The organism is Rhizorhabdus histidinilytica, from assembly GCF_900167915.1.
Classification (GTDB): Bacteria; Pseudomonadota; Alphaproteobacteria; order Sphingomonadales; family Sphingomonadaceae; genus Rhizorhabdus; species Rhizorhabdus histidinilytica.
On the sequence record NZ_FUYM01000002.1, the window covers coordinates 1 to 56232 of the forward strand.

General features: G+C 68.1%; 54 protein-coding genes and 1 tRNA gene (1 of these 55 only partly in view). 23 read left to right on the forward strand and 32 right to left on the reverse strand.

Annotation, left to right across the window (positions count from 1 at the left end; translation table 11 throughout):
- Positions 1–11 precede the first annotated feature (11 nt).
- Positions 12–88 (forward strand) — tRNA-Met (locus B5X82_RS03745).
- Positions 89–990: 902 nt separating this feature from the next.
- On the opposite strand, the gene B5X82_RS27285 is transcribed toward B5X82_RS03745, so the two are convergent.
- Positions 991–1218, reverse strand: a complete 228-nt coding sequence (locus B5X82_RS27285; protein WP_176152458.1) for a hypothetical protein — start codon at positions 1216–1218, stop codon at positions 991–993.
- 2 nt (positions 1219–1220) lie between these two features.
- Between B5X82_RS27285 and B5X82_RS27010 the strand changes: the two genes are divergently transcribed.
- Positions 1221–2483, forward strand: a complete 1263-nt coding sequence (locus B5X82_RS27010) for a hypothetical protein (protein WP_176152459.1) — start codon at positions 1221–1223, stop codon at positions 2481–2483.
- A gap of 65 nt (positions 2484–2548) precedes the next feature.
- Entirely contained in the window at positions 2549–3055 is a 507-nt protein-coding gene (locus B5X82_RS03760; RefSeq protein ID WP_079646718.1) for a hypothetical protein, read from the forward strand.
- A gap of 185 nt (positions 3056–3240) precedes the next feature.
- Here the strand turns inward: B5X82_RS03760 and B5X82_RS03765 are convergent, their stop codons facing one another.
- From B5X82_RS03765 to B5X82_RS03775, 3 genes are read right to left on the reverse strand one after another with little or no spacing between them, the layout of a single operon-like run.
- The gene (locus B5X82_RS03765) at positions 3241–3696 is read right to left on the reverse strand and encodes an A24 family peptidase (RefSeq protein WP_079646719.1); all 456 of its coding nucleotides are present in this window, start codon (positions 3694–3696) and stop codon (positions 3241–3243) included.
- 29 nt (positions 3697–3725) lie between these two features.
- The gene (locus tag B5X82_RS03770; protein WP_079646720.1) at positions 3726–4286 is read right to left on the reverse strand and encodes a 2OG-Fe(II) oxygenase; all 561 of its coding nucleotides are present in this window, start codon (positions 4284–4286) and stop codon (positions 3726–3728) included.
- Between the two features lie 40 nt (positions 4287–4326).
- Positions 4327–5988 (reverse strand): ShlB/FhaC/HecB family hemolysin secretion/activation protein, encoded by a 1662-nt coding sequence (locus B5X82_RS03775; protein WP_079646721.1) that lies wholly within the window; start codon positions 5986–5988, stop codon positions 4327–4329.
- Positions 5989–6670: 682 nt separating this feature from the next.
- Here B5X82_RS03775 and B5X82_RS03780 point away from each other — a divergent pair.
- Positions 6671–7669 carry a ParB/RepB/Spo0J family partition protein gene (locus tag B5X82_RS03780; RefSeq protein WP_235862588.1) on the forward strand — a complete coding sequence of 333 codons (999 nt, stop codon included), beginning with the start codon at positions 6671–6673 and terminating at the stop codon, positions 7667–7669.
- Between the two features lie 146 nt (positions 7670–7815).
- On the opposite strand, the gene B5X82_RS03785 is transcribed toward B5X82_RS03780, so the two are convergent.
- From B5X82_RS03785 to cpaB, 12 genes are all read right to left on the reverse strand, one after another.
- Positions 7816–8697, reverse strand: coding sequence for a response regulator (locus tag B5X82_RS03785; protein ID WP_079646723.1), 882 nt, complete (start codon positions 8695–8697; stop codon positions 7816–7818).
- A gap of 221 nt (positions 8698–8918) precedes the next feature.
- Positions 8919–9332, reverse strand: a complete 414-nt coding sequence (locus tag B5X82_RS03790; protein ID WP_223811044.1) for a TadE family protein — start codon at positions 9330–9332, stop codon at positions 8919–8921.
- A gap of 18 nt (positions 9333–9350) precedes the next feature.
- Positions 9351–9542 carry a Flp family type IVb pilin gene (locus B5X82_RS03795; protein WP_079646725.1) on the reverse strand — a complete coding sequence of 64 codons (192 nt, stop codon included), beginning with the start codon at positions 9540–9542 and terminating at the stop codon, positions 9351–9353.
- A gap of 77 nt (positions 9543–9619) precedes the next feature.
- Positions 9620–11350, reverse strand: a complete 1731-nt coding sequence (locus B5X82_RS03800; RefSeq protein ID WP_079646726.1) for a TadG family pilus assembly protein — start codon at positions 11348–11350, stop codon at positions 9620–9622.
- Positions 11347–11580 carry a hypothetical protein gene (locus tag B5X82_RS03805; protein ID WP_079646728.1) on the reverse strand — a complete coding sequence of 78 codons (234 nt, stop codon included), beginning with the start codon at positions 11578–11580 and terminating at the stop codon, positions 11347–11349. The genes B5X82_RS03800 and B5X82_RS03805 overlap by 4 nt, the downstream gene beginning before the upstream one ends.
- Positions 11577–12257, reverse strand: coding sequence for a tetratricopeptide repeat protein (locus B5X82_RS03810; RefSeq protein ID WP_079646730.1), 681 nt, complete (start codon positions 12255–12257; stop codon positions 11577–11579). The genes B5X82_RS03805 and B5X82_RS03810 overlap by 4 nt, the downstream gene beginning before the upstream one ends.
- A complete protein-coding gene (locus B5X82_RS03815; protein ID WP_079646732.1) occupies positions 12254–13147 on the reverse strand; it encodes a type II secretion system F family protein in 894 nt (297 codons plus the stop codon). The genes B5X82_RS03810 and B5X82_RS03815 overlap by 4 nt, the downstream gene beginning before the upstream one ends.
- Positions 13147–14052: a type II secretion system F family protein gene (locus tag B5X82_RS03820; RefSeq protein ID WP_223811043.1), complete on the reverse strand. Its 906-nt coding sequence runs from the start codon at positions 14050–14052 to the stop codon at positions 13147–13149. Before B5X82_RS03820 ends, B5X82_RS03815 begins: the two co-directional genes overlap by 1 nt.
- Positions 14049–15398: a CpaF family protein gene (locus B5X82_RS03825; protein WP_079646734.1), complete on the reverse strand. Its 1350-nt coding sequence runs from the start codon at positions 15396–15398 to the stop codon at positions 14049–14051. Before B5X82_RS03825 ends, B5X82_RS03820 begins: the two co-directional genes overlap by 4 nt.
- Positions 15395–16558, reverse strand: coding sequence for an AAA family ATPase (locus B5X82_RS03830; RefSeq protein ID WP_079646735.1), 1164 nt, complete (start codon positions 16556–16558; stop codon positions 15395–15397). The genes B5X82_RS03825 and B5X82_RS03830 overlap by 4 nt, the downstream gene beginning before the upstream one ends.
- On the reverse strand, positions 16558–17853 hold the full coding sequence (locus tag B5X82_RS03835; protein ID WP_079646736.1) for a type II and III secretion system protein family protein: 1296 nt from the start codon (positions 17851–17853) through the stop codon (positions 16558–16560). Before B5X82_RS03835 ends, B5X82_RS03830 begins: the two co-directional genes overlap by 1 nt.
- Positions 17850–18746, reverse strand: coding sequence for a Flp pilus assembly protein CpaB (cpaB, locus tag B5X82_RS03840; RefSeq protein ID WP_079646737.1), 897 nt, complete (start codon positions 18744–18746; stop codon positions 17850–17852). Before cpaB ends, B5X82_RS03835 begins: the two co-directional genes overlap by 4 nt.
- A 489-nt stretch (positions 18747–19235) precedes the next feature.
- Here cpaB and B5X82_RS03845 point away from each other — a divergent pair, with 489 nt between their 5' ends.
- Entirely contained in the window at positions 19236–20390 is a 1155-nt protein-coding gene (locus B5X82_RS03845) for a sensor histidine kinase (protein ID WP_079646738.1), read from the forward strand.
- A 328-nt stretch (positions 20391–20718) separates the two neighbouring features.
- The gene (locus B5X82_RS03850) at positions 20719–21000 is read left to right on the forward strand and encodes an Lrp/AsnC ligand binding domain-containing protein (RefSeq protein ID WP_012049702.1); all 282 of its coding nucleotides are present in this window, start codon (positions 20719–20721) and stop codon (positions 20998–21000) included.
- Here the strand turns inward: B5X82_RS03850 and B5X82_RS03855 are convergent.
- Complete coding sequence (locus tag B5X82_RS03855; RefSeq protein WP_079646740.1) at positions 20973–21938, reverse strand: LysR substrate-binding domain-containing protein; 966 nt, start codon at positions 21936–21938, stop codon at positions 20973–20975. The genes B5X82_RS03850 and B5X82_RS03855 overlap by 28 nt on opposite strands.
- 82 nt (positions 21939–22020) lie before the next feature.
- Here B5X82_RS03855 and B5X82_RS03860 point away from each other — a divergent pair, with 82 nt between their 5' ends.
- Genes B5X82_RS03860 through B5X82_RS03890 form a run of 7 tightly spaced genes read left to right on the forward strand, consistent with a single transcriptional unit; the run spans position 22021 to position 27825 of the window.
- Positions 22021–23511, forward strand: coding sequence for a 2-hydroxymuconic semialdehyde dehydrogenase (locus B5X82_RS03860; protein WP_079647309.1), 1491 nt, complete (start codon positions 22021–22023; stop codon positions 23509–23511).
- Entirely contained in the window at positions 23508–24299 is a 792-nt protein-coding gene (locus tag B5X82_RS03865) for a 2-keto-4-pentenoate hydratase (protein ID WP_079646741.1), read from the forward strand. The genes B5X82_RS03860 and B5X82_RS03865 overlap by 4 nt, the downstream gene beginning before the upstream one ends.
- On the forward strand, positions 24296–25069 hold the full coding sequence (locus B5X82_RS03870) for a 2-keto-4-pentenoate hydratase (protein WP_079646743.1): 774 nt from the start codon (positions 24296–24298) through the stop codon (positions 25067–25069). The genes B5X82_RS03865 and B5X82_RS03870 overlap by 4 nt, the downstream gene beginning before the upstream one ends.
- The gene (locus B5X82_RS03875) at positions 25066–25491 is read left to right on the forward strand and encodes a RidA family protein (RefSeq protein WP_079646744.1); all 426 of its coding nucleotides are present in this window, start codon (positions 25066–25068) and stop codon (positions 25489–25491) included. The genes B5X82_RS03870 and B5X82_RS03875 overlap by 4 nt, the downstream gene beginning before the upstream one ends.
- Positions 25488–26039: a 3-hydroxyanthranilate 3,4-dioxygenase gene (locus B5X82_RS03880; protein ID WP_079646745.1), complete on the forward strand. Its 552-nt coding sequence runs from the start codon at positions 25488–25490 to the stop codon at positions 26037–26039. Before B5X82_RS03875 ends, B5X82_RS03880 begins: the two co-directional genes overlap by 4 nt.
- Positions 26039–27067, forward strand: coding sequence for an amidohydrolase family protein (locus B5X82_RS03885; RefSeq protein ID WP_079646746.1), 1029 nt, complete (start codon positions 26039–26041; stop codon positions 27065–27067). The genes B5X82_RS03880 and B5X82_RS03885 overlap by 1 nt, the downstream gene beginning before the upstream one ends.
- 32 nt (positions 27068–27099) lie before the next feature.
- On the forward strand, positions 27100–27825 hold the full coding sequence (locus tag B5X82_RS03890; protein ID WP_079646747.1) for a 2OG-Fe dioxygenase family protein: 726 nt from the start codon (positions 27100–27102) through the stop codon (positions 27823–27825).
- Positions 27826–27990: 165 nt separating this feature from the next.
- Here B5X82_RS03890 and B5X82_RS03895 read toward each other — a convergent pair whose 3' ends face one another.
- The 4 genes from B5X82_RS03895 to B5X82_RS03910 all read right to left on the reverse strand — a co-directional run bounded on the left by B5X82_RS03895 (position 27991) and on the right by B5X82_RS03910 (position 33129).
- Positions 27991–29742 carry an FAD-dependent monooxygenase gene (locus B5X82_RS03895; protein ID WP_079646748.1) on the reverse strand — a complete coding sequence of 584 codons (1752 nt, stop codon included), beginning with the start codon at positions 29740–29742 and terminating at the stop codon, positions 27991–27993.
- Between the two features lie 52 nt (positions 29743–29794).
- A complete protein-coding gene (locus B5X82_RS03900) occupies positions 29795–31900 on the reverse strand; it encodes a RelA/SpoT family protein (RefSeq protein WP_079646749.1) in 2106 nt (701 codons plus the stop codon).
- Positions 31901–32065: 165 nt separating this feature from the next.
- Positions 32066–32407, reverse strand: coding sequence for a DNA-directed RNA polymerase subunit omega (rpoZ, locus tag B5X82_RS03905; protein WP_012049713.1), 342 nt, complete (start codon positions 32405–32407; stop codon positions 32066–32068).
- A gap of 98 nt (positions 32408–32505) precedes the next feature.
- Entirely contained in the window at positions 32506–33129 is a 624-nt protein-coding gene (locus tag B5X82_RS03910; protein ID WP_079646751.1) for a class I SAM-dependent methyltransferase, read from the reverse strand.
- Positions 33130–33517: 388 nt separating this feature from the next.
- On the opposite strand from B5X82_RS03910, the gene B5X82_RS03915 reads away from it, so the two are divergent.
- The gene (locus tag B5X82_RS03915; RefSeq protein WP_079646752.1) at positions 33518–34393 is read left to right on the forward strand and encodes a LysR substrate-binding domain-containing protein; all 876 of its coding nucleotides are present in this window, start codon (positions 33518–33520) and stop codon (positions 34391–34393) included.
- A gap of 216 nt (positions 34394–34609) precedes the next feature.
- Here B5X82_RS03915 and B5X82_RS03920 read toward each other — a convergent pair whose 3' ends face one another.
- Positions 34610–35077 carry a peptidylprolyl isomerase gene (locus B5X82_RS03920; RefSeq protein WP_079646753.1) on the reverse strand — a complete coding sequence of 156 codons (468 nt, stop codon included), beginning with the start codon at positions 35075–35077 and terminating at the stop codon, positions 34610–34612.
- Positions 35078–35217: 140 nt separating this feature from the next.
- Here B5X82_RS03920 and B5X82_RS03925 point away from each other — a divergent pair, with 140 nt between their 5' ends.
- From B5X82_RS03925 to B5X82_RS03935, 3 genes are all read left to right on the forward strand, one after another.
- Positions 35218–36786, forward strand: a complete 1569-nt coding sequence (locus B5X82_RS03925; RefSeq protein WP_223811042.1) for a DHA2 family efflux MFS transporter permease subunit — start codon at positions 35218–35220, stop codon at positions 36784–36786.
- Between the two features lie 76 nt (positions 36787–36862).
- The gene (gene mgtE / locus B5X82_RS03930; protein ID WP_079646754.1) at positions 36863–38272 is read left to right on the forward strand and encodes a magnesium transporter; all 1410 of its coding nucleotides are present in this window, start codon (positions 36863–36865) and stop codon (positions 38270–38272) included.
- Between the two features lie 22 nt (positions 38273–38294).
- Positions 38295–38711 (forward strand): DUF1489 family protein, encoded by a 417-nt coding sequence (locus tag B5X82_RS03935; protein WP_079646755.1) that lies wholly within the window; start codon positions 38295–38297, stop codon positions 38709–38711.
- Between the two features lie 177 nt (positions 38712–38888).
- Here B5X82_RS03935 and B5X82_RS03940 read toward each other — a convergent pair whose 3' ends face one another.
- The 5 genes from B5X82_RS03940 to B5X82_RS03960 all read right to left on the reverse strand — a co-directional run bounded on the left by B5X82_RS03940 (position 38889) and on the right by B5X82_RS03960 (position 43799).
- Positions 38889–39593, reverse strand: a complete 705-nt coding sequence (locus B5X82_RS03940; RefSeq protein ID WP_235862589.1) for a head GIN domain-containing protein — start codon at positions 39591–39593, stop codon at positions 38889–38891.
- A 155-nt stretch (positions 39594–39748) separates the two neighbouring features.
- Positions 39749–40267, reverse strand: coding sequence for a CarD family transcriptional regulator (locus B5X82_RS03945; protein ID WP_012049722.1), 519 nt, complete (start codon positions 40265–40267; stop codon positions 39749–39751).
- A 226-nt stretch (positions 40268–40493) separates the two neighbouring features.
- Entirely contained in the window at positions 40494–40832 is a 339-nt protein-coding gene (gene fdxA, locus B5X82_RS03950; RefSeq protein ID WP_012049723.1) for a ferredoxin FdxA, read from the reverse strand.
- Between the two features lie 101 nt (positions 40833–40933).
- Entirely contained in the window at positions 40934–41215 is a 282-nt protein-coding gene (locus B5X82_RS03955; RefSeq protein WP_079646757.1) for an RNA-binding S4 domain-containing protein, read from the reverse strand.
- Positions 41202–43799, reverse strand: a complete 2598-nt coding sequence (locus tag B5X82_RS03960) for a helicase-related protein (RefSeq protein WP_079646759.1) — start codon at positions 43797–43799, stop codon at positions 41202–41204. Before B5X82_RS03960 ends, B5X82_RS03955 begins: the two co-directional genes overlap by 14 nt.
- A 216-nt stretch (positions 43800–44015) precedes the next feature.
- Between B5X82_RS03960 and B5X82_RS03965 the strand changes: the two genes are divergently transcribed.
- From B5X82_RS03965 to B5X82_RS03980, 4 genes are all read left to right on the forward strand, one after another.
- Complete coding sequence (locus tag B5X82_RS03965) at positions 44016–45587, forward strand: M23 family metallopeptidase (RefSeq protein ID WP_079646761.1); 1572 nt, start codon at positions 44016–44018, stop codon at positions 45585–45587.
- 116 nt (positions 45588–45703) lie between these two features.
- Entirely contained in the window at positions 45704–47335 is a 1632-nt protein-coding gene (locus B5X82_RS03970; RefSeq protein ID WP_079646763.1) for a helicase HerA-like domain-containing protein, read from the forward strand.
- Positions 47332–48321: an ATP-grasp domain-containing protein gene (locus B5X82_RS03975; protein WP_079646765.1), complete on the forward strand. Its 990-nt coding sequence runs from the start codon at positions 47332–47334 to the stop codon at positions 48319–48321. Before B5X82_RS03970 ends, B5X82_RS03975 begins: the two co-directional genes overlap by 4 nt.
- Before the next feature lie 6 nt (positions 48322–48327).
- Positions 48328–49071 carry a class I SAM-dependent methyltransferase gene (locus B5X82_RS03980; RefSeq protein WP_079646767.1) on the forward strand — a complete coding sequence of 248 codons (744 nt, stop codon included), beginning with the start codon at positions 48328–48330 and terminating at the stop codon, positions 49069–49071.
- Positions 49072–49084: 13 nt separating this feature from the next.
- Here B5X82_RS03980 and B5X82_RS03985 read toward each other — a convergent pair whose 3' ends face one another.
- The 3 genes from B5X82_RS03985 to B5X82_RS03995 form a co-directional block, all read right to left on the reverse strand.
- A complete protein-coding gene (locus B5X82_RS03985; protein ID WP_079647311.1) occupies positions 49085–50719 on the reverse strand; it encodes an ATP-binding protein in 1635 nt (544 codons plus the stop codon).
- Between the two features lie 70 nt (positions 50720–50789).
- Complete coding sequence (locus tag B5X82_RS03990; RefSeq protein ID WP_079646769.1) at positions 50790–51551, reverse strand: TIGR02186 family protein; 762 nt, start codon at positions 51549–51551, stop codon at positions 50790–50792.
- Positions 51548–52462, reverse strand: a complete 915-nt coding sequence (locus B5X82_RS03995; protein WP_079646771.1) for a sulfite exporter TauE/SafE family protein — start codon at positions 52460–52462, stop codon at positions 51548–51550. Before B5X82_RS03995 ends, B5X82_RS03990 begins: the two co-directional genes overlap by 4 nt.
- A gap of 133 nt (positions 52463–52595) precedes the next feature.
- Here B5X82_RS03995 and pdeM point away from each other — a divergent pair, with 133 nt between their 5' ends.
- Together pdeM and B5X82_RS04005 are read left to right on the forward strand one after the other, a co-directional pair.
- Positions 52596–53258: a ligase-associated DNA damage response endonuclease PdeM gene (gene pdeM / locus B5X82_RS04000; protein ID WP_079646773.1), complete on the forward strand. Its 663-nt coding sequence runs from the start codon at positions 52596–52598 to the stop codon at positions 53256–53258.
- A gap of 133 nt (positions 53259–53391) precedes the next feature.
- The gene (locus B5X82_RS04005) at positions 53392–54576 is read left to right on the forward strand and encodes a GGDEF domain-containing protein (RefSeq protein ID WP_223811040.1); all 1185 of its coding nucleotides are present in this window, start codon (positions 53392–53394) and stop codon (positions 54574–54576) included.
- A gap of 13 nt (positions 54577–54589) precedes the next feature.
- On the opposite strand, the gene msrA is transcribed toward B5X82_RS04005, so the two are convergent.
- Together msrA and B5X82_RS04015 are read right to left on the reverse strand one after the other, a co-directional pair.
- Positions 54590–55327: a peptide-methionine (S)-S-oxide reductase MsrA gene (msrA, locus tag B5X82_RS04010; RefSeq protein WP_079646775.1), complete on the reverse strand. Its 738-nt coding sequence runs from the start codon at positions 55325–55327 to the stop codon at positions 54590–54592.
- A 194-nt stretch (positions 55328–55521) separates the two neighbouring features.
- A protein-coding gene (locus B5X82_RS04015; protein ID WP_079646777.1) for a pyridoxal phosphate-dependent aminotransferase crosses the window boundary here: on the reverse strand, positions 55522–56232 show its 3' portion. The gene runs 492 nt beyond the window's last position; only the last 711 of its 1203 coding nucleotides appear in the window; its start codon lies off the right edge, out of view; the stop codon is at positions 55522–55524.

A 56232-nucleotide genomic window follows, 5' to 3' on the forward strand; every position in this document is an offset into this window, starting at 1 on the left:
AACCCAAGTGTCGCGGGGTGGAGCAGCCCGGTAGCTCGTCAGGCTCATAACCTGAAGGTCACAGGTTCAAATCCTGTCCCCGCAACCAACACTCCACCAGCAAAACACAACACGCACATACCACCACCACCCCGCCAGACACTCCGTCTCGCGGGCCGCAACCGCTCGCACCCATATCCCCAGTCGCCGCCGCCCTTTAACGCGAAAGGCGGCATCGTTGCGCCCTTTGCGTACACGCAAATCGACTGCGATGAGCGGACATGGCCGCCAGTGGCCGGCCCGGCGGCGCGACACTGGCCCGATGGCGCTTCGTGGCGTTTGCCGGGATTGGCCGAGCGTAGTCTTACGCGGCTTTTGCATCCGGTTTGAACCTGACCCCGACAGCGGCCCGTATGGGAGCTTTGCGAAAGCACCGACGGACTTTTCGGACGATGATCTCCTCCCATCCGAGCTTTGCGAGGCTGTGAAGCCGCATTGCGGCGATGGGTCTGCGTCGCTCATTTTTCACAGAACGTTGACCCCTGCGGATCGCGTGGGATGCCGCCGTATCGGTTTCTGTTGAACAGCGAAAACACCCCGTCCGCTGCCTAGAAAGCGGCGTCGCCCTTCGTCATGCGACGTCAATTGGGGTAAAGATCATGTCGAATTCCGCCTATCCGCATTCCGTCAGGCGGCGCCTGCTGAGTGCGAGCGCCCTGTCGATCCTGCTTCTCGCTTCCGCCTGCTCCGACGGTATCGGCTTCGATATCGGCAAGGGCGCCGGCCCGACTTCGCCGTCCGGCCCCAGTGGACCGTCTGGCCCCAGTGGACCGTCGGGCCCGAGTGGACCGTCTGATCCGAGCGGCCCAGGTGGCCCGAGCGGCCCCGGGGGCCCCTCCGGCCCCGACGGTCCCTCCGGTCCGGGTGGCCCCACCGGCCCCACCGGCCCCGGCGGTCCGACCGGCCCAGGAGGCCCGACCTCGCCCAGCGGTCCGACGGGACCTGCTGGACCTACCGGACCGACAGGGCCTGCGGGACCCACCGGGCCGACCGGCCCTGGCGGACCAACCGGACCTGGCGGACCGACCGGTCCTGGCGGACCGACTGGTCCGGGCGGCCCGACGGGACCCACGGGGCCGACGGGACCAACCGGCCCGACTGGCCCGACTGGCCCTGGCGGACCGACTGGTCCGACCGACCCGACAGGGCCGAGCGGTCCCTCGGCGGCTCCGGGGACACCGGTGGGCATCTCGATCGGCGGCACTTCGCCGCTGGGCCCGACCGGACCAAGCACGCTGATCGGCGCCAATATCCTGCCGGGCGGTGAACCCTCGACCGGGACCCTGGCCACCGTCGACCTGCTGACCGGGGACGGCACTGTCGCCGACGTCAAGTTGCCGACCAGCGCCGAGGGCCTCAGTGACGGCCTCGCATCGGTCGGCTCGCTTGTTGGCGCCGTCGCCGGCCAGCCCATTGGGGATGCGGTCACCGGGCTGACGGACCGGCTCGCGCCGACATTGAGCCCGGTCACCGGCGCGGTCGACGGCATCCTGTCGCCGGTGCTGGGCGCGGCCAACAATGCGCTCTCGCCGCTCACCGACCCGCTCGTCGGATCGGACGGCGCGCTCGCGCCGCTGACGGGGGCGGTGACCGGCCTGCTCGACGGGGTGGTCGGCAACCTGCCGGGCACGCCGCAGAGTGGCGCCTTCGCAGGACCGCTTGCGGGGATCGACCTGGCGGGCTCGAAGCTCAGCGGCGCATCGACCGGCGATACGCTGGTCGGGCTCAACCTGCTGCCCGGCCCGGCCGGCGCTACGCCGGTCACCGGCACGCTGGCGACGGCCGGCCTCCTGTCGGGTGGGCAGGTGGTCAGCCTCGGCCTGGCCAACACGGCGCCCGGCGTCGAGGCGGGCCTGCAGCCGGTCGTCAACCTGACCGGCGCGCTGCTCGGGCCGCAGGTGGGTGGAACGGTCGGCGAGCTCAGCTCGACGCTGGCGCCGCCGGTCGCGGCGCTGACCTCGACCGTCCAGACGATCGCCAACCCGATCGTCAGCACGGTCAACACGCTCGCGACCCCGGTCGCGGGGCCGCTGCTCACTCCGACCGGTCCGCTCGCGCCCGTCACCAATATCGTCCAGACCGCGGTCTCGACGGTCGGCTCGGCGCTCGCCAACACCGGCGGGGGAACCGGAGGATCGCCGTCGGGCCCGGGGGACATCCTCGCCCCGGTGACCAATGTGGTCGGTTCGGTGCTCGGCGGCGGTACAGGCGGCTCGCCGTCCGGGTCGGGCGACATCCTGGCGCCGGTCACGGGCATCGTCGGTTCGGTTCTCGGCGGAGCCTCGGGTGGTTCGCCGGCCGATCCGGGCGCGGTCCTCGCGCCCGTCACCGGTCTGGTCGGATCGGTTCTCGGTGGAGCGGGGGGGACCGCGCCGACCGGACCGGCAGGACCTCTCGCCCCGGTCACCAACCTGCTCGGTGGCCTGCTGGGCAGGGGCTCCTGACCGCCTCCCGGCCCGCCTCCCATGGGCGGGCCGGGAGCAACCCCTACATCAGAGGCGTCCATCAGATGCTCAATGAAATCTCCTCGAAGCGCGGCGGCGAACTGCTCGACGAACGGCTGTCCTCGCCGGTGCGCTTTCCGTCCTGCCGCCTTCTGTCGAGGGGGGACTGCATCGTCGACCTCCAGGGCGAAGACGCCTCTCGCGAAGGCGGCAGTGACGGGCCCAGCGATCGAGTCCATGTCGGTTCGGTCGTCTGCCTCGATCTGCCGCTGATCGGCCTGCGCAACGCTCGGGTGCTATGGATCCAGGCGGGGCAGGCCTGCTGCCGACTGCTCGTTCCGCTCACCGAGAGCGAATTGCGGGCGTCGGTCGGCGAAAGCCGTCCTGTCCCGCCGCCGATCCCCCGCCCCGTCGGGGGCGGGGTGGCCCAGGCGGTGGAGATCATGCGGATCCCCACCGGCCCCGCGCTCCGACCGGTATCGAGCCTCGCCGACGGGATCGACCGCATGGTGATCCTCAGCCTCACCCTCGTCCTCGCCACCTGGATCGCGCTTTACGTCCTGCCCTTCTGATCCCCTTTCAGGGATTGCCCCAAGGAACGCTTCGGAGAAGCTTTGCTCCCGGCAAAATCTCCGGTCTGTCCGTCCACCCCAAGCGGACCCGGCAGCGTTCGTTGTTCAGCAGGGCGGGATTGTTCCCGTAGCTTTGCGTAACCCCAAGCCGCCGTCCGCTCCCTATAGCGGCGGCGGCTTTCGTTTCAGATCATGAAGGGGAGACGGCCGGCCAGCGGCACGGCGGCGGCGATCGCTATCGCCACGCCATAGGGCACGCCCCGTGCGGTCGCGCGCCTGCCGAACGGCAGGATCAGCAGCGCGAGGATCGCGCCCGTCACGGCCATGATCGCGGCCGCTTCCAGCGCTTCGTTTCCCGGAAGCCACAGCAGCAGCGCAGCGCTCAGCTTGACGTCGCCGCCGCCCCATGCCCGGATCGCAAACAGCAACAGGAGCAGGGGGAAGGCGACCGCGATCACCACCGCCTGCCCGATGAGGCGGGCGAGGAGATCGGGCGCCGCGGCGAGCCAATAGGGTGCCGCCAGCAGCGCGATCAGAACGACGAGGCGGTTCGGGATGATGCGCGACCGGAGATCGGCGATGGCGCAGGCCAGCAGGATCGCCAGCACGGCGACGACGAGCGCGGCGGCCACGCCCGGCATCGGCGGGCACGCCGCCCCGGACCCCGCGATCAGCGCCAGCGGGGCCCCTCGACCCAGGAAACGAGGCTGCGGCGGACGCCGCCGGTGACGGGCAGCACGCGATGCTGCATCCAGGACGGGAAGATCAACAGGCTGCCCCGCGGCGCGAACAGGGCGCCCGGGTGCTGCAGCCCGAAGAATTCGAAGGCGCCGCCTTCATAATCGGACGGGTCCGACAATTGGACCACCAGCGACAATTTGCGGTCGTAAGGGCGGGTCGATTCCAGCCATACGTCCTGATGCCAGTCATATTTGCCATGGCTGGTGCCATGATATTCGGTGAACTGCAGATCGAAGGGGGCGACGATGTCGACACCGAAATTGGTACGGTTCGATGAGACGACGAAGCTCATCAGCCGGGCGACGATCGCCTGCTCCGCGCCGGTGTCGAGCCAGCGCACCACCGAGGAGCGATAGCCGTCGTCCTGTCTCGTATCCTTGGCGAAACCGACCGTCGCCGTCTGCGGCGCATAGCGCAGCCCGCGCTCGATGATGTGGTCGCACTCGTCAGGCGACAGCGCCGATGTCCAAACCTCCCAGACATTGTTCATCGCAGCGCCTCGCTATCGATTTTGCGTATCCGCAAAAATGTCAGAACCCATATCCGAAGCTGCCGAACAGCCGGGCCTTGCGGCTGTAGCCCGGGCCGGGGCGATCGATCGGAACCGCGACCTCGACGCCGAGGCGCACCTTGCCCAACTGGAGACGGACGCCGCCGCCTGCCGACGCGAGCGAGAATTTCTCCGCGGCGATGCCGTAGAAGGGGCGTGCCTCGGTCCGTCCAAGCCCGCCGTCGACGAAGGCGAAAACCGACGTGCCCTTGATTCGGCTCTTCGGCAGGGGCAGCGTCCAGCTCAGTTCGGCGGTGCCGGTCGCGCCGCGATCGGCCGTCACCGTGCCGACACGGAAGGCGCGTCCCGCGCCCGAGCCGCCGAGCGCAAGCCGTTCGGTGACCGGCAGCTTGTCGCGGCTATATTGCGCATTGGTGGTCAGCTTCGCGATCAGGTTCTTGGTGATCGCGTTGACGACCACGGTCTGGACGTTGACCTTGGTGAAGTCCTTTTCGGTGAAGCCTGCGAAGGCCTTGGCATCGAGAATGTCGAGGCCGCGGCTGACGACGGCCGTCATCGCATAGCCGCTCTTCTCGGCCGATCGCGAGAAGCTCGCGCCGAGCCGGATCGCGCGCGACCGATAGTCGCCGAAGCGGGTGTCGAGATAGTAGTTGCTGCTGTCGATACCATCGAGCGAGGCGCTGACCGACAGGTTGGTCTTGTAGGAGCGGATCACCGGATAGCTCAGCGAAATCCCCGCCAGGGTCGCGCGTCCGTCGATGTCGCCGAGCGTGGCGTTGCGCGACTGCGACTTGAGACGCGCCGCGGTAACGGTCGCGGTCATGCCGTTGCTGGCGATCGGCGTCGCATGGCTGACCGTGTAGAACTGGTAGCGATCGGGATGGAGCGGCAGATAGGCGCTGACCTTGGTGGTGTCGCCTTCGCGCAGCAGATTGTTGGCGGTCACGGTCGCCTGCGCCTGGAAAGCGCTGGTCACGTTGCTCACGCCGTTATTGTCGATCGCGATGCCGAGATGGAAAGGGCGGCGGCGAAGCGTGAGATCGAGCGCGAGCGAGCCGGCGGCGTCGAGCTGCCGCACCGACGCCTCGACCGTCTGGCCTGGCATGTCGCGCATCAGCGACAGGCTTCGCTCGAGCACGCTCTTGCGCAGCGGCGTGCTGCGCATGATCCGCGCGATATGCGCCTTGACGAGTTCGGTCGGCGCGTCGTCGGGAAGTCCCTTGATGCTATATTGCTTGACCGCGCCTTCGACCAGCTGGACCGTCAGCACGCCCTGTTCGAGCCGCTGGGCGGGGATCGCCACCGAATAGAAGGCGATGTCGCTCTGCGCATAGACCTTGCCGACCGCTTCGACGATCGCCTTGAGCACGTCCTGGGTGAGTGCCTGGCCGCGATAGGTGGTGGTGATCGCCTCCAGCGTCGCGAGCGGCAGCGAGCTTCCCGCGAAACGGATATTGGTCAGGTTCACCGCCGCGGCGGAAGCGGCGACGTTGAAGGCAGGCCGGGGAATCGAGACGCGCGGCACACCCGGCAGAGTCGGAACGACACGATCGGTCCGATCGCGATCGATGACCGGCGCCTGCGCGCGGTCGGCCTGGATGTCGGCTGCAGCGGGAGCCTGGGCTCCCAGCGGTGAGGCGAGACTCAGCCCGAGCAGGGCCAGGGCTATACGCGGCTTCATCGCTCAAGCACTCCACGGATTACACATACAGGGCAGACGATGCTGCCGTTCCCGGAGCGCCCCTGCCGCTATCGGCGGTACCGCAATCACCGTCGCTTTCACGCGGAACAACAACCGGAGCGGATGGAATCCGACCACTGCCGGTCACGCTTCGCCCTGGGCGACGGTCCCTGGCGATCATCCGGGAAAACAAGGCGGAATCGATGCCGCCGGGAAGAAAGGGCGGATAGGCCGGCGGCGCCGCCCGGCAGGGGCAGTCCGGCCCGGATTTTCGGAGCTGTTCCCTATTCAGCAAGCAAAAAGCGGACGGAAATCACACTGTTCCAGTCGAGATTGTCGGCGTCGATCGGAGACGTCGCGGGAATTTTCGATAAGAACCGATCTGGACCCTGTTTTTCTGGTAAATAAATGGTTATTTTTGAAGGATATGGTTAGCTGATCTTGTCGGGCCGGGAAGATTCTCGATCGGATCGGACATTTCATCATTCATCGCCGATCAGGGCTGTCGGTGAATTGGGAATCCCAGCACCGGGTCCGCGCTTTCCGTGCAGGTTGCGGATACGCAAAGCTGCGCTCTCATGGAACCGGATCGGATCGATCTCGGCATTCTCCCCCCGCCACGCGCCATTATGTTGCGTAGCGCATCACGCATCTGCGTTCCGGAGGGGGTATGGGCAATTTCATGAGAGAGATCTTCGGGGATATCTCGGGCGGCGGCACCGCGCACAAGGCGGGGCCGACGGGGGAGGGCGGCGACCTGGCCCATCTCGACGCGCGGCTCGCCGGAGCGGTGCGGAGCGGTGGCGACAGCACCGGGATCGTGATGCTCCAGCCCGCCGAATGCGTGGTCTGGGACGGTAATCCACGCGACGTCCCGCGGCTGACGCCCGAGGGGTGCCGGAGCCTGATCGAGTCCATCGCGTCGGAAGGCGGCAATCGCATTCCCGTGCTGGTCCGGCGGGCGCGCGACGGCGCCGAGATTCCCTATGAACTGCTGGTCGGCAGCCGGCGGCGCTTCGCCGTCGACTGGCTCAACCACAATGGACGCCCGGAGCTTCGGTTGAGTGCCCTGATCGTTGATGTCAGTGACGAGGAGGCTTTCCGGATCGCCGATCTGGAAAACCGCGAGCGTGCCGACATCTCCGAAATCGATCGCGCCCGCAGCTATCAGGCGGCGGTGGACCGCTTCTATGGCGGCGTCCAGTCGAAGATGGCGCAGGCGCTGAGCCTGTCGAACAGCCAGCTCAGCCGCTTGCTGTCGCTGGCGCAACTGCCCGAGGCGGTGGTCGACGCCTTTCCCGCGCGTACCGAACTGCGCGTACGGCACTCGGAAGTGCTGACCCCGCTGCTCCGTCGGCCTGAGCTGCGCGCCGCGATCATCGAGGCGGCCGTGGCGATCGCCGCGCAGCAGCAGCAACGGACCGCCAATAAACAGCCGTTGATCGCGGCGGCGGCGGTGCTGTCGCGGCTGCGCCAGGCGGCGACGTCGGAACCTTCGAAGCCCGAGCCGGTGGCGCTGATGGCGGGCGGTACCAAGGTCGGCGTCATGCGGCATGGTCGCGGCGGCGTCGTCGACGTCAGCCTGTCGGTCGGCGGCGATGTCGATGTCGACAGCCTGTTGGCGGAACTGGGACGCCGCCTCCGCGATGCCCGACAGGAGGGAATGACGCGGGCAGCGTGAACGACCATGTTCGCCATTCCCGCGAAAGCGGGAAGCCACGGAAAGGGGCGCTGTTCGAGGCGAGGTGCCGCCGTCCATGGCTTCCTGCTCTCGCGGGAATGACGATGGGAACTGGCGATGTCCTGCGTGGAGTCCCTCTTTAGGGCTCAGTTCTTCCTGAGATCGGCAAGATAGGCGAGCAGCGAACTCTCGACATCGGGGCTCAGCCGCAGGAAGTCGCGCCGGCGGTCCTGCGCGTCGGGCAGGCGTTCGAGGATATTGTCCCCTACCAGCCGATTGATCAGCCGCAGCGCGGTCGTTGTCGGCGCGCCCGATGCGATACATGCGCTGGAGACCGAGACCTCGCGCCCGTCAAGCTTGGCGGCGAGCAGGTCGAGCAGGACCGACCATGTGCAGTCGCCGAACAGCCGGCCGTCGAGCAGCGCCCGGCGCTTGGCTTCCTTGCGAAGCAGGTCGCGGACGAATTCCGCGCTCACCGGCTCGTCCGACGCCGGCTCGGGAACGGGAGCGCTCTTGCCGAAGGATGGCAGCGCTTCGTCCATCAGATTCGACAGGCGCTGAATCTCGAGGCTCAGCGTCGTGAGCTGCGAGGCGAGCGCCTTGCGGGTCGAGCTTTCGGGCTTGATGCCGCGCACGCGCAACAGCGCGTTGCGAAGGTCGTCGCGGGTGATCGGTTTCTGGAGGATGTCGACCACCGATGCCCGCACCGCCGCCACGACGAGGTCGAGCGTCGCATGTTCGGCGACCATGATGAAGCGCAGTTCGCGCCCCTCGTCGGCGGTCCGGGCGGCCAGATCCTCGGCCAGGCTGATGCCGTCGAGGCCGGGCAGGTTCTGATCGATGATCAGCGTGGAAATCGAGCGGTTGCCGATCTTTTCGAAGGCTTCGGCAGGAGATTGCGCCGCAAAGGAAGGAAATCCGAACGAATGAAGCATGAACTGGCACTCGTCGATCCAGTCGACATCATTCCCGATGACGAGAACGGCCTCAACAACCTCATCCGCCTGTACGACGTCAAAGAGCGTCATGTTTCCCCTCTTCCTCGGATATAAGCTCCGATTACCCCCTTACCCAAGAAGTCGGTGTCCGATGCCGGTTCGACTGTCGGGACTCCTTGCGTCAACCTAGACTGAGATTAGAAATCGTCCGGCCGCAACTACGGAATACTCCTTGTGACGTCGGCCTTGCCTTCCGTAACGGAAATGCCGCAAGGCGGCCGCGATCGTATGATAATCCATCTGGGCCCCGATCACGAATAGCTTCCATTGCCCACGATCACCGATGAGGTGATCGTCGGATTGGGCAGGGGCAGGATCGCGCCGTAGCGCATGATCGGGCTGCCGCTGATGTCGTAGCTGATCTTGACCTCGAAGCTGCCCGAGGTGCCGACGCCGGCCCGGATGTCGGGCTCGCTGCCGGCCGAGAGCATCAGGCCATATTCGTCGAGGACCTGCCGCGCCCGGGCGGTCGCGAGCGTGGTCCGTTCGCTGGTGCTCAGGCCGGCAAGCGCCGCGCGAGCGCCCTCGGCGGCGGCTTGCCGTACCCCGATATAGGTCGCGAAATAGGTCGAATAGACCAGGATCGCGAACATCAGCATGATGAGCGCCGGGGCGATCAATGCGAATTCGATCGCCGCGGCGCCCTTGTTTCCCAGACGAACCAAGTTGGTCACCTTCCCCGATCAGGAATCGCCGGGGAAGGAGATGACGTTGAGCATGCCCGACAGCTTGTTGGACAGGCCTTCGCCGAAATTGGTGGCGCCGGCGGACAGCGCGATGCCGATGGCGCCCACCAGGATCGCATATTCCACGGCCGAAGCACCCTTTTCCTCGCGGGAGAGGCGCTTCATCGTCGATCGAACGCACTTCAACATATCGAGTCTCCTCTGTTCCCCTCCAAAATCCCTACGCGACAGTTCCCGGCTGGAGGGTGCCGGCTGCCATTCTTTGATCAGACCAGCACGGGCACCCCGCAGCGCACGCCGGTGACCCAGACAGTCGCGGTGCCGAGCTGAATGCCCAGAGTGGCTAAAAGGTTGGTGACCAGCGGGTCGACGATGATGGTGAGGACATTGCCAACGGTAGGTCCGACGACCGCCAGAACAGGATTTAGAACAAGGCCGAGGTCGCTTCGGAGCAATCTAACCTGAATTTTCGATCCAAGGGTCGTCAGGAGCGGCCCAAGTTGCGATCCGCTGGCCACCGTGACCGGGGCTCCGGCGATACCAGGCTTGGTGGCGGAAGCCGGCCGGCCAATGGTTCCGTTCTGACGGCTGAAGGTGATGGGCTGCGCCGCCGCGATGGGATCCTCGGCCGCCGCCTTCAGGGAGAGGACTCCCCCCAATATGGTGGCCTCGTCGAAATCGGCGCTGCTGAGCGGCTTGAACGGCAGCGCCAGAGGATTGTTGTGCGCCACGCCGATATAGGCCTTCAGCAAGCTGGCCTGCGAATTGATCGTAACGACGGAGTCCTGATCGGCCTCGGACGTGCATCGGATGTTCGTTATGGTCGCGGAACCGGAGCCGATTTCGATGAGGACGGGAACCTTGGCCAAGGTCTGGAGACCGAGAAGACTGAGGACTGGACCGAGCCCGAGGACATTGAGGCTGACGTCCACATCGAGAAGCAGCCGCGTCACGGCGGTGTAGGCGCTGGTCTCGTTGGCCGGGCCATAGCCGAAGCGCGGATTGGACAGGACATCGGTCGCCATGCCCGCCAGCCGCACCGCCGGGGTGAGCGACAGCGACGGCGGCTGGCCGCCGGCGAGCAGCGCATAGTTGAGCAACTGGAAGGCGTTGATCCCGGCGCGCAGCGAGGTCTGCGCGCGGGCGTTGCCGACCGGCATCTTCTCCCACACGCCGAGGTCGGCGAGGCCGGTCAGCTTCACCTTGTAGCCGCTGCCGACCTGCGCCGAGAGGTTGAGCAGCAGCGTGCTGACCGAGGTCGAGCCCGCGTCCGCGGCGGCGTCGCCAGCGGCGCCGAGCACGTCGGAAAAGGCGATCGGGCTGCTCAGCAGCTCGGCATAGGTTCCGCTCCGGCCGGCGCGGACGGCGAGCCGGTCCATGAACAGGCCCATGTCGATGTCGCTGCCCATCAGCGTGGTGATCTGGGCGCCGGTGAGCGCGATGTTCCGGCCGGTCAGCAGGGTGAGCAACTGGTTGACCACGCCGTTGCTGAGGCCGAGCACGCCCGACGACACCTGCACCCCCGCCTCGTCGATCTTGGCCGCCGTCGCCGTCGCCTTCAGGTCGGCGATGGGGGAGGCGTTGCCGAGCAGCGCCAGCACATATTGGCTGCTGGGCTGACTGGTCTTCAGCCGCACGGCATTGGCCTGGCCGTTGCCGGGGCAGGGGCTCGCCGCGGCGCTCGCGAAGAAGCGCCCGGTCGGGGCGAGGTCCTTGTCGGGGCAGTAGCGCCCCGCCTGGATCGATTGGATGACGCTCGACGGATAGCCGTTGCGCTGGAGATAGTCCTGCGCCCGCGACAGCGCATTGGCGGGGTTGCCCGCGGCATAGAGCGCGGCAGCCTCGGTTGCGGCCTTGAGCCGCTTGCTGCCGGAATAGAAGGCGCCCACGTCGAGCGCGATCGCGGCCGTGCAGACCAGGCTCGCGCCGAGCATGGCGACGATCGGGGCGACGGCCGCCGACCGGTCGGACCAGAGGGATCCGAGCCGCGCGATCATCGCGGCCCCTTCTCCTCGTCGGGATCGAGCCTCTGGCCGATCGAGGCGATGTAGCGCTGGATGATCGCATCGGCCTCCTCCGGGATGAGACCGGCGCCGGCGCCGGTACGCGGCGGCGTCGCGAGCTGGCTCTCGATCACGCTCCGTGCCACGCCCCGGTGGAGGGCGGGTGGCGGCGGTGGCGGCGTCTCCGCGACGGTCGCGGCGGCCGCGATCAGGATCGCCATCATCGTCCGTCTTCCTTTCCCGGCTGGGCCGTCTCGGTGGCGAGGCGCTTCGCCTCGGTGGTGATGGTGCGCAGCAGCTCGGCCTGCGCCTTGCGGTTGCCGACCTTCCGGACGCCGGCGGATAGCTCGCGCTTCCGGCCGGTGACGGCATAAGCGAGCAGCAGGTTGTTGCGGATCACGGTCTCGCCGGGGGCGAGGTCGCAGGCGCCGCGCAGCTGTTCGATCGCGCTGTCGCCCCAGCCGGCACGAAGCTGGGCATAGCCGAGCGCGTTGCGCAGCAGCGGATCGGCGGGGCTCGCCACGACCGCGGCCTGGTAGCGCTCGCTCGCCTCGCGCCAATGGCCGCGCGCCGCGAGCGCATGGCCGCGCACCGCGTCCACCGTGGCATTGCCCTGGACCTTGGCGAGACCGGCGACGATCCGCTCAGCCTCGTCCACCTGCCCCAGGTCGAGCAGGCTGTTCACCCGCAACACCTGCGCGCCCACGTCGCCGGGGAAGCGTTTGTCGAAATCGTCGAGATAGGCGAGCGCCGCGCGCGGCCGCCCGTCGCTGCGGGCCTGGCCGATCAGCTGGAGATAGAGGCCGCGCGTCTGCGGCGCGCCCGGCTTGGCGGCCGGGGCCGCAGGCGCGACGGCGGGCGCGATCGCGAGCAGGAACAGGAGAAGGGGCCTGACGGTCATCGCGCTTCCGATCGGATCATGTCGAACAGGCTCGCCACGGGCGGGCCACCCACGACGATGAAGATGGCGGGCAGGAAGCAGGCGATCAGCACCAGCACCATCTGGACCGAGATGCGGCCGATGCTCTCGCGGGCATGGGCGATCCGCCGTTCGGTGAATTCGCGGGTGAAGGTGCGGAGCGCCGGCGCCAGCTCGGTGCCCTGGAGCAGTGCCTGCTGGAACAGCGACGCCAGCTCCTTGGCGCCGCCGACCGCGGTGCGCTCGGCCCAGCGGCCGAGGGCGGCGTCGTAGCTCATTCCGCGATCGAGATCGAACACCAGCCGGCGGACGGTCGACGCGAGCTTCGGGGTCGCCTCGCTCTCCTCGGTGGCGATCGAGCGGAAGCACTGGTCGAGGCTCAGCCCGCTTTCGAGCATCATCTGCATGAGATCGAGCAGGAAGGGGAATTCGGCGGTGATCGCGCGCTGCCGGACGCCCTTGAGGAAATGGAGCAGCCGTTTCGACAGGAGATAGGTGGCGGCGCCCGCGAGGATGACCGGCACCGGCCGCGACAGCAGTGCGCCGGTCGAGACCAGGTTGGCGATCGCAGCGATCGAGCCGGCGGCAGCGGTCGCGCCGAGCCGCAGCCAGAGGAAATATTCGATCGCGCGGGGATGGTGGATGCCGGCCTCGCGCAGTTCGCGGGCGATCTCGCTGCCGTCGCGCCCGCGCGGGGCGAGGAAGTGCGGGAGCTTGAGCCCGCCCCACAGCGGCTGTGCCGCCAGCGGCGACACGGTCCGGGCGATGCGCGCCTCGACCCGCTGCAGGGCGGAGAGCATCACCATGCCCCGCGCGGTCATCGCCGCGGCGGCGACCGCGAGCAGGAACCAGAGGAGGGCCAGCGCGCCCATCAGAAGCTCAACCGCTGGATGCGCGCCATCGCGATCGCGCCGACGATCTGGAGCGCCACCGCGACCAGCGCCAGGTTCCGGCCGCGCTGCGCGTCGAGGAAGAAGTCGAGATAGGCGTGGTTCGACAGCAGGAAGAACGCCGCCAGGATCAGCGGCATCACCGCGAGCAGCTTTGCGCTCACCCGTACCTCGGCGGTGGCGGCGGCGATCTCGCGCGCGACGCGGCCACGCTCGCGGATCAGCGCGGCGATGTTGGAGAGGATATGGGTGAGCGGGCCGCCATAGCGGATGTTGACCCGGATCGCCGACGCCAGCATCGAGATTTCGGTGAGGTGCAGCCGGGCCGCGACCTGTTGCAACGCCTCGCCGAGCGGCGCGCCGAGCTCGATCCGCCGGATCGCCGGGCCGAGATAGGCATGCACCGCCGGCGAGGAAGCGGACAGTGCGCGGGCGAGCGCCTGCGGCAGCGAGTTGCCGACCGCGATGAGCTGCCGGACGGCGTCGATGAAGAAGGGAAGATCCTCGATCAGCTGCTCGGTGCGGCGGCGGGCGCGGCGGCGCAGGTAGAAGAGCAGCGCGCCTGGCAGCGCGGTCGCCGCGACCAGCGCGGCGAGCGTTCCGAGCGCCATCAGCGCGCCGATCACGGCGAACGCGAGCGCGCCGCTGACCGAGAGCAGCAGCCGGCTGGTCAGCACGATCTGCGCGCGCGCCAGCAGCGGCGCCAGGATGTCGGGCACCGGGATGGTGTGCTGGGGCGCGGGCAGTGCCCCCGGACCGGCGCCGCGCAGATGGGCGGCGAGCCGCCGGTCGAGATGGGCGATCGCCTGCGAGCGGGCGAGCATCACCTCATAGCCCGCTGTCAGCAGCAGCACGGCCGCCAGCAGCAGGAAGGCGATCCCCGTCACCACAGCCGCTGGTCCTGCCGCTCGTCGCGGTAGGCGCCGAGCCGGTCCGCGAAATGCGGACGATAGGAGGAGGTGCGGAACTCGCCGAGCCCGGACATGGGCGGCTGCTCCTCGAACGAGAAGAGCTCGTTGAGCGAATAGGCGTCGCCCTCGATGCCGGTCACCTCGGTGACCGACATGATCCGGCGGCTGCCGTTGGTGAGCCGCTGGACATGGACGAGCAGGTGGACGCTGCTGGCGATGAAGCGGCGGGTGGCGCGGATGTCGTTCTGCAACCCGGCGAAGCCGAGCAGCATCTCCAGCCGGGAGAAGGCGTCGCGCGGCGAATTGCCGTGGATCGTCGCCATCGATCCGTCATGGCCGGTGCTCATCGCCTGCAGCATCTCGACCGCCTCGACGCCGCGAACCTCGCCGAGGATGATCCGGTCGGGCCGCATCCGGAGCGCGTTGCGCAGCAGTTCGCGCGATCCGATCTCGCGGCTGCCCTCCACATTGCCGGGGCGGGTCTCGAGCCGGACGACGTGGCTCTGCCGCAATTGCAGCTCGGCGGCGTCCTCGATGGTGATCAGCCGCTGGGTCTCGTCGATGAAGCTCGACAGCATGTTGAGCAGCGTGGTCTTGCCCGCGCCGGTGCCGCCGCAGACCAGCACGTTGAGCCGGCCGCGCACGGCGGCGGCGAGGAAATCGGCCATGTCCGCACTCATCGACTGGCGCTCGACGAAGTCGGCGATCGACATCGTCTGCATCCGGAACTTGCGGATCGACACCATCGGCCCGTCGATCGCGACGGGCGGGATGACGATGTTGACGCGTGATCCGTCGGCCAGCCGGGCGTCGACATAGGGGTTCGCCTCGTCGACGCGCCGGCCGATCTGCCCGACGATCCGGTGGATGATGTTCATCAGGTGAACATCATCCTGGAAGCGCGTCTCGACGCGGGTCAGCTTGCCGCCCCGCTCGACATAGACGCGGTGCGGTCCGTTGACGATGATGTCGTCGACGGTCGGATCGCGCAGCAACGGCGCGAGCGGACCGAAGCCGCTCACCTCGTCCTCGATGTCCTCGATCAGCAGCAGCCGTTCGGCGCTGTTGAGCGCGAGCTGGCCGCGGCGGCTGCGGCTGGTGATCGCGATCTCGATCTCCTCGCGCAGCGGCCGGCTTGCCGCGCCGTCGACCGCGTTGCCGCGCGCTTCGAGCTGCTCGATCACCTGGGCATAGGTCTGCGCCTTGGCGAGCTGATAGGCATCGCTCATCCGCTGGCTGACCGGCGACGCGACGACCGTCGCGCCCGGCTCCGGCGCCGCGGCGCGCGTGGGCTGCGCGAAATCCTCGACCAGCAGGCTCATCGTCCGATCCCGATCCGGCCGGCGAGCGCCTTGAGGCGATCGACCTGGAGCTCGATCGGCGAGCGCTGGGCCGGCGGCAGGCCGGCGACCCGGCGGACCGCGTCGACATAGGGCGTGGCGCCGCCGGCCGACAGCGGGGTGCCGGCGTTGAGTGCGTTGCGCAGGCGGACATGGTCGACCGGCACGGCCATCGACCGGGTCAGGCCGAGCGCATGGGCGACCCGCTGCCCGTCGAGCAGGATGCGCGGGTCATGGTCCCAGACCAGCAGGCGGATTCGTTCGATCATCGCCGCGTCGAGCTCGAGCTTCTCGATCAGCCGGCGGGCGAGACCGAGCTCGCGGATCGATTGCGAGCAGAGCAGCTCGATCCGGTCGGCGGAGCGGATGAGCTCGCGGAGCAGCCCCTGGTGGCGCAGACTGCCGGCGCACAGCGTGACCTCGTCGAAATTGGCGCGCAGCAGCCGGACCAGCCGGGTCACGTCGTTGGCCGCGATCCCGGCGGGTTCCTGGCCGGTGCCGCCGTCGAGGGTCAGCAGCATCAGCCCGGTCGCCTCGTGCCGGGCGAGCGAGTTGGTGAGCAGCGTCCCGTCAAGCCGGTCGATATCGGCGATCGCGGTGGCGATCCCATAGCCGACCTGCACGTCGAGGTAGGATTCGGCGATGCTCGTCGGCATGGTGCAATCGACCAGCAGATGGTTGCCGCCCGCCTGCGACCGCTGGATCGCGAGATCGGTGGCGAGGACGGCGGTCGCCTCGACGTCCGATCCGAGCAGGATGGTGAGCGGCGCGGCGCGGCCGCGTTCGACCAGCGCGCCGTTGAGCAGCCGCGACAGCGTCTCGGCCGCCTCGGCCTCGTTGATCGAGCGGGCGAGGACGTCGCTCGCGCCGGCGCGGATCGCCTGCAGGACGATCTCGGTGCTGCGCTCCTCGCTGGCCAGGACGATCGGCCGGCCGCCGGCCTGGGCGGCGACGGTGGTGATCGCGCTGCCCAGCGAGCGTTCGGGCGGAAGCGCGGAACGGTCGAGCACGATCACGGTCGGGGCGGCGATGATCTCTGGCTCGAGCGCCTGGACCATGTTGACGGGGACGCGGCCATCGAGCGCGGAGGACAGCCGCTCGGCGAGGTCGCGGTCGACCGAAAGAAGAGTGATCGTGCTCATCAGCGCCTCACCACGCCGAACGGCGCCCTGCTCTGTTCGAGACCATCGGTGCCGACGATCATGTCGCCGATCGTCGGGTCGACCTCGTTGGTGGTACCGGGCAGCGGCGGGATCTGGCCGGGGTCCATCGGGCCGACCAGGCGCGGCGTCGCGACGATGATCAGCTCCTGGCTCTCGCGCTGGTTCTGCTGACGCTTGAACAGCGCGCCGAGCACCGGGAGATCGCCGAGGAAGGGCGTCTTCTCCTTGCTCACCACCGAATTGCTGTAGGTCAGGCCGGCGATCACGAAGCTCTGGCCGCTGCCGAGCTGCACGGTCGTCTCTGTCGAGCGGCGGCGCAGGCCGGGGACCATATAGCCCTGCAGCCGCACCCCGTTTGTATAGTCGAGCTCGCTGACCTCGGGGGCGATCTTCAGGACGATGCGGTCCTTGCTGAGCACGAAGGGTGTGACCTTCAGCCGGACGCCGAACTCCTTGTACTCGATGCCGATCCCGTTGCCGTTGCCGGTGTTCTGCGGAACGGGGATCGGCACCTCGCCGCCAGCCAGGAAGCTCGCTTGCTCGCCCGACCGGACCAGCAGGGTCGGCTGGGCGAGGAGCTGCGACAGGCCATTGCTCGACAGCGCGCTCAGCACCGCGGTGATCCCGCGATTGGGCGCCGAGAGGAACAGGTTGAAGGCGTTCTGCAGCGGAGCGGTCGCCTCCAGCGACAGGCCGCTGGAGGTGCTGTTGAAGCTGTTCAGTGTCGCCGGCGAGACGATCGCGCCCTGAAGATCGCCGCTGAGCTTGGAGAAGTTGAAGCCCAGCGCGCGCAGTGTCGAAGAGGAAACGGCCGCGAACTGGACGTCGACGGCGACGACCTGCTCCCCGCTCACCGAGATCGCGTTGGCCGGGGTCCGGTCGGCGGAGGTCCGCTGGAGCGCGGTGCGCGCCGCCAGGCCGTCGACGGTACCGGATAGCGATCCGTCGTCCTCGTCGCTGCGCACCTCACCGGTCGCGCCGTCCGGCAGGCCGACCGAGATCGCCGTCCGGCCCATCAGCGATCCGTCGGCGGCAAACACCGACAGCGTCGCGAAGCCGGTTCCGATCGCGGTGATGCCGAGCGAGCGGCGGCTCGGCGCCCGCACCGCGATGACGCCTTCGCGATCGACCTGGATGCGCGCGATCGGCTTGGGATAGTCGAGGACGCGCTTCACCTTGAGCTGGAGCGACAGACTGTCCTCGGCGGCGGTCGCGGAGGCTGGCCCGAGCAGGGCGACGGCGGCGACGAGCGCGGTTGAAAGAAGCCGGGTCAATTGCTTGCGCTCCCGCCTGAGTAGATGATCTGGCGCTGGTCACCCACGACCAGCTCGATTTGCTGGGCCTCCGGCCTGGGACGCCGCGCGGGGCGGGGGCGGGCGGCGGGCTTCGTCTGCGCCTGAGCCTGGGCCATCTGCGGCGCCTTCGCCGCGGGCTGACCGACCAGCTCGCGATCCGCCGGATTGCGGAGCGACAGGTAGATCGCCCCCCGCGCCTTGGCGAGCGACAGCGTCGAGACGTCCGCCGGCGTCAGCGCCAGCGTCACGTTGCGGGCCTGGGCCGGCTGCGATTCGAAGGCCGAGCCGCTTTTCTCCTCATTGGCCGGACCGCTGCCGATCACGACCTGGCCGACGGCGAGCACCTCGACCATCTGCAACAGGGTCGCGGCCTGGCTGCTGCCCGAACCGCGCATTCCCGCGATCGCATCCGAGCCGGGATAGACGACCTGGATGTCGACGCGGTCGCCGGGACGGACGAGGCCCGCCACTGCGATCTCGGATGTCGTGTCGATGCTGATCGCGCGCATTCCCACCGGCACGCGCAGCGCCAGCTTGTCCTCCGCGGCGATCGCGGTGCGCGGGATGGCCGCCCCGGCGGCGATCGGCCGCGTCGCGACCTTGCCGATGACCTCGGCCGGCGAGGCGGTGGCGGCCTGCAGCGCCTTGGGCGCAGGCCCGTTGCGGACGAGGTCCGGCGAGAGCGTCTCGCCGGTCTCGATCCTGCGGGCGGCGATCGCGAAGGCGGCTGGGGGGCTGCTGTCCACGATCGCCGCCACCGGAAGCGGGCGTGTGGGGGAGGGACGCCTGAGCTCCCGGAAGCCAAGGATGATGAACAACAGCGCGAACAGCAGTCCAGCAACCACGGTGATCTTGGCCCTGGTCCCAACCATCGGTACGCAACCCCCCATGTCCGATACGCAATTGCGACTTCGCAAAACGCGGTTTCCGGCCGTTTTCGGGCCGGCATCGGGTCTGGAGGAACAATATCGCCTTCAACCGGCCTTGGGTGGCTGAGAAGAAACCGGTCCGGTTTTAATTTTCTTGGTGAACGGCTTTCGAAGTGTGGGTGGAAAATGCGAGGAAGCCCGCAGCCGGAACATGCTTAACGCGGTTTCGAAACCGATCTGAATATAATTCTCTCCAAAAGGGATAGGACCGCTGTGGCTGCAATTGGGGCTTTAACTTAGATTTAACTCAGCGCAGCGCACTGCGAATCACATGCGCGCGCGAGGGATGGGGACTCGCGGACGCCGATATCTTCTGCCCCCTCTGGTCGCGGCGAGTCGGATCGCGCTGGAAAAGGGGTGGGTTTGCGGATAGCATCCCGGCCGGGTGGCGCCGGCAGTCGCTCTCCCCATGATGAACGGCGGAGAGATTGCTTGCATCGACGGCCCGGTCTCCTCTTCTCCGTCGCGTTCGGGCTGGCGGCGCTCGTCATCGCCGCCAGGGGTGACGCCTCCCTTCCGTCGCACCTTCTGATCGCGGCCGCCGCGGGAGCGCTCATCGGGCTGGGAAGCCGGCTCTGGATGGTGTCGTTCGGCCTGGCGATGCTGGCCTGGGCCGCGACGCATCTCGCCGCGTCCGGCCCGGCATTGTGGCTCGCTTCGCTCAGCCTGATCCTGGCGGCGGTGCCCCGGTCGTTGGCTATATCGCGCCCGCCGATCCAGGCGCTGGCAGCGCTGCCGCTGCTAATCGCGATCGGGCTGCTGCCGACCGCGCAGGGCCTGACCGGCTGGGCCGCGTTGCTTCTCGCGCTCGCCTGCGTCGCGGCGACGCTCTATGGCGCCTGCCTGATCGCCGCCGTGATCGTGGAGGGCGGCGGGCCCGCGACGCTGCCGATAAGGTCCGATCGCGTCGGGGCGATCGCCCGCCACTTCCTGCTCGGGCGGATCGCGCCGGGCCTGTCACATGATCTTGGCCAGTCGCTGAACGTCATCATCATGGCGAACAGCAACATCGCCTATATCGTCGACCAGCTCGATCTGTCGGCCGAGGAACGCTCCCAGCTCACCGCCCGGATCGCCCGGATCGGCACCCATTCGGACATGGCGGCGGGCATGCTCGGCCTGCTCCGCTGGTTCGGCCGGGACGATGCGCGCGACAAGGGGCCGATGACGGTGGGCAGCGCGCTCGAACGCGCGATCGCGGCGGTGCGGCCGCAGGCCCGCGCCGCGCGCATGGCGATCGAGCTGCGCGGCGATGCGCTCGATTTTCCGGCGGCGGCGCGGCAGGGCGCGATCGAGATGATCGGTGTCGCCACCCTCCTCGACGTGCTGGCGACGACCGGCGAGGAGGATGGCGGCGCGTCCGCCGGACGCATCGTCCTCGACGCCTCGCACGACGGCGGCGAGGTGGCGGTCCGCCTGCTCTGCGAACGGATGCCGCCCGAGGCGATGCGGCGCTCGCCCGTCGATCAGGTCACCCTCGACCTGGCCAGCGACTTCGCCGGCCAGTGCGGCGGCGAGGTCCGTCAGGTCCGTCGCCGCAACGATCCGGTCCAGATGGTGATCCGGCTGAAGCTCGCCGCGATCTGAACAGCGAGCATTTAATTCGGTGCGCCCGTCTCCTGAGAGTCTGACGCAAAAGTCCCCGCTCGCCCTGAGGAAGCATTGAGCCTAGTCGAAATGCTGTCTCGAAGGGGCGTTCGAGGCTGGAATGTCCTTCAATATGGGCCTTCGCCAAAGCTCAGTCCCTCCTCAGGATGAGCGGTAAGGCACTTTCCGGTCAGCCTCTCAGGATGGGCGGGCCAGATTAAAGCGCGATGCTCCAAGTCCTCGGTCGACAGGAAAATTGGATGGGCTATCGCCTTACCCGACCGGCGATGCTTTAATCGCCACCGCAGGTGGGCAGGGACGTTCCTTCATGATGCAGCGCTTCTTCGTTTTCGTCCGGGCCGATCCCGGAAAGACGCATGACCTGGGCCTCGCCCTCGCGCAGAGCGGGATCGAGCATATCCGCGACATCAGCTCGATCAGCGGCAAATGGGACCTGCTGCTGCGGGTCGAGATCGACAACCGGCGCGACATTTCGGAGGATGTGATCGCGAAGCTGTTCAAGCTGCCGCACATCCGCAAGACCAAGACGATCGTCGCCTACAAGGTCTACGACCCGGCCGACTATACGCTCGACGACGACTTCGGCTGATCGCCGGCCTCGTCGGGATAGAGCTCGGCGGCGGTGGCGCGCAGCTCGGCCGCCACGGCTTCGGCTGCGGGCGAGAGCAGCGTACCCTTGCGGCGCGAGATGCCGATCGTCCCGACCGGGAACGCCGCCGCCGGCAGGATCGTGGTCAGCCCGTCGCGGTCAGGGCCATGGTCGATCACCGGCCTGGGCCAGACTCCGAGCATGTCACTGTCGAGAAGCAAGCGGTGGTTCGTCAGGAACGAGATCGATTCGATCGCTGCCGGCGGGGAATTCAATCCGGCGTCGTGGAACAGCGCCTCGAACTGCCGACGTAGCGTGGTTTCGGGCGGCGGCAATATCCAGTCGAAGCCGAGCAGTTCGTGCAGCGGCACGCCCGCGCGGCCGGCGAGCGGATGGCCTCGGCGGGAGACCACCGCGAAGGCATCCCTGAGCAACGGCTCCTGGTCGACGTCGTTGCGGTGCCGGATCTGCGACAGACGGCCAAGCACGAGGTCGAGCTCGCCCGACAGAAGGCGCGGCATCAGATGGTCGTTGGTGCCCTCTACGATGCGCAGGCTGATGTTGGGCCGGGTGCGGCGGAGCCGGAGCAGCGTCGTCGGGAGCAGGTGGCTCGACGCGGCGAGCAGCGTGCCCAAGGCCACCGTGCCGCTGGCGCCGGTCGACAGCGCCTGCAACGCCATCGACGTCTGGCCGAGCTGGGCGAGGATGACACGCGCGTGGCGGACGAACTCGCGGCCGAGCTCGGTTGGCTCGACGCCGCGGTTGCCGCGGAAGAACAGCGGTGCGTGCAGACTGTCCTCAAGGTCCTGAAGCAGCTTGCTCGCGGTCGGTTGCGACAGGCCGAGCGCACCGGCCGCGCGCAGGATGCTGCCATTCTCGGCAATCGCCACGGCGAGCTGGAAGTGCCGCAGCCTTGCCCATTGTTCGAACGACGCCATGGCGTCCTGGTATCGGAAAATGGAATATCGCGGCAAGAATTATATCAATAGTCTGATTTCTGGCCGATCCTATAGTCGGGCCATGGAGACGAGACTCAAGGCCATCCTCGGCACCCGGCCGCCGCGCAGCCTGTCCTGCTACGTCAACGGTGCCTGGCGTTCGGGCGTATCGCGTTTCGCCAAATATTCCCCGATCGACGGATCGCGGATCGCCGAGGTCGAGGAGGCGGGCGCCGCGCTCGTCGACGAGGCCGTCGCGGCGGCGCGAGCGGCCGCGCCGGGCTGGCGCGAGACGCCGCTGTCGACGCGCCGCCGGCTGCTGCACCGCATCGCCGACGAGATCGAGCGCCGCTTCGACGCGTTCGTCGAGGCCGAGATTCTCGACACCGGGCGGCCCGAGAGCCAGGCGCGCACCCTCGATATCCCGCGCGGCGCGGCCAATTTCCGCACCTTCGCCGATCTCGTCGGCGCGGACTCGGGCGAGTTCTTCGAGACCGAGACCCCCGACGGCGCCGGCGCGATCAACTATACGATCCGCAAGCCGCACGGCGTGGTGGCGATCGTCTCGCCTTGGAACCTGCCCTTCCTGCTGCTGACCTGGAAGATCGCGCCGGCGCTGGCGCTGGGCAATTGCGTAGTCGCAAAACCATCGGAGGAGACGCCCGCCACCGCGACGCTGCTGGCCGAGGTGATGCATGCGGTCGGCCTTCCCGAAGGCGTGTTCAACCTGGTCCATGGCCATGGGCCCGAGGCTACCGGCGAATTCCTGACGCGCCATCCCGGCGTCGACGCGATCACCTTCACCGGCGAGACGCGGACCGGGGCGGCGATCATGCGCGCCGCCGCCGAGGGCGTGCGGCCGATCTCGTTCGAGCTGGGCGGCAAGAATGCTGCGATCGTGTTCGCCGACTGCGACCTCGAAAAGACGCTCGACGGCGTCGCGCGCTCGACCTTCCTCAACTGCGGGCAGGTCTGCCTGTGCACCGAGCGGGTCTATGTCGAGCGGCCGATCTTCGACCGGTTCGTGCAGGGCCTCAAGGAACGGGCCGAACGGCTGGCGTCGGGGATGCCCGACGATCCGGCGACCACGCTGGGGCCGCTGATCTCGCGCGAGCATCGCGACAAGGTGCTGTCCTATTATGCGCTGGCGCGCGACGAGGGGGCGATCGTCGTGACCGGCGGCGGGGTGCCGTCGCTGGGGGACGCGCTCGACGGCGGCTGCTGGGTCGAGCCGACGATCCTGACCGGCTTGCCGCAGACGGCCCGGCTGCTCCAGGAAGAGGTGTTCGGGCCGGTCGCCCATGTCGCCCCGTTCGACATCGAGGAGGAGGCGATCATGCTCGCCAACGACACGCGCTATGGACTGGCGGCGGCGATCTGGACCGAGAATCTCTCGCGCGGGCATCGCGTCGCCCGCGCGATGGAAACGGGCATCGCCTGGGTCAACAGCTGGTTCCTGCGCGACCTGCGCACGCCGTTCGGCGGCGTCCGCCTGTCCGGCCTCGGCCGCGAAGGGGGCGCGCATTCGCTCGCCTTCTACGGCGAGCCGATGAACATCTGCGTGAAGCTGTGAACGCGCCCGTCGAACAGGTGGCCGCGCTGCTGCGCGACGCCGCGGCGAGCGGCCGCCCTTGCCCGCCGGTCCGGGACCGGATCGCCGACGCCGATATCGCCACCGCTTATGCGATCCAGAAGCGCAACGTGGAGATCGCGACCGCCTCGGGCGGGCGGATCGTCGGCCGCAAGATCGGGCTGACCAGCCCGGCTGTGCAGAAGCAGCTCGGGGTCGACCAGCCCGATTTCGGAACGCTGCTCGCCGCCATGGCGATCCCCGACGGGGCCGAGATCCCGGCCGGCATGGTCCTCCAACCGCGCGTCGAGGCGGAGATCGCCTTCGTCCTCGACCGCGACGTCACGGAAACCGGGCTGACCGTCGCCGACATCGTCCGCTCGATCGCCTTCGCGCTGCCGGCGATCGAGGTGGTGGGAAGCCGCATCGCCGACTGGGACATCGGCATTCTCGACACGATCGCCGACAATGCGTCGGCCGGGGCGTTCGTGCTGGGCGGGTCGCCGCGCCCGCTGCGCGACCTCGACCTGCGCTGCTGCGGGATGCGGCTCGACCATCGCGGCGAGCCGGTCTCGACCGGGGCCGGCGCGGCCTGCCTCGGCAACCCGCTCAACGCCGTGCTGTGGCTGGCGGAGACGATGGCGCGGCAGGGCGAGGGGCTGCGCGCTGGCGATGTCGTGCTGTCGGGCGCGCTGGGCCCGATGGTCGCGGCGACGCCGGGCGAGGTCTATGAGGCACGGATATCCGGGCTCGGATCGGTCCGCGCCGTTTTCGGGGAGGCAAGGGCATGACCGGCATCGACCGCGCGGCGCTGCTTGAACGAGCGAGGCTCGACCGGCAGGCGGTCCCCCAGTTCGATCCCGGCATCGACATCGACGAGGCCTATCGGGTGCAGACGCGGCTGGTGGAGCACCGGCTGGCCGGGGGCGACCGCGTGATCGGCATGAAGATGGGCTTCACCAGCCGGGCCAAGATGGCCCAGATGGGCGTCTCCGACATGATCTGGGGACGGCTGACCCGCGGCATGCAGGTCGACGACGGCGACCGGCTCGACGCCTCGCGCTTCATCCACCCGCGCGCCGAGCCCGAGATCGCCTTCCTGCTGCACAAGCCGCTGGCCGGCCGGGTGACCGCGATCGAAGCGCTCAATGCGGTGGCGGCGGTCGCGCCGGCGATCGAGATCATCGACAGCCGCTTCCGCAGCTTCCGCTTCTCCCTGACCGACGTGGTCGCCGACAACTGCTCGAGCGCGGCCTATGTGATCGGGCCCTGGGCGTCGCCGTCGATCGACCTGTCCAACCTGGGGATGATCTTCAGCGTCGACGGGCGCCCGTGCCATTGCGCGTCGAGCGCGGCGCTGCTCGGCCATCCGGTGCGGTCGCTGGTCGCGGCGGCGCGGCTGGTCGAAAGCCATGGCGCGCTCGGCGGGGAGCTCGCCGCCGGGTCGGTCGTCCTCGCCGGGGCGGCGACGGCGGCGGTGGCGCTTGCCCCCGGCCAGGACATCTCGCTCGAAGTGGAACGGCTCGGCATGGTCTCGTTCAGCGTCGGGGGCGGGGCATGAGCGGGCTGGTCGCCGGCGCCGCGCGGCCACGCGGCCGCTTCCCGCATTTCCGCCGTGCGGGCGACTTCGTGTTCGTGTCCGGGACGAGCAGTCGCCGGCCCGACAACAGCTTCGCGGGCGCGGAGGCCGACGCGATGGGGGTGACGCGGGTCGACATCGTCGAGCAGACCCGCGCGGTGATCCTCAACATCGAGCGGATCTTGCAGGAGGCCGGCGGAACGCTGGCCGACATCGTCGATATCACCACCTTCCTCGTCAACATGCATGATTTCGGCGGGTACAACGCCGTCTATGGCGAATATTTCTCGGAGAACGGGCCGACCCGGACCACCGTCGCGGTGCATCAGCTGCCCCATCCGCTGCTGCTGATCGAGATGAAGGCGGTTGCCCATATTCCGAACCATCGGGGAACCAGGACATGAACGAAAAAGCGGTCGCGCCCTTCCGGCTGGACCAGTGGATCGCCGACAACCGGCATCTGCTCCAGCCGCCCGTGTCGAACAAGCTGCTGTTCGAGGACAAGTCCGGGATGATCGTCCAGATCATAGGCGGCGGCAACCGGCGGACCGACTTCCACGACGATCCCGTCCAGGAATTCTTCTACCAGCTCAAGGGCGACATGATCCTCAAGGTCCATGAGGACGGTGCGGTGCGCGACATCCGGATCGGCGAGGGCGAGGTCTACCTGCTGCCGCCGCACATCCCCCATTCGCCGCAGCGGCCCGACCCGGACTCGATCGGGCTGGTGCTGGAGGGCGAGCGGCGGCCCGGCATGCTCGACGGCTTCGTCTGGTATTGCTTCGGCTGCGGCGCGCAGGTCGACCGGGTCGAGGTCGCGCTGCAGGATATCGTCGCGGACCTGCCGCCGCTGTTCGACGCCTTCTACGCCAGCGAGGAGCGGCGCACCTGCCGCGCCTGCGGCGAGGTGCATCCCGGCAAGGCGCCGCCGGCCGGCTGGGTGACGCTCTGATGGCGCCGCCGCGGCTGATCGACATCCATTCGCATTTCTTCCCGCATAGCTGGCCCGACCTGTCGGCGCGCTTCGGCGGGGAATGGCCGTGGATGCGGCATGAGGGTGACCGGCGGGCGACGGTGATGATCGGCGATCGCCCGTTCCGGCCGGTCTACGACGCCTGCTGGGACATGGCGGTCCGGCTGGAGGAGATGGACCGCCACGGCGTCGACCACCAGATCATGTGCGCGACGCCGGTGCTGTTCGCCTATGACCGTCCGGTCGACCAGGCGGCCGAGGTCGCGCGCATCTTCAACGACGCCGCGATCGAGCTGCGCGAGCAGGGCCGGGGGCGGATCGACGTGCTCTGCCAGGTGCCGCTCCAGGACAGCGACGCCGCCTGCCGCGAGCTGGAGCGGGCGATGGCCGCCGGCCATGTCGGCGTGCAGATCGGCAACCATGTCGGCGACCGCGACCTCGATGATGAGGGCATCCTCGTCTTCCTGCAGCATTGCGCGAGCCTCGGTGCCGCGGTGCTGGTCCATCCCTGGGACATGATCGGCACCGGTTCGCCGCGGATGCGCGACTATATGCTGCCGTGGCTCGTCGGGATGCCGGCGGAGACCCAGCTCTCGATCCTGCGCCTGATCCTGTCGGGGGCGTTCGAGCGGCTGCCGGGGGATCTGAAGCTCTGCTTCGCGCATGGCGGGGGGAGCTTCCCCTATCTGCTCGGCCGGGCCGAGAATGCGTGGCATGAGCGCGACATCGTCCGCAAGGACTGCCCGCACCCGCCTTCGCATTATCTCGATCGCTTCCATGTCGATGCGGCGGTGTTCGACGCGGGCGCGCTGAAGCTGCTGGTCGAGGTGATGGGCGAGGACAGGGTGCTGTTCGGCACCGACTATCCCTTCCCGCTCGGCGAGAAGGAGATGGGCGCGCTGGTGCTCGGGTCGGCCCTCGACGAGGCCGTCAAGGCGAAGATCCTCGCCGGCAATGCGAGCCGCTTCTTCGGGCTGGAGCAGCGGCGCGTCCTGGTCGGGGCCTAGGCGGAGGGGAGCAATCGGCGCATAGGGGGCGCATGCAGCCCCAGACCGACGCCCCGCCCGCCTTCGACCCGACCTCGCTTCGCCGCGACGGCTTCGCGATCATCGAGGCGGCGGAGATGCGGGCGCTGCTGCTCGAAGCGGCGGTCGCCGATTTCGCCGGCTTCGCGCGGAGCTGGGAACGGCTCGGCGACGATCGCTTCATGGCAGACGGGGGGCGCTACCGGCGGCGGCGGCACGCGGTCTTCGCGGTCGGGCGGGAGGTCGTGCGCAAGCCGCATCAACCGCATTACCAGAGCCGCGACTACAACATGCTCAACGGCGGCATCGAACGCTGGTTCGAGCCGGTCGAGCCGGACATCGCCGCCGGCCCGGCCCTGCAAGGCGTGATCGGCTTCGCCGACCGGGTCTTCACCGGCCTCTCGGCCCGACCCGAAACCGGCTGGCACGTCGAGGTCCACCAGTTCCGGATCGAGGCCGCCGCCGACATGGCCGGCCTGCCGACGCCGGAAGGGCTTCACCGCGACGGGGTCGACTGGGTGCTGGTGATGCTGGTCGCGCGCCACAACGTCGAGGAGGGCGTGACCAAGATCCACGGGCCCGACCGGCGCGAGATCGGCTCCTTCTGTCTCGCGGAGCCATTCGATGCGGTGTTGATCGACGATCACCGCATCTACCATGCGGTGACCCCGATCGTGCCGATCGATTCCGGCCGGCCCGCCTATCGCGACGTGCTGGTCGTCACTTTCCGGGCGGCGTAGCGCATCGAGCGTTATATCCGACGCAGCCACGTCCGCTCACCCTGAGGAGGCATCGAACGTAGTCGAAATGCCGTCTCGAAGGGCTTCCGGCGCTCGAAAGTCCTTCGACATGGGCCTTCGCCAAGCTCAGTCCCTGCTCAGGATGAGCGGGTCAGATATAATGCTCTATGCTCTAGCGATCAGGTCGAGCACGCGCTCGGGATCGGCGGCGTCGTTGCACAGCAGCAGGCAGAGCTGTGCGAGCGTGTCGGCCGCCTCGTCGCCGCCATCGGGCAGGCTGGCGGCGATCGCCGCGTACATCCGTTCGAGCGGCGTGTCGTTGCGCACGACCGGCGGCGCCCCGGCGGTGTCGCGCGGCGTCCGCCCGGTCGCGACGTCCATCGCCGCCGCGATCGCGGCCGGATCGGCCGAGGTGAGCCGGGCGGCGACATGCTCGTCGGGGCGCACCAGATAGACCGGATGGCGATCGGCGGCGAAGGCCCGCGCGAGGGCGTCGTCGCCACGGATCGCCACGACGGCGAGGTCGTCGGTCGGGGCGGGCGCGGCGCTGGTGGGCAGATGGTCGGCGAACAGCAGCAGGGTGAAGCGGGTCGCGGCGAGCGTGTCATGAAGGTGGACGTCGCGGCCGTCGATCCGGACCGGCAGGTTGGGCAGGACCGCGCCGGGGCGGACCCCCGCGGGGTCGTCGTCGACCGCGATCACCGGCGAGGCGTCGTAGACATGGGCGGTCGACTGGCGCGGGTTGAGCAGCTCGCTCGCCCAGCGATGCCGGCCCGACAGCGACAGTACCGCGTCGCGCATCCGCTGGAAGCCCTCGCTCGGCGGCGACATGAACCAGGTGCTCTTGGTCGCGGCGGCCAGATTCTCGCGGGTCGCGCGCACTCGCTCCGCCGAATAGCTGTCGAGCAGCGCGGGCGGCGCGGCGCCGGCGGCGACCAGCGCCAGCTTCCAGGCGAGGTTGTGGGCGTCGTCGATCCCGGAATTGAGGCCGCGCACGCCGAAGATCGGCACGAGATGCGCGGCGTCGCCGGCCAGCATCACCCGGCCGTGGCGGTAGCTGTCGAGGGTCAGCGCATGGGCGCGGTAGATGCTCTTCCAGACCAGCGTCCAGCCCGCGGTCACCCCCATCATGTCGAGCTGTGCCTGGAGCAGCGGCAGCAGGCGTTCCTCCTCCAGCATCTCGTCGCCATCCTCGTCGCGGAGCTGGATGTCGATGCGCCAGATGCCGTCGGGCTGGACGTGGAGGATGACGGTCGATCCCGGATTGGACGGTGGATCGAACCAGACGTGGCGCTCGACCGGCCGCTCGACCCCGGCGACCTCGATGTCGGCGATCAGGTAGCGGCCTTCGTAGGAGTCGCCCTGGAGCTTGAGGCCCAGCGCCTGGCGGACCACCGATCGCGCGCCGTCGGCGGCGACCACCCAGCCGGCCTTCACCCGCCGGACGCCCTCGGGCCCCTCGACCTCGACCATGACATGGTCGGGGCCGGGCTCGACCGCGCGGACGAGATGGTTCCAGCGCACGACGCCGGGGCCGGCGGCGCGCTCGGCCGCGTCGAGCAGGAACTGCTCGCTATAATATTGCTGGAGGTTGATGAACGGCGCGTGCCGGTCCTCGGGCGCGAACGGCATCTCCAGCTCGAAGGCGAGGCGGTCGCGGTAGAAGGTCTTGCCGCGCGACCAGGGCAGCCCCTTGGCGGCGAAGGCCGGGCCGGCGCCGATCCGGTCGAAGATCTCCTGGCTGCGGCGCGACAGGCAGATCGCGCGGCTGCTCCAGCTGATCTCGCCTTTGCCGTCGATCACCACCGGCCGCCGCCCGTGCCGGGCCAGGTCAGCCGCCAGCGCCAGGCCGACCGGCCCGGCACCTACGATCAGGATGTCGGCCTCGTCGCCGGCCTCGTGCAGGATATCGCTCATGGCCGACGTCCCTACGACAGCCATGACGCCAAGCCAATCCGCTGGCGAGGGTTCAGCCCGCCGGGGTCCGTTCCGCCTGCGACACGGCGTCGGCGGCGCGCAGCGCGGCGATGATCTTCATCAGGTGCTGGACGTCGTGGACCTCGATCGTCACGTCATAGGTGTGGAACGCCGCATCGCGGTGCGACAGCGACAGGTTGACGATGTTGGCGTGGTGCGCGCCGAGGATGCCCGACATGATGCCGAGTGCGCCCGGCTCGTTCTTGACGATCACGGTCAGCCGCGCGGTGCCGCCGTCCGATCCGTCGCCCCAGGCAAGGTCGACCCAGTCGGCGTCCTGCTGCTCGGCCAGCTTGCTGCAGTCGATCGTGTGGACCTCGACCGGATGGTCGGGCCGGCGCACGCCGATGATGCGGTCGCCCGGCACCGGGTTGCAGCATTCGGCGAGCTGGAAGGCGACGCCGGGGGTCAGTCCCTTCATCGAGATCGCCTCGCGCTGGCCGGTCTCGCGCCGCTTGACGCCGGCCTTCTCGGCGCTGCCCGGCATCAGTGCGTCCATCACCGTCGCGTCGTCGATCAGCTTGCGCGCGATCGACTCCATCAGCGCCTCCTCGTCGGGAAGCTTGAGCCGCTTGAGCGCCTCGGGCAGCGCCTCGGGGCCGAGCGGGGCAGGGATGCGGCGGATGATCTCGTCGTAGAATTTACGGCCGAGCGCGATCGTCTCCTCGCGCTCCTTGTGGCGGACGAAGCGGCGGATCGCGGCGCGCGCCTTGCCGGTGAAGGCGAAGGTCAGCCATTCGACCTGCGGCTCCTGCGCCTTCGACCGGAGGATCTGCACCTGGTCGCCATTCTCGATCAGGGTGCGCAGCGGCACCACCCGGCCGTTGATCTTGGCCCCGACCGTGGTGTCGCCGACGTCGGTGTGGACGGCATAGGCGAAGTCGATCGCGGTCGATCCCTTGGGGAGCTGGATCAATTCGCCGGTCGGGCTGAAGGCGAAGATCCGGTCCTGATACATCGCCATCCGGGTATGCTCGAGCAGCTCTTCCGGATTGTCGGCATGTTCGAGGATGTCGACGAGGTCGCGGATCCAGCTATGGTTGCCCTGCTCGCCGGCCGGCTTGCCCTGCTTGTACGCCCAGTGCGCGGCCAAGCCATATTCGGCCTCGGCGTGCATCTCCTCGGTGCGGATCTGCACCTCGATGCGCATCTTCTCCGAATGGATGATCGAGGTGTGGAGCGAGCGGTAGCCGTTGCGCTTCGGGGTCGAGATATAGTCCTTGAAGCGGCCTGGCACCATCGGCCAGCGGCGGTGGAGCACGCCCAGCGCCTTGTAGCATTCGTCGATGTCGGCGACGATCACCCGGAACGCCATCACGTCGGAGAGCTGCTCGAAGCTGATGTGCCGCTCGGCCATCTTCTTCCAGATCGAATAGGGGTGCTTCTCGCGCCCCTGGATCTCGGCCTGGATGCCGGCGCGGCCGAGCTGGAGCCTGAGGCCCGAGCTGATCCGCGAGATCAGGTCGCCGCCGCCCTCGTTGAGCTGCTTGAGCCGCTTGGTGATCGACGCATAGGCGTCGGGCTCGAGCTGCTGGAAGGCGAGCGTCTGCATCTCGCGCATGAACTCGTACATGCCGATCCGCTCGGCGAGCGGGGCGTAGATGTCCATCGTCTCGCGCGCGATGCGGCGACGCTTCTGCTCCGACGGGATATGGTGGAGCGTGCGCATGTTGTGGAGCCGGTCGGCCAGCTTGACAAGCAGCACGCGGATATCGCTCGACATGGCGAGCAGGAATTTGCGCAGATTCTCGGCGGCGCGTTCATTCTCGGTCTGCGCCTCGATCTTCGACAGCTTGGTGACGCCGTCGACCAGCCGCGCGACCGAGGGGCCGAAGCTCTTCTCGATCTGTTCGGGGGTGGCGACCGTGTCCTCGATCGTGTCGTGGAGGATCGCGGTAGCGATCGTCTCGTCGTCGAGCCGCAGGTCGGTCAGGATGCCCGCCACCTCGATCGGGTGGCTGAAATAGGGATCGCCGCTGGCGCGCTTCTGGCTGCCGTGCGCCTGCATCGAAAACACATAGGCGCGGTTGAGCAGGGCCTCATCCGCGTCCGGATCGTAGCTCAACACCCGATCGACGAGTTCATATTGTCTCAGCACGCTATCATGATGGGGTTTCGGCCCACGCCGATGCAACTGGCAAAAGCGGAAAATTGTGGCCGTTCAGCCACAAAATGGGACCTAAATGCATCAGACAGCAAACGACCCGCCGGCCGGGGGCTGGCGGGTCGTCACGAAAGGTCCGTCGCTGGACGACGAAGCGGCTTATTCGTAGTCGCCGCCGATATTCTGGTTGCGCGGCGGAGCGGCGGCGGTGAGGCGCAGCGCCTCGGCCGACGCGGCCAGCGAGCCGATCTCGTCCGGCGCATCGTCGTCGTCGACGCGCACGCGCTGCAGGGTCGAGACGACCGCCTCGTGCAGTTCCTCCGGCGTAACGGTCTGCTCGGCGATCTCGCGCAGGGCGACGACCGGGTTCTTGTCGCGGTCGCGATCGATCGTCAGTTCGGCCCCGCCCGAGATCTGGCGCGCCCGCTGGGCGGCCATCAGCACCAGGTCGAACCGGTTGGAAATCTTGTCGACGCAATCCTCGACGGTGACGCGCGCCATGAAACGCTCCGCTGTAACTGGGAAATCGGAAAGAGGGCGCGGCTATCAGGCCGGGGCCCGAATGTAAAGGAAAATGGGCATGCGCGCCCGGAAAGCGCCTATTCCGCGGCGGCCTTATGCGCCCAGAACAGGCCGCAGGGGGGTATGTTCCACCATTCGAGGTCACGGTCGATCGACTCGAACAGAGGTTCGAGCAGCGACAGCACATAGGCCGAATATTGATAGACCAGGAACGAGCCGCCCGGCGCCAGCACCCGGTGGGTCGCCTCGGCGATCGCCGGTCCCACGCCGCCGGGAAGGGTCGAGAAGGGCAGGCCCGACAGGACATAGTCGGCCTTCTCGAAGCCGTGCGCGGCGACGATCTCGTTGACGTCGGCGGCCGATCCGTGGACCGCGACGAAGCGGCTGTCGGAGAATTTGCGGCGCAGGAAGTCGATGAAGACCGGATTGGTGTCGATCACCAGCAGGGTCGCGTCGGCGGGCAGCCGCTCGAGGATGGTTCCGCAGAAGGTGCCGACCCCGGGGCCATATTCGACGAACAGCCTCGTGCGGTTCCAGTCGACCGGCGCCAGCATCGCATCGATCGTCCGCCGCGACGACGGGATGATCGAGCCGATCATCACCGGATGGCGCAGGAATTCCCGGAAGAACAGGGCGAAAGGGTTGATCGAGGCGGATGACCTGCTGGCGTCAACGCTGCTGCCAAGCGCCTGATCTGCCATCAAACTCACCCATAGCTGGCCCGGACGGGCTGTGATCCTCTACATCCTCGTTCGCAAATGCCGCCACCAAAGGCAAGCGTCGGCCGTTACGGATACGACAGGACGATCCCTCAACCGCCCGAACCGCCGCCCGGTTGCGTGGCGGACGAAAAAAAAGGCCGATCCCTGGGGACCGGCCGTAAAGTTTTTAGGAGAGGATGCCTGAAAGGCCCGTTCTTTTTGCGCTGCGGCATCAATTTTAGCAAATGCGCAGTTGGTTCGGATGATTGCAACATTTGCAACCTTGAAATCCCAATAATCCGTCGTTTATAAGAAGGACGGCGCGGGTTTCGAAAGGGCGATGCTTCATTTTGCATTGCAACGTGAATCCGCCTGGATGGAGGCATGCATGCGAAGACTGCCCCCACTGACCGCGATCGAGGCCTTCGTCCAGGTTGCCCGGCTCGGCTCGGTCAAGGCCGCCGCCGAGGAGCTGGCATTGTCCTCCCCGGCACTCAGTCGGCGCGTGCAGGCGCTCGAACGCTTCATGGGCCGCAACCTGTTCGAGCGGCGCCACCAGGCGATGATCCTGTCGACCGAAGGGGAGAAGCTGCTGTCGCGGATCGCACCGGCGCTCGACCAGCTCACCCTGGCGATCGATGCGACCTCGGGCGAAAGCGAGCTGCTGCGGCTGCGGCTGGGGGTGATGCCGCTATTCGCCTCGCAACGGCTGATGGGCCGGTTGCCCGAGCTGCGCGAACGCCATCCCGAACTGCACATCGACATCGATACCGCCAGCCATGCTCTCGCCCGACTCGGCGAAGGGGTCGACGCGGCGATCGTGCTGGCGCGCGACATCGATTCCAGCCTCTATTCGCGGCGAATCGACCGCGACACCGCGGTCGCGATCGTCAACCGGTCGCTGCTGACCGGCCGCTATCCAGTCAGCAAGCTGGACGATATCGGCCGGCTGACGATTTTCCTCCATCGCGACATGCCCGAATTGTTCAACATGTGGCGCGAAGCGCTCGGCCGGCCAGATATCGAGCCGGCGGCGGTTGATCTGTTCGACTCGGGGCAGCTCATGCTCGATGCGGCAGCGCAGGGGCTGGGAGTGGCGTTCATGCTCAAGAGCCATCTCGACGACGCGCATGACGACCGCCTGGCCAGCCTGTTCGACGACAGCGTCGAAAGCCCCTACGGCTATTGGTTCGCCTGCCGCCGTCCGGCGCTGTCGACCCGCGCGGTGCGGTTGTTCCACGACTGGCTGTTCGCGGGGGCGTGACGGTGGCTGCCCTCCCTGTCAGGGAGGGGATGGGGGTGGATCGCGAGCGGAGCGAGCGTCCTCGGTCGTTCCGTGAAACTCCACCAAGGGGCGTCGAGCCCCTTGGTTCCGTCATCCACCCCTGGCCCCTCCCTTGCAGGGAGGGGGATTCCCAAGGTCAAAGAAAAAGGCGGGAGCGTCGCCCCCGCCTTTCCCTTTTCGCGATGTCCGGCCTTCTCAGGCGTCGGCGGCGATGCGCGCCTTGACGATCTTGCCCGGCGTGCGCGGCGGCTCGCCCTTGGGAAGGGCGTCGACATGCTCCATGCCCGATTCGACCACGCCCCAGACGGTGTACTGGCCGTCGAGGAAGCGCGCGTCGTCGAAGCAGATGAAGAACTGGCTGTTGGCGCTGTTCGGATTCGAGCTGCGCGCCATCGAGCAGACGCCGCGGACGTGCGGTTCGCGGCTGAACTCGGCCTTCAGGTTCGGCTTGTCCGATCCGCCCATGCCGGTGCCGGTCGGGTCGCCGCCCTGCGCCATGAAGCCGTCGATCACGCGGTGGAACACCACGCCGTCGTAGAAGCCCTCGCGGGCGAGGGTCTTGATCTGATCGACATGGCCGGGGGCGAGGTCGGGACGCAGGTTGATGACGACGTCGCCGCCATCCAGCGTCAGGATCAGGGTGTTCTCGGGATCGGCGGCCATCATCTTCTCCTGTCGGCAAGCGAATCTCGGGCCCGTCCCTATCGGGAACTTCCCTGCAAGGCGAGCGATGATTGCCGGGCCGTGTGGACGGCGGGCCGTGCCGGCTTCCGCCGGGGCACGTCCAGCGATAAACGGGGCGGGTGACGGAGTCGGAAACCAGCCAGCAGCGCGACGTCGCGGTCGTTCCGATCGCTCCCATTCCGAAGATGATCGTGACAACGGCGATCATGGCCGCGACGATCCTCGTCGTGCTCGACCAGACGATCGCGACCGTGGCGCTGCCGCACATGCAAGCGGCGCTGGGCGCCACGCCCGACACGGTCACCTGGGTGCTGACCTCCTACATCATGGCGACCGCGGTCGGAACGCCGCTCACCGCCTGGCTGACCGGCCGCTTCGGCCGCCGCCAGGTGTTCCTGGTCTGCGTCCTCGGCTTCACGGTCAGCTCGATGCTCTGCGGCGCGGCGACCTCGCTGCCGATGATGGTCGCCTGCCGGCTGGCGCAGGGCTTCTTCGGTGCCTTCCTGATGCCGATGTCGCAGGCGTTCCTCTACGACATGAATCCGCCGTCGCTGCAGGTCCGGGCGATCACCATGTGGGGGATCGGCGCGATGGTCGGGCCGATCGTCGGGCCGGTGCTGGGCGGCTATCTGACCGACGCCTTCGACTGGCGCTGGGTGTTCTTCGTCAACGTGCCGGTCGGCATCGTCGCGCTGGCCGGCGTTTTCTTCGGCCTGCCCCAGTTTCCGTCGGTGCGGCGGTCGTTCGATCATGCCGGCTTCATCATGATCGCGATCGCGCTCTGTTCGCTTCAGCTCGCGCTCGACCGTGGCACCCAGCAGGACTGGCTCGATTCACCCGAGATCATCGCCGAATTCGGCATCAGCATCGCCGCCTTCTGGATGCTGATCTTCCATCTCCGTCGTTCGCGGCATCCGATCATCTCTCCGGGGCTGTTCGCCAATCCCAGCTTCTCCGGCGCGATGGTGCTGGCCTTCGTGCTGATGCCGACGATCATCGCCAGCAACGCGTTGCTGCCGCAGCTCTTCGTCCAACTGCTCGGCTATCCGGTCGCGACGGCGGGGGAGATGATGCTGCCGCGCGGCATCGCCATGACGGTCGGCATCTTCCTCGGCGGGCAGTTCACCCGCTGGATGGACGGCCGGCTCCAGGTCGCGCTCGGGGTCTGCATCGTCGTCGCCTCGCTTTATGTCCAGACCGGCTTCAACATGGAGATGGACCAGCACCTGATCATCTGGGCTGGGGTGTTGCAGGGCTTCGGCACCGGCCTGTCGATGACGGTGCTCAACTTCACCGCCATGTCGAGCGCGCCGCTTTCGCACCGCACCGAGGCGGCGGCGCTCTATTCGCTGTCGCGCAACACCGGATCGTCGATCATGCTGGCGATCTTCTCGGGGCTGCTGGCGCACGACGTCCAGGTCAACCATGCCGAACTCGGTGCCCGGATATCGTCGGGTGGCGGGATGTCGCTGCACCTGTCGCGGATCTGGGCCGGCAACAGCCTCGATGCGCCGATCGCCGCGGTGGCCGAGGCCGAGGTCAACCGCCAGGCGATGATGATCGCCTATATCAACGATTTCTGGGTGATGATGTGGGTGGTGGTCGCGCTGCTGCCGCTGGTGTTGTTGCTGCGGCCCGAACGGCCGCCGAAGGGCAGCGGCGAAAGCCTCGCCGCGCTGGCCGATTAGCGGCCGGTTCCGCATTGCCGTTTCCGCGCGTGACGCCTAGACGGGCGGCTGCGCGGCTCGAAAGGCGGAGGACGGCATGAGCGAAACCGAACCCGAGACCGTCGATACCCCGGCCCCCGCCCAGACCCTGCACGACGAGGACGACCGGCTGAAGTCGACCTTCATCGACGCGGTCATCGCTGCCGTCGAGGCGGGCGACGTCGAGGGCGCCCGCGCGCTGGTCCGCCCGCTCCATCCGGCCGACATCGCGGACCTGTTCGAGCTGGCGCCGCAGGACATGCGCCGCCCGCTCGCCACCGCGCTGGCCGAGATGCTCGACGGCGACGTGCTGGCCGAGATGAACGAATGGGTGCGCGACGAGCTGATCGACGCGCTCGCCCCGCACGAGGTGGCCGAGATCGCCACCCAGCTCGACACCGACGACGCGGTCGCGATCATCGAGGAGCTGGAGGAGGAGGAGCAGCGCGCGGTGCTGCGCGCGATGGAGCCCGACGATCGCGCCGCGATCGAAGAGGCGCTATCCTATCCCGAGGAATCCGCCGGCCGCCTGATGCAGCGCGACCTGATCGCGGTGCCCGAGCATTGGACGGTCGGCGACGTGCTCGACTATCTGCGCGGCAACGAGGACCTGACCACCGATTTCTGGGAGGTGTTCGTCGTCGATGCCGGGCATCATCCGATCGGCACCTGCAAGCTGAGCTGGCTGATGCGCACCCCGCGCCGGATCGCGATCGGCGACGTGATGCAGCGCGAGCAGACGCTGATCCCGGTCGACATGGACCAGGAGGAGGTCGCCCTCCGCTTCCAGAAATATGCGCTGATCTCCGCCGCGGTGGTCGATCCCGCCGGCCGGCTGGTCGGCATGATCACCGTCGACGACATCGTCCACATCATCCAGGAGGAGGCCGGCGAGGATATCCTCAAGCTGTCCGGCGCGGGCGACGGCGACATCAACGAGCCGATCCTCCAGACCGTCAAGGTCCGGCTGAGCTGGCTGATCGTCAATCTCGGCACGGCGGTGATCGCGGCCTCGGTGGTCGGCCTGTTCCAGGGCACGATCGCCAAGCTCGTCGTGCTCGCGGTGCTGATGCCGATCGTCTCCGGCATGGGCGGCAATGCCGGCACCCAGACGATGGCCGTGGCGGTCCGCGCGCTCGCGCTCAACCAGCTCACCTCGTCGAACACCGCGCGCATGATCCTGCGCGAATTCCGCATCGCCATCACCAACGGCCTGTGCATCGGCGGCCTGCTCGGGGTGTCGGTCTACCTCATCTACGGCAATGCCGATCTCGGCATCGTCATCTGCCTGGCGATGATCATCAACAATATCACGGCGGGATTGGCGGGCATCCTCGTGCCGGTCTGCCTCGACAAGGCGGGGGCCGACCCGGCCGTTTCCTCGGCCGTGTTCGTCACCACCGCGACCGACGTGATGGGTTTCTTCTCCTTCCTCGGACTCGCCGCGCTGTGGGGGCTGCACGGTTGATCAGGGCGCGGATCGTCCCGATATGGACGGCATGAGCCCGCTCAACATCACCAAGATCGCCTATGGCTGCGACGGCTTCGACGATCTGCGCGCGCGGCTGGCGGCCCGGATCGAGCGGGGCGAGCAGATCGTCCTCACCACCCGCTACATGCCCAAGCGCGCCGACGAGATGGCCGGCGGGTCGCTTTACTGGATATCGCAGCATCGCTTCGGCCTGCGTCAGCCGCTGGTCGGCTTCAGCGAGCTGGAGGGCGGGCGCTGCGGCATCGTGCTGGCGCCGGTACTGATCCCGGTCGAGCCCCGCCCGCGCCGCGCCCATCAGGGCTGGCGCTACCTGAGCGCCGAGGATGCGCCGAAGGACCTGCCCGAAGGCGGGGAGGCGGGGAGCCAGATTCCCGTGGCGCTGCACGCCGAACTGGCCGCGATGGGGCTGATCTAGGGCGCCGAGCGTTTGATGTGACGCATCCGTCCGCTCATCCTGAGGAAGGACTGAGCCTCGGCGAAGGCCCGTCTCGAAGGATACTGTGTCCTTCGAGATGCCATTTCGTCTTCGCTCAATGGCTCCTCAGGATGAGCGGTCCAGATAAACCGCACGATGCTCTAGAGCGAACCGCCGTCATCCCCCGCACTTGATGCTGCCGGGCCCTGTCTTCCTGACCGTGCAGCTCGGCCGGCCGGCGATGCGGATATCGCCTGGACCCGTCAGGGTGGCGCGGGCGACGCGGGTCGGGCCGATGCTCATCGTGCCGGGGCCGGTCAGCGTCGCGGTGAGCAGGTCGACCGCAAGACCAGCGGCGCGGATGTCGCCCGGGCCGCTCAGCGAAGCGTCGGCGCGGCCGGTCTTGCCGGTGATCGTCAGGTCGCCGGGCCCGCTCAGCTTCGCGCTGAGCCGGCTGGTGTCGAGCCGTCCCACCGTCAGGTCGCCGGGGCCGGAGAGCACCGCCGAGAAGGCGGTGGCGCGGATCCGGTCGATCGTCAGGTCGCCCGGCCCCGACAGTTCGGCCGCCTCGAGCATCGGCACGGTTACGTCGACCACCACCTTGCCGCTGTTCCAGTGCAGCGGGTTCCAGTCCCAGCCCTTCTCCGACGTCACCACCAGCATCTGTCCGCGGGGCTCGACGACCAGCCGGTCGATCCCGTTCGCCGGGCCGCTGGCGCGGACCGAGACCTTGGCGCCGGTGCGGACCCGCACCGTAAAGGGGCCCTCGACCCTGATCTTGACGAAGTCCGAGACTGGGAAGGACCGGGTGGCGGCCTCGGCCGGCAGCGCGGCGGCAGCGGCGAGGGACAAGCCGAGCAGGGCCGTGATCGATCTGTGCATCGGACTCTCCATGAAGCTGTATTATCGAAATAATACGGCTTCCCTGCGGCTGCCGCAAGCCGGTCGCGACGAACCGAAGGAGAAGCGCTGGCTCGAAAGAAAAAGGGGCGATCCCGAAGGACCGCCCCTTTCCGCCTCTTCCGGAGGAAGGACGCTTATTTGTTGTGGATCGCAGCCGCCTTGCGGAGGATGTCGAGGATCTTCTCCTGCGCGGTCGGCTCGTCGACCGCTTCCATCGCCGCGAGCTCGCGGGCGAGGCGGCTGGTCGCCGCTTCGAAGATCTGGCGCTCGGAATAGCTCTGCTCGGGCTGGTCGTCGGCCCGGAACAGGTCGCGCACGACCTCCGAGATCGAGACGAGGTCGCCCGAGTTGATCTTCGCTTCATATTCCTGGGCGCGACGCGACCACATGGTGCGCTTGATCTTCGGCTTGCCCTTCAGCGTGGTGAGGGCTTCGCCCATCGTCACGCTCGACGACAGCTTGCGCATGCCGACGGCTTCGGCCTTGTTGGTGGGGACGCGCAGCGTCATCCGCTCCTTTTCGAAACGGAGGACGTAGAGTTCGAGCTTGGCTCCCGCGATTTCCTGGCTTTGCAGTTCGACCACGCGGCCGACACCATGCTTGGGATAAACGACATAATCGCCGACGACGAAGCTCAGCGCCTTGGCAGCCATTTAGCAGACCTTTCTTTGGGGTGCCGCACAGGCCCCGTCTGATCCGCCCTCCCCCAGCGGCCGACGGCAATCCGATACGGCGAGTCACAGGTTCCTTGTTGCAGGCGCGTTGGATCGCGCCCGGACACGAATCTTGTAACACATCGGTAAGCGAAAAGCCAGCATCTCGGGCTTTTCGCCGGGGCCAGCCCCGTTTTTCAGGCTATTTCGCAGGTGCGGAAGGGGGTCAGTCCCCCTGGCCGGGCTCCGGCGAGAAATGCTTCTCGTACTTGCCCTCGACATTCTTCCACTCGTCGGCGTCGGCCGGGGCCTCCCGCTTGCGGGTAATGTTGGGCCATTGCGCGGCGAAGGTGTTGTTCAGCTCCAGCCACTGCTCGAGCCCCGACTCGGTGTCGGGCAGGATCGCCTCGGCCGGGCATTCGGGTTCGCACACGCCGCAATCGATGCACTCGCTCGGATTGATGACGAGCATGTTGTCGCCCTCGTAGAAGCAGTCGACCGGGCACACTTCGACACAATCCATATACTTGCAGCGGATGCAGGCATCGGTGACGACGTAGGTCATTGCAACTCCCTTGGGCCCGGCTGTCCATGCGGCGGGCCCACCCAATCAACACCGCGATACCCCGCCCGGATCGGATCGGGGTTCTGGCGAACGCGCCCCCGTTAGGTCGCGGCTCGTCCCTCGTCAACAGGCGGGGGCGACAGATCGGTATAGCAGGCCTGCGCCTCGGGGGCGGGGCCGCGCCGCGCGGGCAGCGCCTCGATCCGGATCACGCGCACCCGGCCGTGCAGCGGGAAGCTCAGCACGTTGCCGACACGGACGGCGGCATGGGCACGGTCGATCACCCGTCCGTCAATCCTCATATGGCCTGCCTCGGCGATCTCCTGCGCGAGCGTCCGGGTCTTCGCCAGCCGCACGAACCAGAGGAACTTATCGAGCCGCATTGCGCGACGGCATCCCCGGATAGAGCTCGGCGAGCGCGCCGAAGGCGTTGCCGGGCCGGGCCGGGCGTTCCTTGCGCGGCTCGCGTTTGCCTTTCCACACCCAGGATTCGGCCGCGATCTCTCCCTTGGCGGGCGACGCGGCACGGAAACCTAGCGCCAGCATGAGCTGCGCAAAGCTGGCGTGGCGCAGGCCGAGCGAGGTGGCGAGGCCGGGGTCGGGAGTGAAGGGCGCGCGGCCGCTGCGCGAATCATGTGCGATCCGGGCGAGCCGCTCGACCAGGTCGACGCGCAGCATCTGCGCGCCGAGCGCGCGATAGCCGGCGCGCACCATCGCCTCGCAGGCGGCGGTGTCGGCCGGAGTCGCCATCGATACCGCGCCCGGCACCGGCAGCTCGGGCATCAACTGCCCCTCTGCCGCCGCGAACAGCGCGATCCGCCAGCGGGTCGGCTCGGGCTTGAGCAGGGTCGGCGAATAGACGTCGATCGTGCCGAGCTTGACGTCGAGCCGCTCGGCACGCGAGCGACCCTCCCGGTCGAGATGCTCGATCGCGGAGGCGATGCCGGCGCGCGCGGTGATCCCGCCCGCTTCGGCCAGCGGCGCCAGCAGTGCGCGCAGCGACGGCGGGCAGGCGGGATCGCGCGCCGCCTCGAAATAGCGGGCGAGCGGCTTCAATTCGCGCTGGATGCGTCCTTCGAGCCAGGCGGCCAGCCGCTGCTCGACCCCGGCATGGTCGGCCGGGCTCAGCGGGTCGAGCGCGCGGTGGAGGCGGATGCGTGGGGTGAGCAGGGTGCGGCCCTTCTCCAGCCGAGCCACCACGTCGCCACGCCAGAAGATCGCGACCGGCCGGCCCGCGTCGGTCGCCAGCGAGAAATGGCCGTCCTCGTCTGCGGCGAGCTGCCGGGCCCGCGATGCGAGTTCGCTGCCCAGCCGCCGCTCGGCCGCCGCCATCAATCGCTTCATGTCGCCATGGCGGGCGAGATGGTCGGGCTTGAAGCGGAAACCGATGAGCCGGCCGATCGCTTCGCCGTCGACGGTGACGATGCCCTCGTCGTCGACCTTGACCGGCAACGCTAGGTCGCCGCCCTTTGCGCCCAGGTCACGCATCAGCACCGAGGTCCGCCGGTCGACGAAGCGCTGGGTCAGCCGCTGGTGGAGCGCGTCCGACAGCTTCTCCTCGAGCGCGCGGGTGCGCTCCGCCCAATGGTCGGCGTCGGCCAGCCAGTCGGCGCGATGGGCGATGTAGGCCCAGGTCCGCACCCCGGCGATGCGGTCGGCCAGCGTCTCGACGTCGCCCTGGACGCTGTCGAGCCGGGCCAGCTCGTCGGCGAACCAGTTCTTGGGCAGGTGGCCGCTGCCCTCGCTCAGATGACGGAAGATGCGCGAGACGAGACGGCTGTGCGGCTCGGGCCCGGTCTTGCGGAAATCGGGCAGGCCGCAGGCAGCCCATAGCCGGGCGATCATCGGCTTGCCGCGCGCCCGCTCGCGGACCCAGTCCTCCTCGGCGAGGCGCTTGAGCACCGACAGGTCGATCGCCTGCGGCGCGGCGCGCAGCACCGGGCGGTCCGGACGCCGCTCGAGATCGGCGATCAGCGCGTCGACCGAGGCGAGCGACGGCGCGCCCTCGCGCCAGTAGAGATGATCGATCGGCGGAAAGTGGTGCGCCTCGATCGCATCGACCTCCTCGTCCTCGAAGCGCGCGCTGCTGCCGCCTTCGAGCGCGAGCGTGCCGAAGGTGCCGTCGCGTTGGTGGCGCCCGGCGCGGCCGGCGATCTGCGCCATTTCGGAGATGGTGAGGCGCCGCGCCCGGCGACCGTCGAACTTGCGCAGCGAGGCGAAGGCGACATGGGCCACGTCCATGTTCAGGCCCATGCCGATCGCGTCGGTTGCGACCAGATAGTCGACCTCGCCCGCCTGGAACATCGCGACCTGCGCGTTGCGGGTGCGCGGGCTGAGCGCGCCCATGACCACCGCCGCGCCGCCGCGCAGCCGGCGCAGCATCTCCGCCACCGCGTAGACCTCCTCGGCCGAGAAGGCGACGATGGCCGAGCGCGGCGGCAGGCGCGACAGCTTGGTGGCGCCCGCATAGGTGAGGGTCGAGAAGCGCGGCCGGCCGATGATCTCGGCATCGGGCACCAGCGCGCGGATCATCGGGCGCAGCGCCTCCGACCCCAGGATCATCGTCTCCTCGCGGCCCCGCGCGCGGAGCAGCCGGTCAGTGAAGACATGGCCGCGTTCGGGATCGGCGCCGAGCTGCGCCTCGTCGAGCGCGACGAAGGCATAGTCTCTATCACCTTGTTTGTCGCCGCCGGCCAACAGGCCGGGGCTTATCGGCATCGATTCCGCCGTGGTCAGGAAATATTGCGCGTTGGGCGGGACCAGCTTCTCCTCGCCGGTGATCAGCGCGACCCTTTCCTTGCCCTTGATCGCGACCACCCGGTCATAGACCTCGCGCGCCAGCAGGCGCAGCGGGAAGCCGATCATCCCGCTCGAATGGCCGCACATCCGCTCGATCGCGAGATGCGTCTTACCGGTGTTGGTCGGGCCCAGCACGGCGACCACCGGCTGGGCACTGAAGCTGGCCATGTCGACTAGATTGGCTCTCCCTGTGACGAACGCAAGCGCGAAACGGGGCCGCGACTCGACTCACGGCCGAAATGACTCGATTCGTCGCATAAGCCGCTGGCGAGCCGTGGGATTAGTTTGACTTTAACCATAGTCGGGCAGACTGATCCTGCCTGACCCAGAAATTGTCTCGTCAGGGCAAGCAGATAGGCGATTCTCAAAGGGGGGCGTGGGACATTGTTCCGCAGCGACGGTCAGGATCTTTCGGCACAGGGCTATGCGGGCGGCGGTAGCCGCGGTGCGCTCGTCGTCGCCCGGGCGAACCGCTTCCCGGCGATCGGCCGGCTGATCGACAGCCCGATCGGCGGCGCCGTCGACCGGCTCGCCGGCGCCGACCTTGTCGTCGATCTCGGTGCGCGGATCGGATCGCGCGAATGGTTCCGCGGCCTCTTCACCTGCCTCGGCCTGTGCACTGCCGCAGGCATGATGGCGCCCGACTTCAAGCCGATCGGCTTCATCGCCGAACCGCCGATGACCGCCGCCCATCAGGAACAGGTGCGCACCCTCGGCATCGCGCCGCTCGGCCTGGGTGGCGACACCGGCCAGCGTATCGCCGCGACCGCCGCGGTCGAGCCGCTCACCGACACGCCCGAGCGGCCACGCGTCGAGCTTTCGGCGACGATCGGCCAGGGCGACGGCTTCGCCCGCGTGCTCGAACGCGCCGGCGTCTCGCGCGAGGAGGCTGGCAAGGTCGCGTCGATGGTCTCCGATGCGGTCCCGCTCGACGACCTGCGCGCGGGCACCCGGATGGACCTGGTGCTCGGCCGCCGTGAGGTGAAGAGCGATCCGCGTCCGCTCGAGACACTCGACTTCCGCGCGCGCTTCGACCTCAAGCTCGCGGTCGAGCGCGTCGACGGTGCCCTCCGCCTCAAGCGCATCCCGATCGCGGTCGACCATACGCCGCTGCGCATCCAGGGTCGGGTCGGCTCCAGCCTCTATCGTTCGGCGCGCGCGGCCGGCGTCCCCGCCGATGCGATCGAGGCCTTCATCAAGGCGATCTCGCAGAAACTGTCGATGCGCAGCATCGGCTCCGACGCGCGTTTCGACGCGATCATCGAGCATGCCCGCGCCGAAACCGGCGAAGTCAAGGTCGGCAGCCTGATGTTCGCGGGCATCACCGAGGGCCGCAAGAAGATCCAGATGGTCAAATGGGCGAACGGCAACCGCGACCAGTGGTACGAGGCGTCGGGCGTCGGCGAGACCAAGGGCGTGATGCGCAAGCCGGTGCTGGGCCATCTCACCTCGAGCTTCGGGATGCGCTTCCACCCGATCCTCGGCTTCTCGCGCATGCACCAGGGCGTCGACTTCGGCGCGCCGATGGGCTCGCCGATCGTCGCGGCGAGCGACGGCGTCGTCACCTTCGCCGGGCGGCATGGCGGCCATGGCAATTATGTCCGCCTCAACCATGCCGGCGGCATCGCTACCGGATACGCGCATATGAGCCGGATCATCGCCAAGGCCGGCCAGCACGTCCGCCAGGGTGAGCTGATCGGCTATGTCGGCTCGACCGGGCTGTCGACCGGGCCGCACCTCCATTACGAGATGTATCGCAACGGCAAGGCGATCAACCCAACCTCGATGAAGTTCACGACGGTCCAGCAGCTCGCCGGTCGCGACCTCGCCAATTTCAAGGCGAAGCTCAACAGTCTGCTGTCGGTGCGGGTCGCCAACGGCATCGCTGCCGATCCCAAGGCCGAGAAGAGCGCCGAGACCGGCGGCAAGGACAAGGGCAAGACGAAGAAGGGCTGAGCGCCCGGCTTTCGTCGAAATGGCGGCAGGGGCTCCGCGCGTCGACGGATAGTTTACTTCCGCCAGCCTTTCGGCGGCGCTAATCTACGATCTCAACGGTGCAGTGGAGATCGTGTATGATCGATGAGCAGGGTATCTTTCTCGGCGCGAGCCCCAATCCGTCGGGGTTGCTGGCCCAGCATCTCAATCTCCGCCGCGCCAACCGCCACGGTCTGATCGCCGGCGCGACCGGCACAGGCAAGACCGTGACCCTCCAGGGCATCGCCGAGAATTTCTCGGCGGCCGGCGTGCCGGTGTTCCTGGCCGACGTGAAGGGCGATCTTTCGGGCATCTCGATGGCCGGATCGCCGACCGCGAAGAATGCCGACAAGCTGGTCGCGCGCGCGGCCGAGATCGGCCTCCAGAACTATAGCTGGGGCGACAATCCGGCGATCTTCTGGGACCTCTACGGCGAACAGGGGCACCCGATCCGCACCACCATATCGGAAATGGGGCCGCTGCTGCTCGCGCGGCTGATGAACCTCAACGACGTGCAGGAGGGTGTGCTCAACATCGCCTTTCGTTATGCCGACGAGCAGGGGCTGCTGTTGCTCGACCTCGGCGACCTGCAGGCGATGCTCGCCCATTGCGCCGAAAATGCCGACGAGCTGTCGACCAAATATGGCAACGTCACCAAGGCCAGCGTCGGATCGATCCAGCGCCAGCTCCTCCAGCTCGACAGCCAGGGCGGCGCGCATTTCTTCGGCGAGCCGGCGCTCGACATCCACGACTTCCTCGGCGTCGACGACCAGGGGCGCGGCTATGTCAACGTGCTGGCCGCCGACAAGTTGATGCAGAGCCCGAAGCTCTACGCCACCTTCCTGCTGTGGCTGCTGAGCGAGCTGTTCGAGAATCTTCCCGAGGTCGGCGATCCGGACAAGCCCAAGCTGGTCTTCTTCTTCGACGAGGCGCACCTGCTGTTCGAGGATGCGCCCAAGGCGCTGACGGACAAGATCGAGCAGGTCGTCCGCCTGATCCGGTCGAAGGGCGTCGGCGTCTATTTCGTCACCCAGAACCCGATCGACGTGCCCGAGGACGTCGCCGCACAGCTCGGCAACCGCGTCCAGCATGCGCTGCGCGCCTTCACCCCGCGCGACCAGAAGGCGATCTCGGCCGCCGCCGATACCTTCAGGATCAACCCCGACCTCGACGTCGCCAAGGCGATCACCGAGCTGAAGGTGGGCGAGGCGCTCGTATCGGTGTTGCAGGAGGACGGTTCGCCGAGCATCGTCCAGCGCACGCTGATCGCGCCGCCGCGCTCGCGGCTGGGGCCGGTCGACGCGAAGGAGCGCGCCGTGATCCAGTCGATCTCTCCGGTCGCCGGCAAATATGACACGGTGATCGACCGCGAATCGGCCGAGGAACTGCTCGCGGCCAAGGCAGACGCCGCGGTCGCCGCGGCGCAGGCCGCCCAGGCGCAGGCCGAAGCCGACAAGGCCGCCGCCGTCCAGGCGAAGATCGAGGCGAAGCAGCGCGAGGCGGCGCTCAAGGAGCAGGCGCGACAGGATGCGATCGCCGCGCGCGAGGCGGCGAAGCCGAGCGGCCTCGACCGAGCCATCCAGTCGGCGACCCGCGCGGCGGCCTCCTCGGTCGGACGCCAGGTCGCCAACGAGCTCGGCCGAGCCGTATTCGGCGGCGGCAGCCGGCGCAGCTCGGGCGGGATCGCCGGTCAGCTCGTGCGCGGCATCCTGGGCGGCCTCTTCAAGTGAGTTCGACGGACAAGGCTCTTGGGCTGTTGTTCGGTTCGGATATCCATCACGGCAGGGCGCACGCCGGCGAAGCGGTGCCCGCCGGGATCGGAACGACCGACGTGCGTCTGCTACAGTCGGGAGATCGCGATCGCTTCATCCGCCTGCATATCCCCGTCAATTTCCAGCGGCTGAAATTCAAGCCATCGCTCGCCAATGTCGGGACGGTGCTCAATCTCGTCACCGATCCCGACCTCAATCCCCTCGTGCTCGATCATGCCGACAAATTCCTGAAGCCCTTCAAGGGCAGGGTCATCAATCGCCCGGCGGCGGTGCTCGGCAGCACGCGCGACAAGGTCGCCACGTTGCTGGCGGGGATCGACGGGCTGGTCGTGCCGCCGATCGCGCGCTTCCGGGGACGGCCCGCCCTGGCCGCCGCCGCGATCGCGAAGGCCGGGATCCGCTTCCCCGCCATCCTGCGCCGGACCGGCCATCATGACGGCAGGATCGAAGGGCTGATGGCCGATGCCGATGCGGTGATGGCCGTGATCGACCCCGGGACGACCTACTATCTCACCGAGTTCGTGGACGGCCGCTCGGCCGAAGGGCTGTTCCACAAGATCCGCATCTTCTTCTTCGGCGATCGGGCGGTGGTCCGGCACCGGCTGGTCTCCGACCATTGGAACGTCCATGCGCCCGACCGCAAGCGGGTCCTGGTCCACCATCCCGAGCATATCGAAACCGAGCGCCGCTATGTCGAAGGCGGTATCGCGGCGATGCCGCCCGAGGCGCAGCGCGTGCTGGCGGAGGTCCGTGCGCGGATGCCGCTCGATTATTTCGGCATCGACTTCTCGATCCTGCCGGACGGACGGCTGCTGCTGTTCGAGGCCAATGCGACGATGATGTTCTTTCCGGTCGTGGCCGATCCGCCCTTCGGCTATAGCGCCGCGGTAGTGGCCCAGGGCACCGCCGCTTTCGATGCGATGCTGGCCGGTCGGGGGATATAAGGCGGAATGCTCGACAGCTACGCGGCCATCTTCGCGCGCCGGGCGGACAGTTACTGCCGCGCGATGAACCATCATCCGCATGCCCGCGATGCCGAGTTTGGCGCGGTGGTCGATCCGCTCGATCCCGCCGCCCGGATCGTGATCGACATGCCGGCCGGCGGGGGCTGGCTACGCCGCTACCTGCGCGCCGGGATCCATTATATCGCGATCGAGCCGGCCGAGCTGTTCTTCGATCTCTGCCCGCAGGACGCAAGCGCCGATCGCTTGCGCGCGCCGGTCGAGGCGGTGCCCTTGCCCGACGCGGCGGCGGACGCGATCGTTTCGCTCGCGGGCCTTCATCATGCCCCCGATCTGGGGGCGATCTTCGCCGAGGCGCACCGGCTGCTGCGGTCCGGCGGGCAATTCGTCATCGCCGACGTCGCGGCCGGCAGCCGGGAGGACGATTTCCTCAACCGCTATGTCCATGCCCATAACCCGATGGGGCACGAGGGAGTCTTCCTCGACGACGGAACCGCCGGCCTGCTGCGCCGCGCCGGGTTCGAGGTGCTGGCGGAGGAGCAGGCGCCCACGCCCTGGCGGCTGGGCAGCGCCGAGCAGGCGGGCGCCTATTGCGCCGACCTGTTCGGGATCGAAGGACAGACACCGGCCCAGGTGGCGGCGGCGTTGCAGGAGATCGTCGGCGCGGTCCAAGGCGGGGACGGCTTCGTGCTCGGCTGGAGCCTGCGGCGGTTGATCTGCCGCAAGCGCTGAGTTCGGGATCGCCTTACCGTCCCTGGTTGCGCCAGCGGCCGATGACATGTTCGACGAGGGCGTCCTCGTCGCCGCTGCGCCGCCAAAGCTCGGAGAATACCGGGTCGTTCGACGCGGGGCGCAAGTCCTCGTCGAGGTCGTCGAAGGCGACGCGGATCGGGATGGGCACGCCTTCGCCGCAGATGATCGCCTCGCGGTTGCGCAGCGCGGGTATGGTGTCGAGGAAGCCGCGCGCGCCTTCCGGCATCGCGGCGCGGACGAAGGCCTGGTCGCGTTCGTTGTTCAGGCGCATCGCTATGATCGTGCCGCATTGCGACAAAACGCCTTCGGCCAAATCCGACGGCCGTTGGGTGACGAGCCCGAGCGACACGCCATATTTGCGGCCTTCCTTGGCGATCCGTTCGAGAATGCGGCGGACCGGGCCGGTATTGGCGGTGCGGTCGGACGGGACGTAGCGATGAGCCTCCTCGCAGACGAGGAGGACCGGGTGCTGCGCCTGGCCGCGCGCCCAGATCGCATAGTCGAACACGCAGCGCGCGAGCACCGACACCACAACCGACGTGATCTCCGACGGCACGCCCGACACGTCGATCACCGAGATCGGCTTGCCCTCGCCGGGCAAACGGAAGATGCGCTTGATGAAGCTCTTCATGCTGTCGCCGACCAGCATCCCCGAGAACATGAAATGATAGCGCGGGTCCGACCGTATCTCATCGATCTTCTGCTTGAGCCGCAGATAGGGCGCGCTGTTCGACGCCTTGTCGAGCTTGCCCATCTCGGTCTGGATGATCGTCGTCAGGTCCGACAGCACATAGGGGATCGGGCTGTCGACGGTGATCCGGGCGACGGTCTCGGCGGCGCGGTTCTTCTGGCGCGCGGCGAGCAGGCATTTGGCGAGGATGTCGGCATCTGTCTGCCGCTCGGCCCCCGTCGTGGTGAGCAGCACCTCGCAATGCTCCTCGAAGTTCATCAGCCAATAGGGCATGGCGAGGTTCGAAACGCCGTAGGAGGCGCCGACCTCGGCGAAGGCAGCCTCATATTCGCCGTGCGGGTCGATCATCACGATATGGCCGGCCGGCGCCATCCGGCAGATCCGATGCAGGATCAGCGCCGTCGCGGTCGACTTGCCGGTGCCGGTCGAGCCGAGCAGCGCGAAATGCTTGCCGAGCATCGCATCGACCAGCAGCGCAGCACGGGTCGATGCGGTCGGGTGGACGGTGCCGATCTCGACATGCGCCATGTCGCCGGCGCTGAAGATCGCGCCCATGTCGGGGGTCGACACGGCGTGGACGGGTGTGCCCGGCAGCGGATAGCGGGTGACGCCGCGGCGGAAGGCGGTCAGCCGCCCGGCCGCATCGGCGATGCCTTCGCCCAGGAAGGCGATGCGCGCGGCGATCATCTCCCCGGCGCTGCCAAGCTCATGGATCGCGGCGACGACGGAGCGGCCCGCAACGGTCATCCGGATCATCGCGCCGATCTCGCCCGCCATCGCGAGCGCGGGGTCCGCATCGCCGGAGAGCAGTTCGATCATGCCGCGGTCGAGCCTGATATCGGCCCCGCCGCCCGCGACCGCCTCGATCCGTCCGATCGCGCCGGCCTCCAGTTGCAGGGCCGTTCCGAAGGCCTGTCCGCCGACGATGTCGTTCATCCTGTCCATCACTTTCCGTTGGGATCGGCGATGGTCTAGCGGGGGAGCGGTTAATGCCGGGTTCCCGGCTTTAGTCGCGCAACCGCTTGAAGGCGGTGCTCGCCGCCCAGCCGAGCGCGAGCGACAGCAGCACCGCGGTCAGGCCGTAGACGAAGCTGTGGCGATCGGCGGCGCGGGCGACGAACGCCTCCATGCCCGACTTGTGGATCTCGATGTCGCGGGTGGCGGCGGCGATCACGCGGCCCTTCTCGATCAGGAAGGTCTCGGCGGTGTAGTGCCCCACCGGTACCCGCGCCGGGATGGCGATGCGCGCGCGATAGAGCACGCCCTCGCTGATCTCGACCCCGCTGTCGGTCTCCGAATAATAGCCGCCGCGCCGCTTGAGGTCGATCAGCCCTTCCTCGAAATGCCGGTCGGCGGCGGGGTCGCCGCCGCTGGCGGGGGAAAGCTGGAGATTGTCGATCCCGAGCTCGTAGATCACGGCGGTCCGGCCATCGACGATCTTGTTGATCGGCTTCGACGAGGCGAGCGCGTAGAAGGACGGCACCGACCGGAAATCGGCGCTGTCGGCGTTGATCCACATGCCGGCGATCTTGCGTTTCTCGCGCACCAGAACAGGTTCGGACGGGCCCTTCACCACCACCGCGATCTGTGCGTCGTCGCTGGGCACGCGGCCGCCAGGATAGAGGATCGCGCCGAACAGCAGCAGCTCGGCGCCGGTGAAGCTGTAGATGATCTCGATCTTGCGCTGCGACACGTCGGGGACGAGCCGGGGACTCTCTGCCGAGACCAGCAGCGGGGCGAGAAGAAGGAGGAGGAGAAACCTCTTCACAGCGGCTGTACCGTAAAGATTTCGGGCGGGCGCCAGGTGAGGCCGAGCAGCATGCGGATCGCCACCACCAGCACGATGAAGGCCAGCGCCAGCCGCAGATATTCCGGCTTCATCTTGAGCGCGAGCCGTGCGCCGAGCTGGGCGCCGGTGACGCTGCCGATCAGCAGCAGCCCGGTGAGGACGAGGTCGACCGCGCGGGTCGTCATCGCGTGGACCATCGTCGTCGCGGCGGTGACGAACAGGATCTGGAACAGCGAGGTGCCGACCACGACCCGCGCCGACATGCCGAGGATGTAGATCATCGCCGGCACCAGGATGAAGCCGCCGCCGACGCCCATCAGCACCGTCATCACGCCGGTCAGGAAACCGAGCAGGAAGGGGGCGAGCGGAGATATGTAGAGACCCGACCGGTAGAAGCGCCAGCGGAACGGCAGCATCGCGATCAGAGGATGATGCCGCCGCCCGCTGCCGGGCGGGGATTCGCCGCGCCATTCGGCCAGGATCGATCCGATCGCGTCGCGAGCCATGACCGCGCCGATGCCACCGAGCATGACGACGTACATCACCGTCACGACGGTATCGATCTGGCCGGCGTCCTGGAGCAGGCGGAACAGGAAGCCGCCGGCCAGCGAGCCGATCGCGCCGCCGGCGACCAGCACCGCGCCCATATGATAGTCGACCCCGTCGCGGCTGCCATGGGCGAGCACGCCCGAGACGCTGGCGCCGGTGATCTGCGGCGCCGAGGAGGCGACCGCGACGGCGGGCGGGATGCCGTAGAAGATCATCAGCGGCGTCGTCAGGAAGCCGCCGCCGACGCCGAACATTCCCGACAGCACGCCGACCAGCCCGCCCAGGCCGATGATCACCAGCATGTTCACCGAAAGGCCGGCGATGGGCAGGTAGAGATCCATGGCGCAGGGCTAGAGCATTTTGGGGTCCGGGGGGAAGGGCGCAGCGGGAAATATCCCTGTCCCGTCATACCCCTGAGGAGGGCGGCGAAGGAGAATCCTTGCCCGTCGCCCGTCATGCGATATATCCGGCGGCATGGTTCCCTTTTCGTTCTGTTCCGTCGACTTGTGCGCTTTGCCAGAGGGCGGGTTGTTCCATCCCGCCACCGCCAGCCTGCTGCTCGCCGACCTGCATCTCGAAAAGGCGAGCAGCTACGCGGCGTGCGGCCAGATGCTGCCGCCCTATGATTCGATCGAGACGCTGCGCCGGGTCGCGGCGCTGGCGGGGCGGACCGGGGCGCGGGCGCTCTATTGCCTCGGCGACAGCTTCCACGATCGCGGAGGCACCGGTCGGCTGGGGGAGGAGGCGCGGGGGCTGCTCGGCGAGCTGACCGCGCGGCTGCGCTGGACCTGGATCGTCGGCAATCATGACCGCGCGTTCGACGATCCGTTGGGCGGCCATGTCGTCGCGGAGGCCGAGCTGGCGGGGCTGTGGCTGCGCCACGAAGCCGACCCATCCGATCCGCGCCCCGAGATATCGGGCCATTATCATCCCAAATACAAGGTGACGCTGCGCGGCCGCCGGGTGTCGCGCCCCTGCTTCGTCGCCGGACGGAGCAAGCTGATCCTTCCGTCCTTCGGGGTGCTCACCGGCGGGATGGACGCCGCCGATCCGGCGATCCTGCGCGCGGTCGGCCGCGATGCCCGCGCGCTGATCGCGATCCGGGAGAAGCTGCTGGGCTTTCCGCTCGCCGCCTAGAGCCTGATCGTTTGAGGTGGAAGCGCTTTGCGCTTCCGCCGATGACGTGAATCAAGATCTAGGACGGATATAGAGGTTGCCTGCCCGGCCCGACCGCCTATCCTTGACGAAGCCGTGGGATTTCGTGCCAGCCATGCGTTACCAGCTCAGCCCCGTCACCGCCCAGTTCCGCGATGCGGGAACCGAACGGGCGTTCCGGGCCTCGATCCTGCCCAAGGTGCAGGAGGATAGCTGGCTGACGCTGATCGTCGCGGCGGCGGGCATGGCGATGTTCAGCATCTCCGATTACGGCTTCCTCGGCCTGTCGCCGGAATTCTACGTGCTGCTCGGGATCCGGGTGACGCTGATCGCGACCTGCCTGGTTCTCGCGTTCGTGCTGCGTTCGTCGGATGCGCTGTTGACGCGGCCCTGGCTGCTCAGCGTCGCGCCGGTGATGATCGCCACCGGTTCGCTGTCGATCATCGTGCTCCGGCCGCACACCCTGACGACGCAGTTCATCGCCGTGGTGATCATCGTCATGGCCTTCTATCTTTTCTCGCCGATCCTGCTGTGGGGCATGATCGGCGCGAGCCTCTATCTCGGGATCGGCTTCCTCGCCGGCGCCTGGTATTGGGGTGACCTGCCGTGGGACACGGTGCGCGCCTATGGTCTGCTGCTGATCATGGCGAACGTCGTCGGCTATGTCGTCGCCCGGCGCCTGGCCCGTCTGCAGCGCCAGCAGTTCGAGGCGCTGAACGAGGAACGGCTGTCGAAGCAGCGGCTGATGGAGGAGGTCGCGCGTCGCGAGGCGCTGGAGAAGCGGCTGCGGATCATGGCCGATACCGACGAGCTGACCGGCCTCGCCAACCGGCGCTGCTTCCTGGAGCAGGCGCGGACCGCGTTCGGCGCGGCGCGGAGCCGCGAGCGCCCGTTCAGCCTGTGCATGATCGACGTCGACAATTTCAAGGCGATCAACGACGGCTGGGGCCATGACTGCGGCGACAAGGTGCTGCGTGAGGTCGCGGCCGCCTGCCTCGCGACGTTTCGCGAGGGGGATGCGGTCGGGCGCTTCGGCGGGGAGGAGTTCGTCGCGGCGCTGCCCGGCGCCGACATGGCGGACGCCCGCCGGATCGCCGAGCGACTGCGCGAGACGATTGCCGGCCTGCGGCTCGACGGGCCGCTCGCCCCGGTGCGCGTGACGGTAACGATCGGCCTTGCCGAGGTTCAGCCGCGGGAGACAGGGCTCGAGCCGGCCCTGAAGCGCGCCGACGCGGCGCTCTACCGGGGCAAGCGCAGCGGGCGGAACGTCGTCCTGGAGATGACCCCCGGCGCAGGGTGAATGAAGCGGCGGTTCAGCCGACCGGGTAGACCGTCACCGCCTGCTTGCGGAAATGGGTAGGGAAGGCGACCCTGAGCGCCTCGACCTTGGGCAGGTCGTTGTAGACGATATAGGGATAGTCGGGTTTCCGGGTCAGGAAATCCTGATGATATTTCTCGGCCGGGAAGAAGCCGCGATAGCGTTCCACCTTGGTGACGATCGGCGTCTTCCACAGCTTCGCCGCGCTGAGCTGCGCGACATAGGCCTGGGCCACCGCCTGCTGCTGCTTCGTCGTCGGGAAGATCGCGGTGCGATATTGGGGGCCGCGGTCCGGGCCCTGGCGGTTGAGCGTGGTGGGATCGGCCACCACCGCGAAATAGATGCGCAGCAGCGTGCCATAGCTGATCCGCCGCGGGTCATAGGTGATCTTGACCGCCTCGGCATGACCGGTGGTGCCGGTGCCGACCGTTTCATAATCGGCGGTCTGCGCGACCCCGCCCGAATAGCCGGACACCGCCGAGGTCACGCCGTCGACGTGCTGGAACACGCCCTGGACGCCCCAGAAGCAGCCGCCCGCCAGCACGGCGGTTGCGGTCGCGCCCTGTTCCGACGGATCGACGGCGGGTGCGGGAACCCGGACGATCGGACCGGGATCGACCCGCGGGGCCGGTGCCACCGCCGGGCTGCGGGTCGCCATCGTCCCGGCGGCGACGAGCAGCAGCACACCGGCGGAAATCCCGGCGATCAGCGGCCGGTTAGGACTGTCCGTCAAAAGGGCATCCTTTTTTCCATTCTGTGTCCATTATGTCACACATATGGAGAGAGGCAAATGTTTATCAACATTTGCCCCCTCAGGCGCCGGGCGCCGGGCCTCCGCCCGGCTTGGCTTTCCTCGCATAAGCTCGGGCGCGCATTCGCGCTTGCGGAGCCCTTTCGGGCTCCGGCTCCGCGGCATCAGATGCCCGCTTACTTCAGCTCCGCGCAAGCGGCCTGGATGCGCTGGCAGGCTTCGGTGAGGATTGCTTCCGAGGTAGCGTAGCTCACCCGGAAGGCGGGCTCGAGGCCGAAGGCCGCGCCGTGGACGGCGGCGACCTGATGGTCGTCGAGGAAATAGTCGATCAGGTCGGCGTCGTTGGCGATGACCTTGCCCGACGGGGTCTTGAGACCGATCAGCCCCGACACGTCGGGATAGACGTAGAAAGCCCCTTCGGGACGGGGGCAGTGGATGCCCTTCGCCTGGTTGAGCATCGACACCACCAGGTCGCGGCGCTTCTGGAAGGCGGCCGCGCGCTCCTTGAGGAAGCTCTGGTCGCCCGAAAGCGCCGCGGTGGCCGCTGCCTGCGCGATCGAGCAGGGATTGGAGGTCGATTGCGACTGCAGCTTCGCCATCGCCTTGATGAGCGGGGTCGGGCCGCCGGCGAAGCCGATCCGCCAGCCGGTCATCGAATAGGCCTTCGAGCAGCCGTTGATCGTCAGCGTCCGCTCGTACAGATCGGGCGCGACCTGCGCGATCGTGGCGAATTCGAAGCCGTCGTAGAGGATGTGCTCATACATGTCGTCGGTCATGATCCAGACATGCGGATGGCGGCGCAGCACCTCGGCGATCGCCTTGAGCTCGTCGGCCGAATAGGCGGCGCCCGACGGGTTGGAGGGCGAGTTGAGCAGCACCCACTTGGT

Coding starts and splice junctions, on each gene's coding strand:
- cpaB (WP_079646737.1), bottom strand. CDS start 18,746: ATGGTTGGGACCAGGGCCAAGATCACCGTGGTTGCTGGACTGCTGTTC.
- B5X82_RS03920 (WP_079646753.1), bottom strand. CDS start 35,077: ATGGCCGCCGATCCCGAGAACACCCTGATCCTGACGCTGGATGGCGGC.
- B5X82_RS03985 (WP_079647311.1), bottom strand. CDS start 50,719: ATGAACGACATCGTCGGCGGACAGGCCTTCGGAACGGCCCTGCAACTG.
- B5X82_RS03795 (WP_079646725.1), bottom strand. CDS start 9,542: ATGTTGAAGTGCGTTCGATCGACGATGAAGCGCCTCTCCCGCGAGGAA.
- B5X82_RS03855 (WP_079646740.1), bottom strand. CDS start 21,938: ATGGCGTCGTTCGAACAATGGGCAAGGCTGCGGCACTTCCAGCTCGCC.
- fdxA (WP_012049723.1), bottom strand. CDS start 40,832: ATGACCTACGTCGTCACCGATGCCTGCATCCGCTGCAAGTATATGGAT.
- B5X82_RS03955 (WP_079646757.1), bottom strand. CDS start 41,215: ATGCGGCTCGATAAGTTCCTCTGGTTCGTGCGGCTGGCGAAGACCCGG.
- B5X82_RS03810 (WP_079646730.1), bottom strand. CDS start 12,257: ATGACCGTCAGGCCCCTTCTCCTGTTCCTGCTCGCGATCGCGCCCGCC.
- B5X82_RS03775 (WP_079646721.1), bottom strand. CDS start 5,988: ATGAAGCCGCGTATAGCCCTGGCCCTGCTCGGGCTGAGTCTCGCCTCA.
- B5X82_RS03915 (WP_079646752.1), top strand. CDS start 33,518: ATGCGAAGACTGCCCCCACTGACCGCGATCGAGGCCTTCGTCCAGGTT.
- B5X82_RS03860 (WP_079647309.1), top strand. CDS start 22,021: ATGGAGACGAGACTCAAGGCCATCCTCGGCACCCGGCCGCCGCGCAGC.
- B5X82_RS04005 (WP_223811040.1), top strand. CDS start 53,392: ATGCGTTACCAGCTCAGCCCCGTCACCGCCCAGTTCCGCGATGCGGGA.
- B5X82_RS03830 (WP_079646735.1), bottom strand. CDS start 16,558: ATGAGCACGATCACTCTTCTTTCGGTCGACCGCGACCTCGCCGAGCGG.
- B5X82_RS03850 (WP_012049702.1), top strand. CDS start 20,719: ATGATGCAGCGCTTCTTCGTTTTCGTCCGGGCCGATCCCGGAAAGACG.
- B5X82_RS03805 (WP_079646728.1), bottom strand. CDS start 11,580: ATGATGGCGATCCTGATCGCGGCCGCCGCGACCGTCGCGGAGACGCCG.
- B5X82_RS03875 (WP_079646744.1), top strand. CDS start 25,066: ATGAGCGGGCTGGTCGCCGGCGCCGCGCGGCCACGCGGCCGCTTCCCG.
- B5X82_RS03760 (WP_079646718.1), top strand. CDS start 2,549: ATGCTCAATGAAATCTCCTCGAAGCGCGGCGGCGAACTGCTCGACGAA.
- B5X82_RS03800 (WP_079646726.1), bottom strand. CDS start 11,350: ATGATCGCGCGGCTCGGATCCCTCTGGTCCGACCGGTCGGCGGCCGTC.
- B5X82_RS03785 (WP_079646723.1), bottom strand. CDS start 8,697: ATGACGCTCTTTGACGTCGTACAGGCGGATGAGGTTGTTGAGGCCGTT.
- B5X82_RS03935 (WP_079646755.1), top strand. CDS start 38,295: ATGGACGGCATGAGCCCGCTCAACATCACCAAGATCGCCTATGGCTGC.
- B5X82_RS03780 (WP_235862588.1), top strand. CDS start 6,671: ATGAGAGAGATCTTCGGGGATATCTCGGGCGGCGGCACCGCGCACAAG.
- B5X82_RS03895 (WP_079646748.1), bottom strand. CDS start 29,742: ATGAGCGATATCCTGCACGAGGCCGGCGACGAGGCCGACATCCTGATC.
- mgtE (WP_079646754.1), top strand. CDS start 36,863: ATGAGCGAAACCGAACCCGAGACCGTCGATACCCCGGCCCCCGCCCAG.
- rpoZ (WP_012049713.1), bottom strand. CDS start 32,407: ATGGCGCGCGTCACCGTCGAGGATTGCGTCGACAAGATTTCCAACCGG.
- B5X82_RS03870 (WP_079646743.1), top strand. CDS start 24,296: ATGACCGGCATCGACCGCGCGGCGCTGCTTGAACGAGCGAGGCTCGAC.
- B5X82_RS03970 (WP_079646763.1), top strand. CDS start 45,704: ATGATCGATGAGCAGGGTATCTTTCTCGGCGCGAGCCCCAATCCGTCG.
- B5X82_RS03980 (WP_079646767.1), top strand. CDS start 48,328: ATGCTCGACAGCTACGCGGCCATCTTCGCGCGCCGGGCGGACAGTTAC.
- B5X82_RS03885 (WP_079646746.1), top strand. CDS start 26,039: ATGGCGCCGCCGCGGCTGATCGACATCCATTCGCATTTCTTCCCGCAT.
- pdeM (WP_079646773.1), top strand. CDS start 52,596: ATGGTTCCCTTTTCGTTCTGTTCCGTCGACTTGTGCGCTTTGCCAGAG.
- B5X82_RS03890 (WP_079646747.1), top strand. CDS start 27,100: ATGCAGCCCCAGACCGACGCCCCGCCCGCCTTCGACCCGACCTCGCTT.
- B5X82_RS03910 (WP_079646751.1), bottom strand. CDS start 33,129: ATGGCAGATCAGGCGCTTGGCAGCAGCGTTGACGCCAGCAGGTCATCC.
- B5X82_RS03960 (WP_079646759.1), bottom strand. CDS start 43,799: ATGGCCAGCTTCAGTGCCCAGCCGGTGGTCGCCGTGCTGGGCCCGACC.
- B5X82_RS03995 (WP_079646771.1), bottom strand. CDS start 52,462: ATGGATCTCTACCTGCCCATCGCCGGCCTTTCGGTGAACATGCTGGTG.
- B5X82_RS03770 (WP_079646720.1), bottom strand. CDS start 4,286: ATGAACAATGTCTGGGAGGTTTGGACATCGGCGCTGTCGCCTGACGAG.
- B5X82_RS03880 (WP_079646745.1), top strand. CDS start 25,488: ATGAACGAAAAAGCGGTCGCGCCCTTCCGGCTGGACCAGTGGATCGCC.
- B5X82_RS03945 (WP_012049722.1), bottom strand. CDS start 40,267: ATGGCTGCCAAGGCGCTGAGCTTCGTCGTCGGCGATTATGTCGTTTAT.
- B5X82_RS03815 (WP_079646732.1), bottom strand. CDS start 13,147: ATGGGCGCGCTGGCCCTCCTCTGGTTCCTGCTCGCGGTCGCCGCCGCG.
- B5X82_RS03940 (WP_235862589.1), bottom strand. CDS start 39,593: ATGCACAGATCGATCACGGCCCTGCTCGGCTTGTCCCTCGCCGCTGCC.
- B5X82_RS03765 (WP_079646719.1), bottom strand. CDS start 3,696: ATGCCGGGCGTGGCCGCCGCGCTCGTCGTCGCCGTGCTGGCGATCCTG.
- B5X82_RS03825 (WP_079646734.1), bottom strand. CDS start 15,398: ATGAGCCTGCTGGTCGAGGATTTCGCGCAGCCCACGCGCGCCGCGGCG.